This is a genomic window from Ruegeria sp. CJ9 (assembly GCF_056536625.1).
In genome coordinates this window covers 1-56671 of sequence record NZ_JBQFPY010000010.1, presented here as the reverse complement: position 1 = coordinate 56671, position 56671 = coordinate 1, and the positions used below count along the sequence as shown (strand labels likewise).

The 56671-nt window shown below is 57.9% G+C and carries 55 protein-coding genes and 1 pseudogene (1 of these 56 cut by a window edge); 27 read left to right on the top strand and 29 right to left on the bottom strand.

All coding sequences use genetic code 11. From position 1 onward, the window contains the following. Window positions 1-170, top strand: partial view of a DnaJ family domain-containing protein gene (locus ACR0AJ_RS18060; RefSeq protein WP_170351377.1) — the 3' portion only. 163 nt of this gene lie to the left of the window's left edge; 170 of the gene's 333 nt are visible here — the last part of the coding sequence; its start codon lies beyond the left edge, outside the window; its stop codon occupies window positions 168-170. Here the strand turns inward: ACR0AJ_RS18060 and ACR0AJ_RS18055 are convergent, their stop codons facing one another. Beyond that, window positions 171-953 (bottom strand): crotonase/enoyl-CoA hydratase family protein, encoded by a 783-nt coding sequence (locus ACR0AJ_RS18055; protein ID WP_170351378.1) that lies wholly within the window; start codon window positions 951-953, stop codon window positions 171-173. It lies immediately after the preceding gene. Window positions 954-1083: 130 nt separating this feature from the next. On the opposite strand from ACR0AJ_RS18055, the gene ACR0AJ_RS18050 reads away from it, so the two are divergent. Further along, window positions 1084-2190: a pyridoxal phosphate-dependent aminotransferase gene (locus ACR0AJ_RS18050; protein ID WP_170351379.1), complete on the top strand. Its 1107-nt coding sequence runs from the start codon at window positions 1084-1086 to the stop codon at window positions 2188-2190. Here ACR0AJ_RS18050 and ACR0AJ_RS18045 read toward each other — a convergent pair. The 6 genes from ACR0AJ_RS18045 to ACR0AJ_RS18020 form a co-directional block, all read right to left on the bottom strand. Continuing rightward, the gene (locus ACR0AJ_RS18045) at window positions 2123-3397 is read right to left on the bottom strand and encodes a pyridoxal-phosphate-dependent aminotransferase family protein (protein ID WP_480741516.1); all 1275 of its coding nucleotides are present in this window, start codon (window positions 3395-3397) and stop codon (window positions 2123-2125) included. The genes ACR0AJ_RS18050 and ACR0AJ_RS18045 overlap by 68 nt on opposite strands. A gap of 51 nt (window positions 3398-3448) precedes the next feature. After that, window positions 3449-4081, bottom strand: a complete 633-nt coding sequence (locus tag ACR0AJ_RS18040) for a bifunctional 4-hydroxy-2-oxoglutarate aldolase/2-dehydro-3-deoxy-phosphogluconate aldolase (protein ID WP_170351383.1) — start codon at window positions 4079-4081, stop codon at window positions 3449-3451. A gap of 5 nt (window positions 4082-4086) precedes the next feature. Then, entirely contained in the window at window positions 4087-5892 is a 1806-nt protein-coding gene (gene edd, locus ACR0AJ_RS18035) for a phosphogluconate dehydratase (protein ID WP_170351385.1), read from the bottom strand. Between the two features lie 2 nt (window positions 5893-5894). Then, the gene (zwf, locus tag ACR0AJ_RS18030; RefSeq protein ID WP_170362532.1) at window positions 5895-7340 is read right to left on the bottom strand and encodes a glucose-6-phosphate dehydrogenase; all 1446 of its coding nucleotides are present in this window, start codon (window positions 7338-7340) and stop codon (window positions 5895-5897) included. A 138-nt stretch (window positions 7341-7478) separates the two neighbouring features. Further along, entirely contained in the window at window positions 7479-9722 is a 2244-nt protein-coding gene (gene ptsP / locus ACR0AJ_RS18025; RefSeq protein ID WP_480664361.1) for a phosphoenolpyruvate--protein phosphotransferase, read from the bottom strand. Between the two features lie 46 nt (window positions 9723-9768). Beyond that, window positions 9769-11007, bottom strand: a complete 1239-nt coding sequence (locus ACR0AJ_RS18020) for an aspartate kinase (RefSeq protein WP_170351389.1) — start codon at window positions 11005-11007, stop codon at window positions 9769-9771. Between the two features lie 163 nt (window positions 11008-11170). On the opposite strand from ACR0AJ_RS18020, the gene ACR0AJ_RS18015 reads away from it, so the two are divergent. Beyond that, complete coding sequence (locus ACR0AJ_RS18015; protein ID WP_170351390.1) at window positions 11171-11524, top strand: hypothetical protein; 354 nt, start codon at window positions 11171-11173, stop codon at window positions 11522-11524. On the opposite strand, the gene ACR0AJ_RS18010 is transcribed toward ACR0AJ_RS18015, so the two are convergent. The 5 genes from ACR0AJ_RS18010 to ACR0AJ_RS17990 all read right to left on the bottom strand — a co-directional run bounded on the left by ACR0AJ_RS18010 (window position 11518) and on the right by ACR0AJ_RS17990 (window position 14562). Next, entirely contained in the window at window positions 11518-12156 is a 639-nt protein-coding gene (locus tag ACR0AJ_RS18010; protein WP_480649057.1) for an SDR family oxidoreductase, read from the bottom strand. The two genes, ACR0AJ_RS18015 and ACR0AJ_RS18010, sit on opposite strands and share 7 nt — an antisense overlap. Before the next feature lie 3 nt (window positions 12157-12159). Continuing rightward, entirely contained in the window at window positions 12160-12615 is a 456-nt protein-coding gene (locus tag ACR0AJ_RS18005; RefSeq protein ID WP_170507539.1) for a DUF1178 family protein, read from the bottom strand. Between the two features lie 71 nt (window positions 12616-12686). After that, entirely contained in the window at window positions 12687-13151 is a 465-nt protein-coding gene (locus ACR0AJ_RS18000; protein ID WP_170351393.1) for an NUDIX hydrolase, read from the bottom strand. A 119-nt stretch (window positions 13152-13270) separates the two neighbouring features. Then, window positions 13271-14014, bottom strand: coding sequence for an EcsC family protein (locus ACR0AJ_RS17995; RefSeq protein ID WP_170379120.1), 744 nt, complete (start codon window positions 14012-14014; stop codon window positions 13271-13273). Window positions 14015-14067: 53 nt separating this feature from the next. Next, window positions 14068-14562, bottom strand: a complete 495-nt coding sequence (locus tag ACR0AJ_RS17990; protein ID WP_170351397.1) for a GNAT family N-acetyltransferase — start codon at window positions 14560-14562, stop codon at window positions 14068-14070. 72 nt (window positions 14563-14634) lie between these two features. Between ACR0AJ_RS17990 and ACR0AJ_RS17985 the strand changes: the two genes are divergently transcribed. Then, window positions 14635-15240 carry a flavin reductase family protein gene (locus ACR0AJ_RS17985; protein ID WP_170351399.1) on the top strand — a complete coding sequence of 202 codons (606 nt, stop codon included), beginning with the start codon at window positions 14635-14637 and terminating at the stop codon, window positions 15238-15240. A 135-nt stretch (window positions 15241-15375) separates the two neighbouring features. Here ACR0AJ_RS17985 and ACR0AJ_RS17980 read toward each other — a convergent pair whose 3' ends face one another. Next, window positions 15376-17010 carry a SulP family inorganic anion transporter gene (locus tag ACR0AJ_RS17980; RefSeq protein WP_170351401.1) on the bottom strand — a complete coding sequence of 545 codons (1635 nt, stop codon included), beginning with the start codon at window positions 17008-17010 and terminating at the stop codon, window positions 15376-15378. Between the two features lie 207 nt (window positions 17011-17217). On the opposite strand from ACR0AJ_RS17980, the gene ACR0AJ_RS17975 reads away from it, so the two are divergent. Continuing rightward, window positions 17218-18090, top strand: coding sequence for an S-methyl-5'-thioadenosine phosphorylase (locus tag ACR0AJ_RS17975; RefSeq protein ID WP_170351403.1), 873 nt, complete (start codon window positions 17218-17220; stop codon window positions 18088-18090). Between the two features lie 6 nt (window positions 18091-18096). On the opposite strand, the gene ACR0AJ_RS17970 is transcribed toward ACR0AJ_RS17975, so the two are convergent. Further along, on the bottom strand, window positions 18097-18960 hold the full coding sequence (locus ACR0AJ_RS17970; protein WP_368040153.1) for an alpha/beta hydrolase: 864 nt from the start codon (window positions 18958-18960) through the stop codon (window positions 18097-18099). Window positions 18961-19187: 227 nt separating this feature from the next. Here ACR0AJ_RS17970 and ACR0AJ_RS17965 point away from each other — a divergent pair, with 227 nt between their 5' ends. Both ACR0AJ_RS17965 and ACR0AJ_RS17960 read left to right on the top strand, forming a co-directional pair. Next, complete coding sequence (locus ACR0AJ_RS17965; protein ID WP_170351405.1) at window positions 19188-20204, top strand: DUF418 domain-containing protein; 1017 nt, start codon at window positions 19188-19190, stop codon at window positions 20202-20204. A 51-nt stretch (window positions 20205-20255) separates the two neighbouring features. Next, the gene (locus tag ACR0AJ_RS17960) at window positions 20256-20885 is read left to right on the top strand and encodes a LysE family translocator (protein ID WP_170362522.1); all 630 of its coding nucleotides are present in this window, start codon (window positions 20256-20258) and stop codon (window positions 20883-20885) included. Window positions 20886-20889: 4 nt separating this feature from the next. Here the strand turns inward: ACR0AJ_RS17960 and ACR0AJ_RS17955 are convergent, their stop codons facing one another. Beyond that, window positions 20890-21054 carry a hypothetical protein gene (locus ACR0AJ_RS17955; RefSeq protein ID WP_170516929.1) on the bottom strand — a complete coding sequence of 55 codons (165 nt, stop codon included), beginning with the start codon at window positions 21052-21054 and terminating at the stop codon, window positions 20890-20892. Between the two features lie 308 nt (window positions 21055-21362). Here ACR0AJ_RS17955 and ACR0AJ_RS17950 point away from each other — a divergent pair, with 308 nt between their 5' ends. Beyond that, entirely contained in the window at window positions 21363-21902 is a 540-nt protein-coding gene (locus ACR0AJ_RS17950) for an adenine phosphoribosyltransferase (RefSeq protein ID WP_170351410.1), read from the top strand. A 48-nt stretch (window positions 21903-21950) separates the two neighbouring features. Here ACR0AJ_RS17950 and ACR0AJ_RS17945 read toward each other — a convergent pair whose 3' ends face one another. The 11 genes from ACR0AJ_RS17945 to coxB form a co-directional block, all read right to left on the bottom strand. Next, window positions 21951-23369, bottom strand: a complete 1419-nt coding sequence (locus ACR0AJ_RS17945) for an FAD-binding oxidoreductase (RefSeq protein ID WP_480649050.1) — start codon at window positions 23367-23369, stop codon at window positions 21951-21953. Between the two features lie 38 nt (window positions 23370-23407). Next, entirely contained in the window at window positions 23408-24226 is an 819-nt protein-coding gene (locus ACR0AJ_RS17940; protein ID WP_170351414.1) for an MBL fold metallo-hydrolase, read from the bottom strand. Between the two features lie 101 nt (window positions 24227-24327). Then, entirely contained in the window at window positions 24328-24912 is a 585-nt protein-coding gene (locus tag ACR0AJ_RS17935) for a GNAT family N-acetyltransferase (protein WP_170351416.1), read from the bottom strand. Beyond that, window positions 24912-26174, bottom strand: a complete 1263-nt coding sequence (locus ACR0AJ_RS17930) for a M16 family metallopeptidase (protein ID WP_170351418.1) — start codon at window positions 26172-26174, stop codon at window positions 24912-24914. Before ACR0AJ_RS17930 ends, ACR0AJ_RS17935 begins: the two co-directional genes overlap by 1 nt. After that, window positions 26171-27559, bottom strand: a complete 1389-nt coding sequence (gene thrC / locus ACR0AJ_RS17925; RefSeq protein ID WP_170351420.1) for a threonine synthase — start codon at window positions 27557-27559, stop codon at window positions 26171-26173. The genes ACR0AJ_RS17930 and thrC overlap by 4 nt, the downstream gene beginning before the upstream one ends. After that, a complete protein-coding gene (locus ACR0AJ_RS17920; protein ID WP_480741511.1) occupies window positions 27556-28233 on the bottom strand; it encodes an SURF1 family protein in 678 nt (225 codons plus the stop codon). Before ACR0AJ_RS17920 ends, thrC begins: the two co-directional genes overlap by 4 nt. 169 nt (window positions 28234-28402) lie before the next feature. Next, window positions 28403-29218 carry a cytochrome c oxidase subunit 3 gene (locus ACR0AJ_RS17915; RefSeq protein WP_170351424.1) on the bottom strand — a complete coding sequence of 272 codons (816 nt, stop codon included), beginning with the start codon at window positions 29216-29218 and terminating at the stop codon, window positions 28403-28405. A 22-nt stretch (window positions 29219-29240) separates the two neighbouring features. After that, a complete protein-coding gene (locus tag ACR0AJ_RS17910) occupies window positions 29241-29816 on the bottom strand; it encodes a cytochrome c oxidase assembly protein (RefSeq protein WP_170351425.1) in 576 nt (191 codons plus the stop codon). After that, window positions 29816-29977, bottom strand: coding sequence for a hypothetical protein (locus tag ACR0AJ_RS17905; RefSeq protein WP_170351427.1), 162 nt, complete (start codon window positions 29975-29977; stop codon window positions 29816-29818). Before ACR0AJ_RS17905 ends, ACR0AJ_RS17910 begins: the two co-directional genes overlap by 1 nt. Then, the gene (gene cyoE, locus ACR0AJ_RS17900) at window positions 29974-30930 is read right to left on the bottom strand and encodes a heme o synthase (RefSeq protein ID WP_170351429.1); all 957 of its coding nucleotides are present in this window, start codon (window positions 30928-30930) and stop codon (window positions 29974-29976) included. The genes ACR0AJ_RS17905 and cyoE overlap by 4 nt, the downstream gene beginning before the upstream one ends. A gap of 76 nt (window positions 30931-31006) precedes the next feature. Further along, window positions 31007-31918, bottom strand: coding sequence for a cytochrome c oxidase subunit II (gene coxB / locus ACR0AJ_RS17895; protein ID WP_170351431.1), 912 nt, complete (start codon window positions 31916-31918; stop codon window positions 31007-31009). A gap of 176 nt (window positions 31919-32094) precedes the next feature. On the opposite strand from coxB, the gene tldD reads away from it, so the two are divergent. The 5 genes from tldD to ACR0AJ_RS17870 all read left to right on the top strand — a co-directional run bounded on the left by tldD (window position 32095) and on the right by ACR0AJ_RS17870 (window position 39084). Next, entirely contained in the window at window positions 32095-33516 is a 1422-nt protein-coding gene (gene tldD, locus ACR0AJ_RS17890; protein ID WP_480741510.1) for a metalloprotease TldD, read from the top strand. Window positions 33517-33744: 228 nt separating this feature from the next. Beyond that, entirely contained in the window at window positions 33745-34872 is a 1128-nt protein-coding gene (gene dprA / locus ACR0AJ_RS17885; RefSeq protein WP_480664373.1) for a DNA-processing protein DprA, read from the top strand. Between the two features lie 161 nt (window positions 34873-35033). Continuing rightward, window positions 35034-37652 (top strand): type I DNA topoisomerase, encoded by a 2619-nt coding sequence (topA, locus tag ACR0AJ_RS17880; RefSeq protein WP_480664375.1) that lies wholly within the window; start codon window positions 35034-35036, stop codon window positions 37650-37652. A 101-nt stretch (window positions 37653-37753) separates the two neighbouring features. Next, complete coding sequence (locus ACR0AJ_RS17875) at window positions 37754-38458, top strand: CoA transferase subunit A (RefSeq protein ID WP_170362511.1); 705 nt, start codon at window positions 37754-37756, stop codon at window positions 38456-38458. Continuing rightward, window positions 38458-39084, top strand: a complete 627-nt coding sequence (locus ACR0AJ_RS17870; protein ID WP_170351441.1) for a CoA transferase subunit B — start codon at window positions 38458-38460, stop codon at window positions 39082-39084. Before ACR0AJ_RS17875 ends, ACR0AJ_RS17870 begins: the two co-directional genes overlap by 1 nt. A gap of 41 nt (window positions 39085-39125) precedes the next feature. Here the strand turns inward: ACR0AJ_RS17870 and ACR0AJ_RS17865 are convergent, their stop codons facing one another. Continuing rightward, window positions 39126-39992 carry a lytic transglycosylase domain-containing protein gene (locus tag ACR0AJ_RS17865; protein ID WP_170351443.1) on the bottom strand — a complete coding sequence of 289 codons (867 nt, stop codon included), beginning with the start codon at window positions 39990-39992 and terminating at the stop codon, window positions 39126-39128. Window positions 39993-40344: 352 nt separating this feature from the next. Between ACR0AJ_RS17865 and ACR0AJ_RS17860 the strand changes: the two genes are divergently transcribed. From ACR0AJ_RS17860 to pdeM, 14 genes are all read left to right on the top strand, one after another. Further along, window positions 40345-40563, top strand: a complete 219-nt coding sequence (locus ACR0AJ_RS17860; protein WP_170351445.1) for a Flp family type IVb pilin — start codon at window positions 40345-40347, stop codon at window positions 40561-40563. A gap of 455 nt (window positions 40564-41018) precedes the next feature. Next, window positions 41019-41894, top strand: coding sequence for a Flp pilus assembly protein CpaB (gene cpaB, locus ACR0AJ_RS17855; protein ID WP_170362506.1), 876 nt, complete (start codon window positions 41019-41021; stop codon window positions 41892-41894). Window positions 41895-42086: 192 nt separating this feature from the next. Beyond that, entirely contained in the window at window positions 42087-43493 is a 1407-nt protein-coding gene (locus ACR0AJ_RS17850) for a type II and III secretion system protein family protein (protein WP_170351452.1), read from the top strand. 16 nt (window positions 43494-43509) lie between these two features. Next, entirely contained in the window at window positions 43510-44139 is a 630-nt protein-coding gene (locus ACR0AJ_RS17845) for an OmpA family protein (RefSeq protein ID WP_170351453.1), read from the top strand. A gap of 195 nt (window positions 44140-44334) precedes the next feature. Then, complete coding sequence (locus ACR0AJ_RS17840; RefSeq protein ID WP_170351455.1) at window positions 44335-45567, top strand: CpaE/TadZ family protein; 1233 nt, start codon at window positions 44335-44337, stop codon at window positions 45565-45567. A 25-nt stretch (window positions 45568-45592) separates the two neighbouring features. Continuing rightward, entirely contained in the window at window positions 45593-47026 is a 1434-nt protein-coding gene (locus ACR0AJ_RS17835; RefSeq protein WP_170351457.1) for a TadA family conjugal transfer-associated ATPase, read from the top strand. 11 nt (window positions 47027-47037) lie between these two features. Continuing rightward, on the top strand, window positions 47038-48006 hold the full coding sequence (locus ACR0AJ_RS17830) for a type II secretion system F family protein (RefSeq protein WP_170362505.1): 969 nt from the start codon (window positions 47038-47040) through the stop codon (window positions 48004-48006). 10 nt (window positions 48007-48016) lie between these two features. Next, window positions 48017-48997 (top strand): type II secretion system F family protein, encoded by a 981-nt coding sequence (locus tag ACR0AJ_RS17825; RefSeq protein WP_170351461.1) that lies wholly within the window; start codon window positions 48017-48019, stop codon window positions 48995-48997. Window positions 48998-49046: 49 nt separating this feature from the next. Beyond that, complete coding sequence (locus tag ACR0AJ_RS17820) at window positions 49047-49586, top strand: tetratricopeptide repeat protein (protein ID WP_480649039.1); 540 nt, start codon at window positions 49047-49049, stop codon at window positions 49584-49586. Window positions 49587-49615: 29 nt separating this feature from the next. After that, complete coding sequence (locus ACR0AJ_RS17815; RefSeq protein WP_170362504.1) at window positions 49616-50467, top strand: tetratricopeptide repeat protein; 852 nt, start codon at window positions 49616-49618, stop codon at window positions 50465-50467. 3 nt (window positions 50468-50470) lie between these two features. Further along, window positions 50471-51016 (top strand): prepilin peptidase, encoded by a 546-nt coding sequence (locus tag ACR0AJ_RS17810; RefSeq protein ID WP_170414273.1) that lies wholly within the window; start codon window positions 50471-50473, stop codon window positions 51014-51016. Window positions 51017-51133: 117 nt separating this feature from the next. Beyond that, window positions 51134-52441 carry a P-loop NTPase family protein gene (locus tag ACR0AJ_RS17805; RefSeq protein ID WP_170351466.1) on the top strand — a complete coding sequence of 436 codons (1308 nt, stop codon included), beginning with the start codon at window positions 51134-51136 and terminating at the stop codon, window positions 52439-52441. Window positions 52442-52481: 40 nt separating this feature from the next. Beyond that, on the top strand, window positions 52482-54893 hold the full coding sequence (locus ACR0AJ_RS17800) for a ligase-associated DNA damage response DEXH box helicase (protein WP_480741508.1): 2412 nt from the start codon (window positions 52482-52484) through the stop codon (window positions 54891-54893). A gap of 41 nt (window positions 54894-54934) precedes the next feature. Continuing rightward, window positions 54935-55597: a ligase-associated DNA damage response endonuclease PdeM gene (pdeM, locus tag ACR0AJ_RS17795; RefSeq protein WP_170351470.1), complete on the top strand. Its 663-nt coding sequence runs from the start codon at window positions 54935-54937 to the stop codon at window positions 55595-55597. A gap of 6 nt (window positions 55598-55603) precedes the next feature. Here pdeM and ACR0AJ_RS17790 read toward each other — a convergent pair whose 3' ends face one another. Both ACR0AJ_RS17790 and ACR0AJ_RS17785 read right to left on the bottom strand, forming a co-directional pair. Next, window positions 55604-56353 (bottom strand): LytTR family DNA-binding domain-containing protein, encoded by a 750-nt coding sequence (locus ACR0AJ_RS17790; protein ID WP_170351472.1) that lies wholly within the window; start codon window positions 56351-56353, stop codon window positions 55604-55606. A 207-nt stretch (window positions 56354-56560) separates the two neighbouring features. Beyond that, a pseudogene (locus ACR0AJ_RS17785) lies at window positions 56561-56671 on the bottom strand (bifunctional methylenetetrahydrofolate dehydrogenase/methenyltetrahydrofolate cyclohydrolase); the annotation flags it as partial.

The following is a 56671-nucleotide window of genomic DNA, read 5'->3' as shown; positions in this document are numbered from 1 at the left end:
CCGGTGTGCTGCCGGAAGAGTTCGAGATCAGGAAAAAGCTTGATGCCGCCCGAAAGGATTACGCCGAGTTGACCGATGCAGATGCACGTAAAGCCGCCATGGCGCGCATCGCCGATTTGGAGATGCGGTACAACATGGCCCGAGATGCGCGACGGGCCTTTATGCGCTAGCTACTTGAATTCAGGTTTTCGCCCCTGCATCTGCGCCATCACAACCTCCATCTGATCAGGTTTTCCGATCAGTTCGACCTGTTCGGCGGATTCTTCCAACAGAACCTCGGCGCGGGTCTTGGTTTCGGCCACTTCGATCAGGCGCTTGGCGGCGCGAATGGCCGAGGGACTTTTGCCCGCGATGTCTTCGGCCAGCGCCAATGCCTCGGTCAGTGGATCGTCTGACAGTTTCGTCACCAACCCCCAGTCCGCCGCCTGCTGCGCGCCGATGGGACGCGCGGTGTAGGTCAGCAGGCGCAGTACGTCCGAGCGCACCAGATGTGGCAGTAAAACCATCCCACCCATGTCGGGAATAATGCCCCACTTCATCTCCATCACCGCCAGCTTGGCGTCGGGGTGTGCGATGCGAATATCCGCGCCCAGCGCGATTTGCAGCCCGCCACCATAAGCAACGCCCTGAATGGCGCAGATCACCGGAACTGGAACACGCCGCCAGATCAGGGCAAGTTCTTGCATTTCATTCGCATCCCCGTGGCTGCGGGTCATCAGCCACTCAGTCGGGTCCATATGCGCCATCTTGGCAAAGCTGGCCATATCAAGCCCGGCGCAAAAACTCTTGCCCTCGCCCGACAGGACCACGGCGCGTGCGTCCGAGGCTGCGACCTCTTGCCCGGCAGACAGCAACGCCTTGATCATCGCGTCGTCCAGCGCGTTCATCTTGTCGCCGCGCGTCAGCGTGACATGGGCGATGTGGTCTTTGTACTCGACGGATACGCGGGTCATGCGGGCCTCCTGATCTTGTTGACCCAACCATGCCCGGAAGGTCTGCCAAGTTCCACCTCAACGTTGGGGCACTTCTGGCTGCGCGTCGCAGATGGTTGTCTGACGAGTGGGTATGGGGTTATCTCGCACCATGACTGACCCACGCTATACTCCGCTTGCCCTGTCACTGCCTGCAACCGTGCCCTTTGTCGGGCCGGAAACGCAGGAACGTCAGCGCGGCGCGCCCTTTGTCGCCCGGCTGGGGGCGAATGAAAGCATCTTTGGCCCTTCCCCCCGCGCTATCGAGGCGATGGCAGCAACGGACATCTGGAAATATGGTGACCCCGAAAGCCACGACCTGCGACATGCACTGGCCGATCATCACGGTGTAAAGCCGGAAAACATCGTGGTCGGAGAAGGCATTGATGGCCTGCTGGGTTATCTCGTGCGGTTGCTGGTTGGCCCCGGCGATACAGTTGTGACCTCGGACGGGGCGTATCCGACCTTCAACTACCACGTGGCCGGGTTTGGCGGCGCGTTGCACAAGGTGCCCTATCGTGACGATCACGAGGACCCCGCGGCGCTGTTTGCCAAAGCCGTCGAGGTGGACGCAAAACTGGTCTATCTGGCGAACCCCGACAACCCAATGGGCAGTTGGCATCAAGGCGCGGATATCCTGGCCGCGATGGAGGCCCTGCCTGCAGGATGCCTGCTGGTGCTGGACGAAGCCTATGTGGAATGCGCGCCAGAAGGCACCGCAGCCCCGGTTTCAGCCGATGATCCGCGTGTGATCCGGATGCGCACATTTTCCAAGGTGTATGGCATGGCCGGGGCGCGGGTTGGCTATGCGATCGGCGCGCCGGGATTGATCGAAGCTTTCAACAAGGTCCGCAACCATTTCGGAATGAACCGGGCTGCACAAGCGGGGGCCTTGGCGGCCTTGCAGGATGCCAACTGGCTGTCGCAAGTTCAGGCACAGATCGCTAAGGCACGCGACCGGATCGGCCAGATCGCACGGGAAAACGGCTTGGTACCCTTGCCCTCGGCCACCAATTTCGTGGCGATTGATTGCGGTGGCGATGGAGCGTTTGCCAAAGCGGTGCTTGAGGGGTTAGTGGCACAAGGGATATTTGTGCGCATGCCCTTTGCCGCCCCACAGAACCGTTGTATCCGCGTCAGCTGTGGTACGGTTACGGATCTGGATGCCTTTGCTGCAGCTCTGCCAAAGGCGCTGGCCACTGCGAAGGCCACGATTTGACCCGGGCTTTGGAGGGTTCAGCGGCCAACGCGGCAGCTGCGGCCTCAAGCGCACCCGAGCCGCGCGGGATGTTCAGGGCGGCCATGGCGGTTTCCACCCCTCCCAGCATCGCCATGACCATCTGGCCGTTCACGTGGCCCATATGCCCCAGACGGAAACAGCTGTTCTGATCCTCCATGCCCAGCCCAATGCCAAGGGTCAGGCCCAGCTGGCGCTCGGTATACTGGCGCAGTGGTGTTCCCCGCCCATCGGTCAGACGCAAGGCGGTAACCGCGTGGCTGCGATGGCCGGGGTTGGATACGTTTATCTCAAGCGCGCCACCTTCTGCCCAGACCTCGCATGCCGCCCAGATGGCCTTGGCGAGGTGATCATGGCGAGCCCAGACATTCTCGATCCCTTCAGCATGGATCATGTCGAGCGCTGCCCGCAGACCATACAGATGATGCGTCGGCGCGGTGCCGTTGAAGTATTGGTAAAACACCTGCGGGTTCACACGCGGCTGCCAGTCCCAGTATTGCGAGACGCGCGGCATCGTTGCCCGTTTGGCCTGTGCTTTGTCATTGAAGAACACAAATCCCACGCCCGCCGGGGTCATCAACCCCTTTTGGCAGGCCGACACCATGACATCGACGCCCCAGGCATCCATCTCGAATCGATCACAGCCCAGCGAGGCGATACAGTCCGCCATCAACAACGCCGGGTGGTTCAGATCGTCCAGCAACGCCCGCAACGCCGGGATATCGTTGCGGATCGAACTGGACGTGTCCACGTGAACCGCCAGCACGGCCTTGATTTGATGAGCCGTGTCAGCACGCAGGCTATCGGCGATGCGATCCATATCCCAAGGCGAGGATGCACCGAAATCGATCAGCTCGACCTCGGCGCCAACTCCGCGCGCCATCTCGGCCCATCCGTGGGTGAACAGGCCCGAGGCCGGGGCAAGCACCGTTTCCCCCGCTGCAAAAACGTTGGACAGGGCTGCTTCCCAAGTGCCATGGCCGTTGGCAATATAGATGGCGACGTTGTGATCCGTGCCCGCCACGCGTTTCAGATCGCGTGTCAGGGTCGGCACCATCTCGATCAGCTCGCCGTCATAGATGTTGGGTGACGGGCGGTGCATGGCCTGAAGCACAGCGTCAGGCATGACCGAGGGTCCGGGAATCGCCAGATATTCGCGCCCCTGCGCAAGAGAGAGATGGTTTGTCATGGGATCAACCTGTTTGAATTGACGCCCAACCTAGCGCAGCAAAAAGCCGCGTCAATCCATCAGCTTTGAGGCGTCACGCGCAAGGGCTTCGATCCCGGCCCAATCACCGCTCTGCACCATCTGTTTGGGCGCAACCCAGCTGCCGCCAGCGCAGGCGACATTCGTCAACGACAGGTAATCGCTGGCATTGGCTGGCGAAACACCACCCGTCGGACAGAACGTGATCTGCGGCAGCGGCGCGCCGATGGCTTTCAACGCGGGCGCGCCGCCAGAGGCCTCAGCGGGGAAGAACTTCAGCATGTCATAGCCTTTTTCCAGCAGGCGCATCGCCTCGCTGGCCGTGGCCGCGCCGGGCAGCAGAGGCAGGCCTTCGGCCTCACACGCTGCAATCAATACGTCTGTTGCGCCGGGCGAAACACCGAACTGCGCGCCTGCCTCTTTTGCGGCGCGTACGTCTTCGGGGGTGACCAGCGTGCCAGCGCCCACCACCCCACCGGGCACCTGCGCCATAGCCCGGATGGCATCCAGTGCCGCCGGAGTGCGCAAGGTCACCTCCAGGGCGGGTAAGCCACCTGCCACCAACGCTTCGGCCAAAGGCCGGGCTTGCGCGGCATCGTCGACGACCAGAACCGGAACGATAGGTGCCAGCTCGCAGATTTCGCGGGTTCGTTGGGTTTTTGACATGAAGATTACACTCCGAAAATGCTAGCACCCGCGTCGGCAGACCCGACGTTGTTGCGAAATACGGCGAACAGATCCCGTCCGACCCCGTGCTGATTGGCGGACAGATCCGCAGTGACCGGGGTGCGATCCAGCACACCCGGAGTGAGGATTTCCAATTCGCCTTTCACTGCGTCAACGCGCAGCACATCACCATCCTGGAGATAGGCAATTGCACCGCCCTCCAGCGCCTCGGGGCAGACATGGATCGCGGCGGGAACCTTGCCCGAGGCACCTGACATACGGCCATCCGTGACCAACGCCACCTTTTGGCCCCTGCCCTGGAGGATCGCCAGGATTGGCGTCAGTGAATGCAATTCGGGCATGCCATTGGCCTTTGGTCCCTGGAAGCGGACCACAACGATCACGTCCCCGGTGAAGTCGCCCGCCTTGAAGGCCGCCTTGACCTCGGCCTGATCATGGAAAACACGCACGGGCGCTTCGACGATCTGATGTTCGGGCGCGACTGCGGAAACCTTCATAACGGCGGTGCCCAGATTGCCAGTCAGGCGTGACAGTCCACCGGTGGGCTGGAAAGGATCTTTGGCGGGGCGGACAATCTTGTCGTTCAGGCTGTGGCCCGCGCCCTCTTCCCAGACCAGATCGCCGTCTTTCAGCTTGGGTTCCTTGGTGTAATTGTGCAGGCCCTGCCCTGCGACTGTCAGGGTGTCCGGGTGCAAAAGCCCATCGTCGAGCAGCGTGCCGATGCAATACCCCAAACCACCAGCTGCATGGAAATGGTTCACATCCGCCAAACCGTTGGGATAGACCCGCGCGACCAGTGGGACGACGGCGGAAATATCGGAAAAATCCTGCCAATCCAAAACGATACCACCCGCCCGTGCCATTGCGATCAGGTGGATCAGCAAGTTGGTCGAGCCACCGGTAGCCATCAGCCCGACGATGCCATTCACGAAGGCTCGCTCATCCAACACCTGATAAACCGGCGTGTAGTTATTGCCCAACGCGCTGAGTGACAGGGCACGGCGCGCACCCTCTTCGGTCAAGGCATCCCGCAGCGGCGTGTTCGGATTGATGAAGCTAGAGCCCGGCAGGTGCAGCCCCATGAACTCCATCAGCATCTGGTTGGTGTTGGCAGTACCGTAGAAGGTACAGGTGCCAGGGCCGTGATAAGCAGCCATTTCGGCGGCCATAAGCTCATCGCGGCCAATTTCTCCGGCAGCGAATTTCTGGCGCACCTTGGCCTTTTCATCATTGGGCAGGCCGCTGGTCATCGGGCCTGCGGGCAGGAACACGGCGGGCAAATGGCCGAAGGCCTGCGCCCCAATTATCAGACCGGGAACAATCTTGTCGCAAACGCCAAGGAAAACAGCTGCGTCGTAGGTATTGTGGCTCAGCGCGACGCCCGTGGCCAATGCAATCACATCGCGCGAAAACAGCGACAGCTCCATCCCGGCCTCGCCTTGGGTGACGCCGTCGCACATGGCAGGTACACCACCTGCAACTTGCGCAGTGCCACCGGCAGTGCGGATCGCATCGCGGATCAGGCCAGGGTAGCGTTCAAACGGCTGGTGAGCTGAAAGCATGTCGTTATAAGCGGTCACAATACCAAGGTTTCCGGCGGCGCCGGTCGCCATCGCCTGTTGATCTGTCCCCGCCCCAGCATAAGCATGGGCCTGACCGCTGCAGGACAGATGCGCGCGAGCCGGGCCTTTGGATTTGGCCTGTTCCATCCGTTCCAGATGCGGGCCACGCAGGTCGGCGCTGCGGTCGATGATCCGCTGGGTGACGTCAGTGATAACAGAATGAACCATGGTTAACCTCCGATCTGACGCCAGCGACGTCCGTCGCGGTGCATCAGCATCAATGCTTCTTCGGGGCCCGAACTGCCCTGATCATAGCGTGCCGGGCGATCGCCGCGATCTTCCCAGCCTTGAATGATGGGATCGACCCAAGCCCAGGCGGCCTCGGCCTCGTCTCCGCGCATGAACAGGGTCTGGTCGCCACGTATGACGTCCATAATCAGCCGCTCATAGGCATCCGGCGCGCTGGCCTCGACGCCCAAAGCGTCGGCAAAACTCATGTCCAGCGCCACATCAGACAGGCGGAACCCGCCTGGGCCTGGATCTTTGATGGTGGTGCGTAGGGTGATGCCCTCGTCCGGTTGCAGGCGGATCACCAGCACGTTCCCGTGCAGCGGGCCAACATTCGGAAAGATCGTATGCGGCGGGTCACGAAAGAACACGGCAATCTCGGATTCCCGCGCCCGCAGCCGCTTGCCGGTGCGCAGATAGAACGGAACACCCGCCCACCGCCAGTTGCCCAGATGTACCTTCAGCGCGATGAAGCTTTCCGTACGACTGCCGGGGTTGCCAACGTGATCGACATAACCACCCTGCCCGTGTTCGGCGCGGTATTGGCCGCGCGCGATATCTTTCTGCTCAACAGGCTCCAACGCTTCGATCACCTTGACCTTTTCATCGCGCACAGCGTTGGGCGCAAATTTCGACGGCGGTTCCATCGCCGTCAGACACAAAAGCTGTACCAAGTGGTTCTGAATCATGTCCCGCATGGCACCGGACTGGTCATAATAAGCGCCGCGCCCTTCAACGCCCACAGTTTCAGCAACCGTGATCTGTACGTGGTCAATATGGGTCGAGTTCCATAGCGGTTCGAACAGGGAATTGGCAAAACGCAGGGCCATCAGGTTCTGAACCGTCTCTTTGCCCAGATAGTGGTCGATCCGGTAAATCTGGTGTTCTTCGAAGCAGGTACGCAGCCCCTCGTTCAACGCTTTGGCGGACGCCAGATCATGACCAAAGGGTTTTTCCACCACGATGCGGCTGTCCGATGTGGCCAACCCGTGTTGGTTCAGCCGGTGCGCAATGCCCGAAAACAAGCCAGGCCCCACCGACAAATAGAACGCACGCACGACGTCAGGGCGCAATGCTTTGGCCAAATTCGACCAGCCGGCATCGCCTGACGCATCAACAGGGACATACGAAACCCGGCTTAGAAAGCGATCCAGAACGTCCTTTTTGAATTCCGGCGCAAACTCCGCCATCGAGGCGCGTATCTGATCGCGAAACGCATCACTGTCCATGTCCGATCGCGCCGAGCCGATGATGCAGGCGTCCTCGGGCATCTGCCCGACCTCAAAGCGGTGATACAGGCCCGGCAGGATTTTACGTTGCGCCAGATCGCCGGTCGCACCGAACAACACCAGATCGAACGGGTTAACCGGAATTACGCGTGAAACCATCGACGGGCTCCTTCAGTTCTACCTTTGCCAACATAGCACCAGAAAGTCGCAGCACTTGTGGTTTGAGTGATGTTAACGCTAACATTTGCAAATTGCATAGGCAATGCAGATGCAGAAAGCAAGCCCGGATTTGGGATGTCAGCCCTGATTGCGCAGCCACTCCATGACGGCGGGGCGCACCGATTGCTCACCCCGGTGCCGCGCATCCGCGATGATCTTGCGCAAAGATTGCAGATCGGCCCGCAGCAACACGCTTTTGACCGGACCGATCGAGGCCGGACGCATGGACAGTGTCCGAATACCCATCGCGGCCAGGCACAGCGCCTCAACCGGGCGACCGGCATCCTCGCCGCAGAACGAAAGCGGCGTATTGGAGGAGTTGCAGCGCTCAACGATCTGCGCGATGAAACTCAGAAAGCTGACATTCAGCGTGTCATAGCGACGACGTACCAGTTCATTTTCACGGTCAGCAGCAAAGAAGAACTGCTTCAGATCATTGCCTCCGACCGAGACAAAATCGACCTCGTCAAAGAACTTTTGCGGCGCAAAGGCCAGCGATGGGGTTTCCAGCATCGCCCCAACCTCAAGCGTTTCGGGCAGGATATGACCCAGACGCTTTTCACGCTCGATGGTTTTATTGACCTCCCAGCGGGCCTCGTAAAACTCGTCGGCTTGCGCCACGAAGGGGAACATGATCGACAAGGGGCGGCCATTGGCGGCACGCAAGAGGGCCTGCAACTGCATACGCATCACGCCGCGTTTGTCCAGACCGACGCGGATTGCGCGCCAGCCCAGCGCCGGGTTCGGTTCCGCCACGTGCTTCATGTAGGGCAAAACCTTGTCGGACCCGATATCCAACGTGCGAAAGATCACGCGCTTGCCTTCAGCAGCGTCCAGAACCCGTTGATATTGTGTCACCAATTCTGACCGCTTGGGCATCTGGTTGCGGATCAGGAACTGCAGCTCGGTTCGGAATAGGCCCACGCCCTCGGCCCCGGAATTATTCAATGAGGGTAGATCGGCCATCAGCCCTGCATTCATTACCAGATTGATCCGCTCCCCATCCCGCGTCACTGTCGGGGTTTCACGGATTGAGGCATAGCGTTCCTGCGCCTTGGCCTGCATCGCGATTTTATCTCGCACAGCGTTTGCCACGGTGTCTTCGGGACGCAGATGGACAATGCCCTGATCCCCATCTACCAGGATATGGTCGCCGTTCAGCGCCTCGGTCGTGATCCGGCCCACATGTACCACCAACGGAATAGCCAACGCACGTGCCACGATAGTGGCATGACTGCCGACCGAGCCTTCCTCAAGCACGATGCCTTTCAGTGATCGTCCGTATTCCAGCAGGTCTCCGGGACCGATATTGCGGGCGATCAGGATCGGATCAGGTGGCAGGTCAGCGCCATTTGTATTGCCTTGGCCTGTCAGAATGCGCAGCAACCGGTTGGACAGGTCATCCAGATCAGCCAGCCGTTCACGCAAATACGGATCGGTTACCTGCCCCATCCGCGCGCGGGCCTGCGATTGTTCTTTTTCAACCGCTGCCTCGGCGCTTAGGCCCAGGGCGATGTCCTCTTCCATCCGGCGCATCCAGCCTTTGGAATTGGCAAACATGCGATAAGCCTCAAGGACTTGAAGCTGTTCCTTGTCGCCGCCCTGCGAGATTTCAAGCATCTTGTCGACGCCAACGCGCAGCTCTTCGACCGCTTCATTCAAGCGTTCACGTTCGCGATGTGGATCATCGGCAATCGGGTTGGTGACCACGACGCGGGGCTCATGCAGCCAGACATGACCTTCGGCGTATCCTTCCTGTGCGGGACCACCGCTCAGCTGTACTGATTGCTGGTGCAGGGGCGACAGGGCCGCACCCTCGCCGACAAAGGCGCCCAGCTCGGCCATCTCGGCCAGAACCATGGCGACGACCTCCAGCGCATAAACCTCATCCGCCGAAAACTGGCGCGCCTCGCGGGATTGCACCACCAGAACGCCCAGTTTTTCACCCAGCCGTTGAACCGGCACGCCCAGAAAGGACGAAAACCGTTCTTCGCCTGTTTCCGGCATATAGCGGAAGCCTTTGGCCGACGGCGCGTCAGGGGTATTCACGACCTTGCCAGATTGGGCGACGCGGCCAACCAGACCTTCGCCCATACGCATCCGGGTCTTGTGCACCGCTTCGGGTGCCAAGCCTTCGGTGGCGCACAGCTCCAACGTGTCTTCGTCGCGAAACAGATAGACCGAGCAGACCTCGGCCCGGATGCTGTCGGCGATCAGATGCGTAATCCGGTCAAGACGTTCCTGACCGGCGGCTTCGCTCGCCATTTCTTCGCGCAGCCGCCCAAGCAGCTTGCGGGATTCTGTTTCGGTGCCGTCCGCCATGGCCCAACCAAATTATTGTGTCAGGCGAAATCCTTGGCTGAAATGCTCAGGCCGCCTTGTCCAGTTCAAAGGCATCATGCAGTGCCTGAACCGCAAGTTCCATGTATTTCCGATCCACAAGGACGGAAATTTTTATCTCAGAGGTTGTAATGACCTTAATGTTGATCCCCTCATCCGAGAGTATCTTGAACATTTTGGCCGCAACACCCGACTGAGAACGCATTCCGATGCCCACCACCGAGACCTTGCAGACATCTTCGTCCGCAACCAGTTCGGCATAGTTCAGCTCACCCGCGTCCTTGATCGCCAACAACGCTTTCTCGGCACGCGCGACCTGATCGGTCGGGCACGAGAAGGTCATGTCGGTGCGCCCCTCGTCCGAAATATTCTGAACGATCATGTCCACGTTCACGCCCTCATCGCTGAGCGCGGTAAAGATGATCGAGGCGATACCGGGTCGGTCCGCCACCGAAACGACGGTCATCTTAGCCTCGTCACGGGAATAGGCCACACCGGCCACAACATTGGATTCCATGATATCCTCCTCGTCAACGACCAGCGTTCCGGCCTCGTCGGATTGTTCCTCGAAACTTGAGAGAACGCGCAGTTTCACCTTATACCGCATCGCCAGCTCGACCGAGCGGGTTTGCAGCACCTTGGCCCCCAGCGAGGCCAGTTCGAGCATCTCTTCGAACGAAATACGGTCCAGTTTGCGCGCTTTTTCACAGATGCGCGGGTCGGTGGTATAGACGCCGTCCACATCCGTATAAATATCGCAACGCTCGGCGCCGAACGCGGCGGCAAAGGCCACGGCGGTGGTGTCCGAACCGCCCCGGCCCAGCGTGGTGATGCGCCCTTCGGGGCTGATGCCCTGAAAGCCTGCGACAACGGCCACTTTCATGCCTTCGTCGAATTTTTGGGTCAGATTTTCGGTCGGAATTTCTTCGATCCGGGCCTGACTGTGGGCACTGGTGGTCATCAGCGGCACCTGCCAGCCCTGCCAGCTGCGCGCGGGAATATCCATTTCCTGCAACGTCAGCGCCATCAGACCGGCGGTCACGTTCTCGCCCGAGGACACCACGGCGTCATATTCACGCGCATCAAATAGGGGCGAGGTTTCGTTGACCCATCCCACCAACTCATTGGTCTTGCCCGACATTGCCGAGACAATGACGATCACGTCATAGCCCTTGGCCACCTCAACACCGATGCGTTTCGCCGCGCGGCGGATACGGTCAAGGTTGGCAACCGACGTGCCACCGAATTTCATTACGAGTACGGGCATGGGGGTGGTCTCTCCGCGCCTTGGAATTCAGGTTCCGTGCGTCTTATGCGAGGGGGGCCGCAAGGGCAAGGGTTCAAAACCGCCCCGAATGCCGCATGGGGCTGCTTTACATCCGGCAGCGAGGCTGTCAGCCTTAGCCATCGAATTTTCCAAGAGGTTTTCCATGTTCCGCCTTGCCCTCGCAGTTGTCCTGCTGTCTTCCCCTGCCCTTGCACAGGTTTCAACTCTGGCCGCAACTGACGGCAAGAATGCATTGGGCACTGTGCCCTGCGCCTCGGGCGGCGCACCGCTCGACAGCTGCCATGCCGAATTGCGCCACCATGACGACGGCACGACGACGTTGGCTGTGTCATTGGGCGGCGGTGAAGTGCGCAGCATCTATTTCACCGATGGCGTGCCGAATTCCAGCAGTTCACCTGCCAAGATCAGCCATGAAACACGTGGCGACCTGACCGTGATTTTCATCGACCCGGATGAGGTCTACGAAATCCCCACCGCAGCGTTGATACGTCAGTAAGCGTGGGGGCGACCGTCCCAGTTTTCGAAACAACCCGTTGTTTCCAGTGACAACGCATCGAACCTTTCAATCAGGCCCTCTGCGGCCTGATCCAGGGTGATATCGGCTTCGGGCCCGCCCATATCGGTCTGCACCCAGCCCGGGTGATAGATACCTACGGCAATTCCATCATCGCGCAAATCCGTGGCCAGATTGCGTCCCAGACTCAAGGCTGCGGCCTTTGATGCGCGGTAGATATAGCTGCCTCCCGGCGCGCGGGTGTGCGAGGCCATCGTCGATGAAATAATCGCAATCTTTCCCCGCGCGGCCCGCAGGTTCGGCAACAAAGCCTGAACGGTTAGAAACACGCCTGTCACGTTGATGGCAAAGCTTTGCGCCCACATGTCAGCGGGATAACCGTCAATGCTCTGCCCTTTGTCCAGATAGACCCCGGCGTTGCAGATCAGCAAATCGACGGGTTGATCTGCCAGATACGTGGCCACGTCGGAATGTTGCGAAGGGTCGGTAACATCCAGAACCACCTGCGCACTGCCATCCCGCGCGGTGCCGGTCAGCTTGTCCCCGCGGGCCCGGTAATTGTCAGCCAGCGTTCGGCCAATGCCACGATTGACCCCCGTAATAACTACATGCACAGCTTAATTTGTCTTTCTGCTGGGAACAAAAGGCAAAGGTGCCACTGGAACCCCATCGTCGATCAGGGCCTGCGCTTCGTCCGGCTTGGCCTCACCATAGATCGCACGCTCGGGCGCATCACCAAGATGGATTTTGCGCGCTTCGCTGGCAAAATCCTTACCCACATAGTCCGAGTTCTCTTCGACCTTGCGGCGCAGCTCGGCCAGCACCTTTTCAATGTCTGGCGCAGGGGCGGCCACATCTATCGTTTCAGCCTCGGGCATGGGGGCGATGGTCTTTGCCACGGCCTCACGGGCCGGGCGAACACGTGGGGTCATGATAGCCTTTTCAACATCCGCACATCCACACACAGCGCATGTGACCATGCCCGAGGATGCCAGTTTGTCGTAAGCGGCGGCCGATTGGAACCAACTGTCAAATGTATGGCCGTTGCTGCATTTCAATGCGTATTGAATCATGATCCGTCCAAATGTCGGTTGTCGAATTGATAACCACAGACATGGCAATATCAAGCCCTACCAGAGGCATCTTAGCGCATGATTGGCTCAAGTTTTTGAAACATTTGCCCAAGTTCGGGGAAATTGACGTGAACTGCGGCTTTTTTCGGCACAAACCATTGTCTCTGCCGCTGTTTGAATTCGGGAAAACACGCAGCAACCGATGTCACCAATAACGGAAAGACATCCACAACGCACAATACTGCGCCTTTTTTCTGATGACGTTTTCGATAGCAAAACTGCCCCATTGCCTGCGTGTCGCACTCTCCTCGAATGCCGGCCTCTTCCCACGCCTCCTGGCCTGCGGTCTGAGACGCAGTCAGCCCATCAATCAGCCACCCTTTGGGAATGATCCAACGGCGTGATTTGCGCGTTGTAATCAACAGCACTTCGGGTTGCCCTTGCTCAACACGATAGCACAAAGCCGCCGATTGCTGCAGCACCGGCAGGTGCCGGGCAATGTTGGAAACATGAGGCGAAAGCCTTGCGTCAATCACGCCGAGCCGCCTTTCATATGGATATTTGCCTGTTTGCCCGCGTTGTTTTGGTTTATTTAGCGGACGCTCAAATCATCAATACCATATGCGGTGAAATTCTCCAAGCCTTTGAAGAAAAATCACATTCGGGCGGCAAGTTTGCGCACCAGTTCATCGTGGGGAATATCGGCATCGACCGCCAAACGGCGCAGGCCGAAATGCACGCGGGCAATCTGCTGGTAATACCGCGTGTAGACATAGTTGGTGCCGCCTCCGGCAATGGCCCCCAATACCGGCACGGATTGCGCCGCCAATTTCTGCCCCAACACAACTGACAGCCGCGGAGCGACCGCTGCGATCAATTTCTGCATGGCAGGTCCTGTCAAGGTCAACCTGACCGAGAAGAACCCCAGATCGGCACCGTCGTCATTGGACAAAGGCCCGGCGGCGGACAGGACACGCACGCAATCAAATTTCACACCATCTTCCGACGGATCAAACCCTTCGCGCGCAGCCGCCCCTTGTATGGCACGCAACAGCATCGCGGTCGTCGCAGGTAATTCCATCAATGCAGTGGACATTCCGCCCAACCCTCCGGCTGCACCCATGGCCGTGGTTACCGCGGTGTTGACCCAGGGATGCTGGTCCGGCACAGCCCGTCTTGACCCTTCGGCAGCATGCATTGCCAACCACAGGGCCTGTTCCGTCGCACCCGTAAGGCCCTGTCTGATCGGTTCGGGCAATTGCTCCAACAAGGATTCTGCCGAACCTCCGAGGCTATTCAACAGCTTGACGCCCGGCCCTCCGGCCGTTCGGTAGTACCCCGCCAATCGGTCCAGTTCCGCCTCAGCATCCAGCTTTTCAACAAGAACCACGTCCTGCATAGATACCCTCCTGCCCATTAGACATCGGGATTTATGGCCAAGGTTTCAATAGTTCAGCGAGTCCAACGGGTAACAAGCCCGTCCACCCCGTCCCATACACCCGAGAATAATTCCAGCCCCAGAATTCGGTCCGGGTTGGTCGGAGGGGGCATTTCAACCCCATTCAGACGGGAAAACCCGAACCGGGCATAATAAGGTGCATCACCAACCAACATGACCCGATCCCAGCCCATCGCCCGGCCAGCTTCGATACCTTCGTGGATCAGAAAGCCCCCAAGGCCCTCGCCTTGATGGGTCGGGTGTACGGCTACCGGCCCCAGCAGCAAGGCATCGTGATCACCCACATGCACCGGCCAGAACCGAATAGCCCCAGCCAGAATGCCCTGCCCGTCACGCGCAACCAAAGACAAGCCTGAAACCGGCGGCACATCATCGCGCAGACGATACGAAGACAGCGCCTCGCGCCCGGGCGCAAAGCACAGGTCATAGAGGGCTTCGACCTCCCACCAATCATCCGGCTCTTCCGGCCTGATCCCGAACTGCTGCACCTCAGCCCTCTTTTCCTTGCTGGCATTCGCCCTAGCACTTCGCTACGCCTTGGGCAAACGCTTGGAGTAGAGATGTTCTATCGACCCGAAGACGGCCATGGTCTGCCGCACAATCCATTCAACGCTGTTATTACCCCCCGCCCGATCGGTTGGATCTCCACCCGCAGCCCCGATGGGATCAACAATCTAGCACCTTATTCCTTCTTCAACGGGGTCGCCTACACGCCCCCACAGGTGATGTTCGCTTCAACGGGCACCAAACACGATCAGGACGGCGGTAAGGACAGTGTTTCGAACATCGAAGCAACCGGTGTGTTCTGCGTGAACGTGGTGGCACACGCACACCGCGATGCGATGAACGCCAGTTCCGCAGGCCTGCCCAAACATCACGATGAATTCGAACATGCTGGCCTGACACCGGTTGGATGCGAAACCATCCCCTGCGCTCGAGTCGAGGGCGTCCCGGCTGCTCTGGAATGCAAATTGACCAAGATTGTCGATCTGCCGGGCGAGGCAAATCGGGTTGTTTTCGGAGAAGTAACCGGTGTCCACCTGCGAGACGATTGTTTGAGGGATGGAATATTCGACGTGACGACCTTCAACCCGCTCGCCCGGCTTGGATATCGGGACTATTCAGTCGTAACCGAGTTGTTCTCGCTTAGTCGCCCAGACGATTAGGAATTACAGGGGGGCGCTGCCCCCGCCGCCCTTTGGGCGCCTCCCCCGAGGTATTTTCAGCCAGATGAAGCAGGGGATCCTGTATTCATCTGGTCGCAAATACCTCGGAGCGCGAGGCAGAGCCTCGCAAAATACTCAGTGGCCGCCCAGAATGCCGGTGCGAACAGAATAATCCACCGCCAGTTGGTAATCGGGGTCATCATCGCTGTCGACCATCAGATGCCCTGCTTTGTTCAGCAGCTTGTGGCAATCGCGGCTGAGGTGGCGCAGCATGACGCGTTTGCCTGCGGCCTCGTACTTCGACGCGACGTTTTCGATGGCCTGCAGCGCGGACTGGTCCACAACCCGGCTTTCTGCAAAATCCACGATCACCGTGTCAGGATCACTTGGCACATCGAACAACTCGACAAAACCCTCGGAGGAACCAAAGAACAGAGGCCCTTGGATTTCGTAGACTTTTGCGCCTTTTTCGGTTTCCGATTCACGCGTGATGGCATGGATACGCTTGGCGTTGTTCCACGCATAGGCCAGCGCGGAGACGATGACACCAACCACAACCGCGACCGCAAGGTCTTCCATCACCGTCACCACAGTCACCAGAACGATCACGAACGCGTCCGTCAACGGCACCTTGCGCATGATCTTGAACGAGTTCCAGGCGAATGTACCGATCACCACCATAAACATCACCCCGACCAGTGCGGCCAGCGGGATTTGCTCGATCAGCGGTGAGGCAAACAAGATGAACACCAGCAGGAATAGCGCCGCCGCGATACCGGCGATACGGGTCCGGCCACCGGACTTCACGTTGATCATCGACTGACCAATCATTGCGCAGCCGCCCATGCCACCGAAGAAACCGGTGGCGACGTTGGCAACGCCTTGCGCGATACATTCCTGCGAAGCCCCGCCGCGCTTACCGGTGATCTCTCCAACAAGGTTCAACGTCAGCAGGGATTCGATCAGGCCGATTGCTGCCAGAATGACGGCATAGGGCAGGATAATTTCAAAAGTTTCCCAGGTCAGCGGCACCATCGGGATGTGGAACGGCGGCAAGCCTCCCTCGATAGACGCCAGGTCACCGACGCGAGGCACATCCAAACCAAAGCCAATCACCAGCGCGGCAACGACAAAAATACCGGCTAGCGGCGCAGGAATGATGCGCGTGATACGCGGCATGACCCAGATCACCGCCATGGTCAGTGCGACCAGGCCCAGCATCGTGTAAAGCTGCAGACCCGAAAGCCATTCGCCGCCACCTACGCCATGGCCGGTGTTTTCCATGGTGCCAGGCACTTTGAACTGACCCAACTGCGCCAGAAAAATCACGATAGCCAGACCATTCACAAAGCCCAGCATCACCGGATGCGGCACCAGCCGGATGAACCGGCCCCAATGCATGGCCCCAGCGATCACTTGCAGGATACCCATCAACACCACGGTCGCGAACAAGTATTCAACCCCGTGTTGGGCTACCAGCGCCACCATTACAACGGCCAGCGCCCCGGTCGCGCCCGAAATCATGCCCGGACGGCCACCAATCAACGCCGTAATAAGACCAACCATAAAGGCCGCGTACAAACCAACCAGCGGATGCACACCGGCCACAAAGGCAAAGGCCACCGCTTCGGGCACCAACGCCAGCGCCACAGTCAGACCCGACAGCAGTTCGATCCGCAGGCGCGAGGCGGTCAGCCCTTCGTCCGGCACCCAACGAAGATCGGGTTTGGCGATACGATTGGCAAAGCTTGCCAGCATGGCTCGGGGCATGGGACGGTCCTGTTGGGTTTTTTGAGTTTCGCGCGAAAGGGGTCTTTTAGCGGCCAAGCCCCACTTGAGATACCGCGTCAGGTGGGACCCAGATATGCACCACGCGCATACCGGACCATCAGCCAACACAAACCGTTGAACCCACTTGCCAAATCCTCTGCCGCCCCTCAGACAGTTTGCAACGTATTTTTCAAGTGGAGCACAACCATGACCCAGACGAAAATCGCCATCATCGGTGGATCAGGTATCTACGATATCGACGGGCTGGAAAATGCAGAATGGGTTACGGTTGAAACGCCTTGGGGTGCGCCCTCGGACCAGATCCTGACCGGATCTCTGAATGGCGTCGGCATGGCCTTCTTACCACGCCATGGGCGCGGCCACATACATTCACCGACCGAAGTGCCTTATCGCGCCAATATCGACGCGCTGAAGCGATTGGGTGTGACGGATGTGATTTCGGTTTCCGCCTGCGGATCTTTCCGCGAGCATATGGCGCCGGGGGATTTCGTAATCGTCGACCAGTTCATTGACCGGACCTTTGCGCGCGAAAAAAGCTTTTTCGGCACGGGCTGCGTTGCCCATGTCAGCGTGGCGCATCCGACCTGCCCACGCTTGTCGGACGCTTGTGAAACCGCAGGCAAAGCTGCTGGCATCACCATTCATCGCGGCGGTACTTACCTGGCGATGGAGGGGCCACAATTCTCGTCCCTGGCGGAATCCAAGATGTATCGCGAACATTGGGGCTGCGACGTGATCGGCATGACCAATATGCCCGAGGCGAAACTCGCCCGCGAGGCCGAGCTCTGCTATGCCTCAGTCGCCATGGTTACAGATTATGACAGCTGGCACCCGGATCACGGCGAAGTCGACGTAACCGCCATTATCGCCACCCTTACCGGGAATGCGGAAAAAGGCCGGGCAATGGTAAAAGGCCTGCCTGACCTGCTGGGGGCCGAGCGCGCGCCCTGCCCCCATGGCTGTGACCGGGCACTGGAATTCGCAATCCTAACCGCACCCGAGAAACGCGATCCAGCACTGCTGGCCAAGCTGGATGCAGTCGCTGGGCGAATTCTTTAACCTACGCTATTGCGCAAGGGTCTGCTGCACCTCATCCCACAACCCATGCGACCAGAGGTCGTTATGGGTGCCGTCTGGGATGACATGCAGCTCGGCGGTGTCGCCCGACATCGCCGCCAGCGCCTGGCCATGATGCAGCGGGACGGTTTCATCCTGGGTACCGTGGAAGATCAGTATGGGCACCGTAACGTCGCCGATAAAGTCGCGGGTTGCGAACTGATCCTTCATCAAGGCTGAGACCGGCAAGAACGGATACCGCTCGGCCGCCACATCCACGGTTGCAGTGAAAGGTGCCTCAAGCACCAAAAGCTGCGCATTTGGGCGCTCGGCGGCGACGGCAGCCGCGACGCCGGTTCCAAGGCTTTGACCGTGCAGGACGACAGCTTCGCCTTCGGTATCCAACCGGTCGAACATCTGTATCCCATCCGTGATTAGCGCCAGTTCCGAGGGCTCACCTCCGCTGCCCGGAAAACCGCGATAGCTGGGGGCGAACAGACCAAAGCCGCTGTTGAGGATTTCCCGCAGCCGGTCTGCCCGGTCACCCAGATTGCCGCTTTGACCGTGAAAGAACAAAACCGTCGGCGCACCATCGGTGGCCGGCGGCGCCGACCACGCTGTCAGAACAACCCCGTCAGACATGGGCAGAGAGATCAAGTCAACATCCGCCAGCCCAACCTCATTGGGGGCGGGCAATTCTCCGGACGGTTTGTATAGCAGCTCATCCTGATTAGCGTACATGTACCCCACGATCCCGGCGTAAATCACGACGCTGATCAGGATCAGAAGGATCAGCACACGTTTCAACCGCCCGTCGTTTGAGCGGGACATGTCCTTGAACGCTTTTGTATAGTCGGGATGTGTCTGCGTCACCTTCGCCTCCGATCCTTTGATATGCCCTAGGTTGTAGGGCCAGACCGGCGTTTCAAGGACGGTACGCACGCTTTAACACAATCTTTAACTTACTCAACTCGGGCACATTGTGACCGATGAAGGTGGCAAGGTCGCCCTGATCCTCGCAATTTGTTTATCTTAAACACGCCACAGAACCGCATTTGTGCCACAAAATCATTTCAGTACACCCCAAACAGAGGAGCACCATGAAACGACTCGAAGCCCTGGACGCCGCCCGCTTTTTTGCTTTCTGCGGCATGGTGCTGGTGAACTTCCGCATCGCGGCGCAAGTTGCGCCGGGCCAAGACTGGGCGTCGGGTTTTGTCGACGCATTGGAGGGGAGGGCCGCCGCACTGTTCGTCATTCTGGCCGGTGTAGGATTGGGTCTGTCGAGCATCCCCGCTGGTGTGCTGCTACGGCGCGCGGCCTTTCTGTTCGTTCTCGGCCTGATCAACATGACCGTGTTCGACGCCGACATTCTGCATTTCTATGCATTGTATTTTGTGGTGGGGGCTGTGTTTCTTTCGGCCTCGGGACGTTTGTTGTGGCTGGGGGCGTTGGGGATTGTTGCGCTGGCCGTTTTGGCCAACCTTATCTTTGACTATGAGCGGGGCTGGGATTGGTCCACGCTCAGCTATACCGACCTCTGGACCCTGCCCGGCTTTTTACGAAATGCAATTTTCAACGGTTGGCACCCGGTTTTACCTTGGGCTGCTTTCCTGCTGATCGGCATGGCCATCGGGCGATCACAGCTTCGAACGATCTGCATTCAACACCGCCTGATCATGTGGGGATTTGGCGCTGCCGTGTTGGCCCTTATTCCACAAAGGTTGATGTCCGAACCGGAATTGGTTGCCTATCTAGGCACTGCGTCGATTCCGCCAGGGCCGTTCTATATCCTGGCCAGCACCGGATCGGCGTGCGTGGTGATCGGACTGTTGCTGAAGCTATGGCCGAAGATCGAAAAACTGCGCTTTGGCTCTGCCCTGACCGCTCCGGGACGGCAGAGCCTGACCCTATATGTGGCGCATATCCTGATCGGGATGGGATTGCTGGAGGAGCTTGGTTTGCTAAATGGCACACTCAAACCAACACAGATCGTGGTTTACGCGCTCGGGTTCTGCGCTTTGTCCTCGGGTTTTGCCCTATTGTGGTTCCGCCGGTTCAAGCGCGGCCCACTTGAGGCATTGATGCGTCGCGTCACCGAGCCACGAAAGGCTTGACCTCACCGTCGCGGCGGGGCTTGGTGAGGGCGAAACCAAACGGGTAACCCCATGTCTTTTGAACTTTGGCTGGCTTTCGTGGCCGCATCGACCGCCTTGCTGCTTATCCCCGGCCCGACTGTGTTGCTGGTGCTTAGCTATGCCTTATCAAAAGGGCGCAGCGTCGCCGTGGCCTCGGCCACAGGGGTGGCGGTAGGGGATCTGGTTGCAATGACCGCTTCGCTACTGGGGCTGGGGGCGCTGGTGCTGGCCTCGGCTACTTTGTTTTCTGTGCTGAAATGGGTGGGTGCGGCCTATCTTGTGTGGCTGGGCATCAAGCTGCTGCGTAGCGCGCCCTCGGGCGGGTTAGAGGCGCCAGCGACCGGGCGAAATGTCACCGCACAAAGTGTCTTTGGCCATGCCGCCGCCGTTACGGCGCTGAACCCGAAATCCATTGCCTTTTTCATCGCCTTCGTACCGCAATTCCTGCGTCCGGCGGACCCATTGGGCCCGCAATTCGCTATCCTGATCGCGACTTTCGTGGGTCTGGCCTGGCTGAACGCGCTGGCCTATGCGCTGCTGGCTGACCGGCTGCGCCGGATGATCGGACGCACCGGGGTAATCACTGCGATGACCCGGTTCGGAGGGCTGACTTTGATTGGAATGGGGGTTGCAACCGCCGTGCTGCGCCGCCCGGCCTGAGGGTTCAGCTCACTTCGTGTTCTTTCATGAACCCACGGATAAAACGTCGTATTTCGCGAGCGGCTGATGTATCCAGTTCCCTGCACAATTCAACAAATGCGTCCCGCTCATCCTTGTCCAGGCGCAGGACCAACTGGCTGTTTTTCTTGGCAGATACCTTGCTGTCCATCTTTCCCGCACACCCTGTTCAATGCCTAAATCCACAAGCGATACACCGCATATACAATGCATAGCAAATTCAGGTACCGGCGACCTACCAACAAAACAGAGTTTTGGCAATCAACCTTCCCGCGACTCAGGCATTCCATTTACCAGTCCGGCGCGTCCATCGTGGTCACCCACCGCACAGCATCTCTATTTCGTATTATCAAAGCTCAATTCCGCTCCCTGTCGGGAAGTCAGCGATAATCTTTCCTTGCAAGGCTGTCCTCAATGGGCCAAATACGCCCGCGTGTTTTGACGTCAGAGGGATTGGCAATGTCCAGAAACAAGTCGGTCAAGGATTACATCCGAACCATCGTCGATTTCCCGCATGAGGGGATCATGTTTCGCGACGTCACCACACTGTTCGCTGATCCGCGCGGTTTTCGTATGGCAATCGACCAGATGTTGCACCCCTACGCGGGTGAGCAGATCGACAAAGTCGTGGGCCTCGAGGCGCGCGGCTTCATACTGGGCGGTGCCATTGCCCATCAGCTGAGTGTTGGCTTCGTGCCGATCCGCAAAAAGGGCAAACTGCCCGGCACAACCATCAGCCAGGATTACAAACTGGAATATGGTGAGGCCATCGTCGAGATTCACGATGACGCCATTCAACCGGGCGAGAAAATCCTTGTCGTCGACGATCTGCTGGCAACGGGCGGCACCGCCGCTGCCGGGATCAAGCTGATTGAACGGCTGGGGGGTGAGATCGTATCATGCTCGTTCATTGTCGACCTGCCGGAACTGGGCGGCCGCAAGGCGTTGGAAGACATGGGTATGGATGTGCACGTTCTGTGCGAATTCGAAGGGCTGTAAACGCCCGTCATTCAATTTCCCAAAGGCAAGGCGCGGGAAGCGGCACGATCAATCCGCCCTCAAAACCGCACCCGGATTCATGATCCCCTGCGGGTCCAGCGCAGCTTTGATGGCACGCATTGCAGACAGCTTTGTCGCGCCGCCATAGCGCTCAAGATCATCGACTTTCAGACGCCCTACCCCATGCTCGGCACTGACCGAGCCACCAAAGGCCTCCACCAGATCATGCACAGCGTGTTTGACGGCCTGTCTCTCGCCATCAAACTCCGAACGGCTGTGGCCCAAGGGCGGGAACACGTTGTAGTGCAGATTGCCATCACCAACGTGACCAAAACAGTTGATGCGGAACAACCCAAGCGCGGCCACGACCTCGGCCCCGCGTTGAATGAATTCGGGAAATCGGGAAATCGGGACCGAGATATCGTGACTGGACACCGACCCGATCAGCCGGTTGGCCTCGGGGATACGCTCGCGCACGGCCCATAGGTCCATACGCTGCGCCTCGCTTTGTGCAATAACCGCCTCCCCGACGAGGCCAGCTTTGTCCGCTTCGATATACAGCGTTTCCAGCGCGTCGGCGGGCGAGTGCCCCGCAAACAATCCAAGCTCGATCAGAACGCACCATTCAGGCTGGGTCTCAAATGGCTGGCGCACATCTGGCAAAACCTCGGTCAGGAATTGCAGCCCCTGCTTGTGGATCAGCTCAAAGGTGCTGACCGCTTCACCCAGTTGGTCGTGGGCCAATGATAGTAAATCGATCGCCGCTTGGGGCGAAGCGACCTGAACCATCGCGGTTCCGACCGCCTCGGGCCGCGGAGAAAGTTTCAACGAGGCGGCGGTGATGATCCCCAATGTACCCTCCGCACCTATCAGCAGGTTACGAAGATCATAGCCGGTGTTGTCCTTGCGCAACCGGCTGAGCCCGTTCCAGATTTCACCGCTGGGCAGAACCGCCTCAAGCCCCAAACAAAGGTCGCGCGCATTGCCATAGCGCAACACGTTGACCCCACCCGCATTGGTAGCAAGGTTGCCCCCGATCCGGCACGATCCCTGCGCTGCAAGAGCCAGAGGGAATAACCGGTTCGCCTCTTCCGCGGCGGTTTGTACATCAGCCAGAATGGCACCTGCCTCGGCAATCAGAATGTTTTCGGTCGGGTAAACCGCCCGGATCGCGGTCATCCTCTCTAACGAGATCAAGAGGGGCGCTGGCCCGTCCGGCATTACCTGTCCGCCTACCAGCCCTGTGCCACCACCGTAAGGCACTACCGGTACCCGCTTATCCAAGGCCAATCGAACCAGCGCTGCTACTTCATCAACCGTTCGCGGTAAGGCCAACAAACCGGCATGTCCGGTAAAACGCCCCCGTGGCTCTTCCAGATAGCGTTCCGTGACCGGGCGCATAATATCTTCACCCAGATCAGCCCGGATCAGACGGGCCAGTTTCTCATCGGCAGGATTCAGTGTCATGCCACCTCATTGCCCAAGCGAACGCGCCCGGACAAGCCCTATTCCAGTTCGATCAGATACTGCGGCTCCAGCACGACCACTGTTGGCTGACTTGGCAGAGTACGCAGCGACACGGTGATTTCGGTCGCTCCCTTGCGTTCAACCGGAAAATCATTGCGGATATCGACCAAAAACCGGTCCAGCGAAAAGCCGGAAAACCAGTGCATCGGGATGATAACGGAACTTTTCAGCCGCTTGAGGACCGAGATCATCTCGGGCAGAGGCATCGTCGTTCCCCCATCCACCGCCGCCATGACAACATCCAGCCGCCCCAACGCCGCAAATTGTTCATCGGATGGTATATGGTGCAAATGGCCCAGATGGCCGATGCACAGCCCTTCCACCTCGAACACAAAGATCGAATTGCCGCGCTCTTCAACGCCGCCATACGCAGATCGGATATCGGTCGAGACATTGCGCACCAGCATCTCGCCCAGATCAAGGTAATGATCGATCCCCAGCCCAAACTCGCCCCACCCCGGCAACACATGCGGGATTGCAGGATCGGGATGAGCGGTCCAATGAGTACTGTGCGCATGGTTCATGGTGACCACATCCGGGATCAAATCGGCACTACCGATAAAGCCGGTGAAATCCGTCACTGCGTTCAACCCGCCCTGCGTCTGGATTAGGAAAGAGGCATGGGCGATATAGCTGATCCGCACGGAAAATTCCGGGATCGGGTCCTGCCACGCCGCCTTGTGAATATACTCGATCCCCGGCGCGGCATCCGCGATGGCGATACAATGGCTCGGCCGCCGCTCCTGCGCCACAGCCCCGCCCGAGATCACCATCAATACCGCAACAATCCAGCGCATGGGGCAAGTGTAGCGCAGAACGCCAACAAGTCATGCCCCTTGTTCATCTGGCCAAAAATATCTCGGGGGAGGCGCGGCTGGCCGCGCCGGGGGCAGAGCCCCTAGCCCGCGTCCGTCTTGCCGCGCCGATCCGACCGCAGGCTGGCATACAGGACATGCGTCCGCCACCGCCCGTTGATCTGCAGATAAGACTGCGCCACGCCTTCATATTTAAAGCCCGAGCTTTCCAGCAACCCGCGCGAGGGCTTGTTTTCGGGCAGGCAGGCGGCCTCGATCCGGCTCAGATCCAAGCGGGTGAAGGCATAGTGGACAATCGCGCCAATCGCCTCGCGCATATACCCGTTGCGGGCAAAGGTTTGACCGGTCCAATATCCCAGCGTCCCGGCCTGCGCCGGGCCGCGTCGCACGTTGTCCAGCGTGATCGCCCCCAGAAGCACATCATCGGATCGACGGAATAGGAACAAAGGAATCGCTGTGCCACTGGCCACTGAACGCTGCGCCCAGTAGACGCGATTGGTGAAAGATTTGCGCGTCAGATGATCCTTAGCCCAGATCGGCTCCCACGGGGTAAGGAATTCTTGGGACGCTCGCCGCAGCGCCGCCCAATCGTTGAAATCAGAGTGAACGGGCGGGCGCAGGCTTAGGCGCTCGGTCTCGAGTTTCAGCTTGCGTCTGCCCAACAGCATCACGCCGCACGCCTCTCCTGCAATTCTGACAGCGTGGGCGCGGCGGAAACTGGACCGTAGAGCGCCAAGGCCGCCGGCGCCTGAAGCGCCATCTTTTCCGCAAACGCACGAACATCCCCCGTGCTGACTGCATCGATCTTGGCGACCGTATCCTCAAGCGACGGCACCCGGTCCCAAATCTGAACCAGACGCGCCAGACGTTCCGCCCGGTTTGATGGGCTTTCCAGCCCCATCAGCATCCCGGCTTTCATCTGCGCGCGGGCGCGGGCAACCTCTTCGGCGCTCATGTCTTCGGCGGCACGCTTCATCTCATCGATGGTAATCGTGGCCAGCTCTGCGACCTGATCCGCCGAGGTGCCTGCGTAGATCGTTGTTGTTCCGGTATCAGCATAGGCCCCGGTCTGCGCAAAGATCGTGTAGCATAGGCCACGCATCTCGCGCACCTCCTGAAACAGGCGCGAGGACATGCCGCCACCCAAAGCGGTGGAGTAAATCTGTGCCGTATAGATCTCATCGTCGCGGTAGCCGGGGCTTTCCAGCGCGAGTGCGAAATGGGCTTGTTCCAGCTCTTTCTCTTGTCGCGCTTCGCCACCGGTGAAGCGGGCCGTTTCAGGAACCAGCCCTTTGCGCGGTTGCAGATGGCCAAACATCTCTTCGGCCATTTTCATCAGCGCGTCGTGATCCACCGCGCCCGCGGCAGACAAGATCATCTGTTCCGGCCCGTAGTGCTCAGCGACAAAACCCGACAAGTCCTCGCGCGAGAAGGCGCTGACCCGCTCAGTCGGGCCCAGAATGGTGCGGCCCAGCGGTTGATCGTGATAGCTCTGCTCTTGCAACCAGTCAAAAATCACGTCGTCCGGCGTGTCATAAGCCTGGCCGATCTCTTGCAGGATCACGCCGCGCTCGACCTCGATCTCGCGCGGGTCAAAGATAGGGTTCAGAACGATGTCACCAATCACGTCCATCGCCAGCGCCACATCGTCTTTCAGAACGCGTGCGTAATAGGCCGTCACCTCGCGCGAGGTATAGGCGTTGATATACCCGCCCACATCCTCGATCGCTTCGGCGATCTGCAGCGCAGACCTGCGCTCAGTTCCCTTGAACGCCATATGTTCAAGGAAATGGGCAATACCGTTCTGCTCGATCCGTTCATGCCGCCCACCGGCGGTTACCCAAATGCCGATGGCCGCCGATTGCAGCCCCGGCATATGTTCACTGACGATACGAAAGCCGTTCTTCAATTGGTCTTGTCTGACAGTCACTCAGCAATATGCCTTTTGATATGATCCTCAATGGCACCCAGATCATTGGCGATGCGGGTCACCCGTTCCGGACGTTCATATAGATCAGACATGCGAGAGGGAAGAGGCGGATGTACGTCACTCGCCTTCTCAACCGCCGCCGGGAATTTCGCCGGATGAGCGGTGGCCAAAGTGATCATCGGAACGTCAGCCGCACGGTGATCTTCGGCGACCTTGATACCGACCGCGGTGTGCGGGCAAACCAGCTCGGCGCTGTGGGCCAATGCGGATTTGATGGTGGCCAGTGTTTCATCCTCGGACACGCGGCCCGAGTCGAAATTCTCGCGCAGTGCTTCCATCGCGCCCTGACTGACGTTGAAGCCGCCATTCTTCAGCTCATCCATCAACTGCGATACAGCGCTGCCATCCTCGCCATAGGCATAGTACAGCGCACGTTCAAAGTTCGAGCTGACCTGAATATCCATCGACGGGCTGATCGAAGGAATGGTGTCGCCCTTGAAGTACCCCTGCCCCGAAAGGCAGCGATGCAGAATGTCGTTCTGATTTGTGGCCACAACCAACCGATCAATGGGCAGCCCCATGCACTTGGCGATATAACCGGCAAAGATGTCACCAAAATTGCCGGTAGGCACGGTGAAGCTGACCTTGCGATGCGGTGCCCCCAGGCTGGCCGCAGCCGAGAAATAGTAGACCACCTGCGCCAACACGCGGGCAAAGTTGATCGAGTTCACACCCGCCAGTTTCACCCCATCGCGAAATTCGAAATCGTTGAACATGTCCTTTACGGCAGCCTGACAATCGTCAAAGTCGCCATCAACGGCCAATGCATGCACATTGCTGTCTGCCGGCGTGGTCATCTGGCGGCGTTGCACCTCGGACACACGACCATGGGGGAACAGAATGAACACGTCCACGGCATCCAGCCCCCGGAACGCCTCAATCGCGGCCGAGCCCGTATCGCCGCTGGTTGCGCCCACGATGGTCACACGTTCACCGCGCCGCTTCAGGGCCACCTGGAACAGTTGCCCGATCAGTTGCATGGCAAAGTCTTTGAACGCCAGTGTCGGACCGTGGAACAACTCCAGTAGGAAGTGGTTTTCGTTCAGCTGCTTCAGTGGCGCACGGGCATCATGACCAAAGCCTTCATAGGCGCGGGCGATGATCGCCTTGAACTCATCCTCGGCAAAGGACCCGCTGACATAGGGCCACATCACGCTGAACGCGATTTCCTCATAGGGCAACCCTGCCAATGCTGCGATCTCTTCCTGGCTCATCACCGGAATTTCGGCAGGCAGGTACAGGCCACCATCGCGGGCCAGCCCGGTCAGCATCGCCTCTTCAAAGGTCAGTTCAGGCGCTTGGCCACGGGTCGAGATGTATTTCATTGCTCTTCACTTTCAGAAGGGGCGCGATTGCGCCACAGGAAATAACCGGTCATCGCGGCCCAGACCAGAGCCAGACCAAACCATGTGATTGCATATTGCAGGTGGTCATTGGGAATACCCGCAGTGTCGACAGGCAGGGGCGTCACGCCCGGGTCAGTTTGTGAACGGGCGATAAGAAGCACCGGTTCAGCCCCCAAAGCAGCGGCCAGATTGGGCACGTCGCGGGCAAACCAGATATTGCTTTCCATGTCCGGTTCGGGTGTGTACCCGTCGACCTCATCGGGCCAATGCAGATTACCCGTTACCTCCATCTGACCCACCTGCCGTTCAGCCTGCTTGGCAGTGGTCGGAACAAACCCCCGGTCTACAAGAATTGTTCGGTCTTCAGTGCTGAAACGCTGAATAATGCGGTAACCTGCGCCAACAAGTTTGACCGAAACCAGAACATGGATTTCCCCGGGCTCCATCTCACCAGAAATCGTTACCGGCAAGTACTTGTCATCCTCAGGAGAAACGCTGTCGGGTAAGGCAACCGGTGCTGCCGTGATGCGAGTATCAATCTCGGACAGAACACCCTGTTTCCATGTCAGTCGCTGCATCTGCCAGAAGCCCAGAGACAACAGGATCGCCACACCGGCAATACCAAATATCAGCAGGAACAGGACGCGGCGCATATCGGGACCAGATTTCGTTACCTAAAGGCTCGGGTTGAACCGGCGCCTTGTTAAGGGTGCCACGTGCAAGATTGCAACCACGCAATTGTATCGGGCGCAATCTTGCGCCCTGGATAGAGAAAAAGCCGCCCCTTGGGGCGGCTTTTGCAATTGGATCGCCTGACCGGCGTTAAATCAGCGGGGCCTGACCCCAGATGTAGACGGCGAAGAACAGGAACAGCCAGACGACATCCACAAAGTGCCAGTACCAGGCTGCCGCTTCAAACCCGACGTGTTTTTCAGGGGTAAAGTCACCGCGTAGCGCCCGGATCAGGCAGACCGAAAGGAAGATGGTACCGATGATCACGTGGAAACCGTGGAACCCGGTGGCCATGAAGAAGTTAGAATAGAACTGATCGTCGCCGAATTTCCAGCCTTCGTGCGCCAGCAATTCATAATATTCAAAGCCCTGCAGGGCAGTAAATGCGATACCCAGTACGATACCGATAGCCAGACCGTTGATCAGCGCCTTGCGGTCATTGTCATGCACCAGCGCGTGGTGCGCCCAGGTGATCGCACAGCCCGACAACAGCAGAACCAGCGTGTTGATCAGCGGCAGGTGGAAGGGGTCAACCGCGTGAATATCCGGCTGGATGTACTCGGTGCCAGCATAGTCGTACATCGGATACATGCGGTGTTTGAAGAACGACCAGAACCAGGCGAAGAAGAACATCACCTCGGACATCACGAACAGGATGAAACCATAACGCAGACCGATGCGTACCACCGGTGTGTGATCACCGGCGCGGCTTTCGGCCACAACCTCGGACCACCAGGCGAACATGGTGTAAAGAACGGCCACCAGACCGGCCCAGAACACAAACGGTGTAACACCGTGCATCCAAAGGACGGCCCCGAACAGCATCACAAAGCCACCGATCGCGCCGATCAGCGGCCAGATCGACGGGGCCAGAATGTGATAATCATGGTTTTTTGCGTGTGCCATCAGCGTCCCTCACCTACAGGCGTTAGTTCGTATTTGTATCTGCCTGCTCATCCAGGGCTGCGTAGCCCTCGGGCAGGTCTATTTCGTAGAATGTATACGACAGAGTAATCGTATGCACATACTTGGCTTCCAGATCCTCGACGATTTCCGGGTCGACGAAGAAGGTTACCGGCATCTGCACCCGCTCACCGGGTTGCAGCACCTGCTCTTCAAAACAGAAACAGGCGATTTTCTGAAAATACCCACCGGCCGAATACGGCGCGACGTTGTAAGACGCCTGCCCGGCAATCGGACGGTCGGTCGGGTTGTGGGCTTCGTAAAAGGCCAATCCGGTCTCACCGATGCGCACTTCCATCTCACGCTCGACCGGTTTGAACTCCCACGCCATGCCTTTGGCTTTCGAGGCGTCAAAGCGGACAGTGACCTTGCGGTCCAGAATATCCTCGGGCGCGGTTTCGGCCACACCAACCGTACCGCCAAAACCAGTGACCCGGCAGAACCAGTCGTAAAACGGCACCGCCGCCCAGGCCAAACCGCCCATCAGCACGACCACACTGACCGTCTGCATCACTGTTTTTTGCGGACCGGACAAGGCCATCAGTTCTGAACCTCTTGTGTCGGCTGACCCAGGCCAGTGCCCGAGACTTTTACGATCGTTAGCCCAAAGATGATCACAATGAAGGCAGCCAGCGTCAGACCCACCCCCAGATTGCGGTTGAACCGGCGCTGGTGCAGTTCATGGCTTTTGCGCAGACTCATGACCAACCTCCCAATCCATAGGGTTTCAACAACGCCTCAGCCAGAATCGCGCCGAAGTGCAGGAACAGGTAGAGCAGCGACAGCTTAAAGAATGAGCGCTCGACCTTGAAGTTATCTGCCTCTGAGTCATCCTCGGTGCGACGCGAGATCTGCCACGCTCCGCGCAGGAACAGGGCGTTCATCACAACAGCAACGGTCAGATAGATCGGGCCACCGATGCCCGAGAAGGACGTGCCAACCGCCAGCAGCGCCAGCAGTACGGTGTAAACAAGAATGTGCCAGCGCGTCGCGCGGCGGCCGTGTGTCACGGTCAGCATCGGCACACCCGCATCGTCGTAATCCGAGCGCATGAACAGCGCCAGAGCCCAGAAATGCGGTGGAGTCCACATGAAGGTCAAGGCAAACATCAACCACGGCTCAAGCGTCATCGACCCCGTGGCCGCGACCCAACCGATTACCGGAGGGAAAGCCCCTGCCGCACCACCGATCACGATGTTCTGCGGCGTCGAACGCTTTAGCCACATCGTGTAGACCACGACATAGAAAAAGATGGTGAAACCCAGGAAGGCTCCGGCAAACCAGTTCGTTGCCAGACCCAGCATGATCACCGACAGGCCAGACAGCGCCAGCCCAATGGCCATGGCCTCGCCAGCATCAACCTTGCCGGACGGAATCGGACGGCCTTTGGTGCGCTTCATCACCTTGTCAATGTCAGCGTCCCACCACATGTTCAGCGCACCCGAGGCACCACCACCGATGGCAATGAACAAGATGGCGCAGAAGCCGACAAAGGGATGGACCGGCACAGGTGCCGCCAGCAGACCGACAAGCGCCGTGAACACCACCAACGACATGACCCGCGGCTTCAGCAGGGCGAAATAGTCGCCAAAGCTGGCCTCGTCCGCGCGGGTCTGCGCGGTCACGGTGCTGGCATTGAAGCTTGCGTCGCTCATGTCGGGTCCTTTTGGGGCGAAAGCTGCGCGATCACCGCGCAGCCTGCATCATGTATTCATCCGGCCAATGCCCGAATCAGTTCGAAGCAACCTGATAGGCCGCAGGCTGACCTGCGTACTCTTCCAGAGCGCCTTGCAGCCATTGCTCATAGGCTTCTTCGCTGACAACCTTGACGGTGATCGGCATGTAAGCGTGGTCCTTTCCGCACAGTTCAGAACACTGACCGAAATAGATGCCTTCCTTGTCAGCCTGGAACCACAGCTCGGCCAGACGACCCGGTACGCCGTCCTGCTTCACGCCAAAGGACGGGATGGTCCAAGAGTGGATCACGTCCGACGCAGTCACCTGCATAACGATGATCTTACCGACCGGCACAACAACGGCCGTATCGGTGGCCAGCAGCCACTCATCATCGCTGTAACCGGAATCGGCCAGCTTAGCGCGCATCGCATCATCCAGAACGAACGGCGTTACGTCGGCATCCGCCGGGCGGGCACCTTCGTCCAGAGTTGCGGGGTGACCCAGCAGATAGCTGTCGAACGCAAAATCGTGATCAACATATTCGTAGGTCCAGTACCACTGGTTGCCCACCACTTTGATTACCACGTCACCTTCGGGAATTTCCTGCTGTTTGAACAGAACCGGAAGTGAGAACGCACCGATAAAGACCAGAACCAGGATCGGCCCCAGGGTCCAAGCAATTTCAACCGGGGTATAGTGCGAGAATCGCGCCGGTGTCGGGTTTGCGCGCTGATTGTAACGCATGATGCAGTAGACCAGTAGACCCGCGACCAGCAGACAGATGACGGTGATGATCACCAGAATCATCGCGTCCAGTCTGTGAATCCCCACGGCAAGGTCTGTAGCTGCAGGCTGGAAATTTACACCGCCGGCAACCGGCTTGCCAATAATCTCAAGCTCCTGAGCCATGGCGGGAAGGCTGGAGAGGGCTGTTGCAAGCCCGGAAAGCATCAAAGCGTTCTTCATTTTCTGTCCTGATCGTCTGATCTTAGCTTCTCTGGCGAAAAGGTGTGAATCAGTCGCACCTCTCCCGTTGTCTTTGGCCGCGTTAAAAACCATATTCCGGCGGGTAGATAAAGCAAAATGCTTGCGTCAAACAGACGCTATTTTTGATCTGGATCAAACCGGAAAGGTCCCAACCGATGCCCAACGACCCGTTTCGCCCGTTTGAAAGCGTTCTTCCGCAGGACGAAGCGCTTGCAGTTTTGCAGTCGGCCACCGCCGGGGCCGTGGATGGTGAGCTGTTTGTCGAGCGGCGAAAATCCGAGTCTCTGGTCTTTGACGACGGGCGTTTGAAGACGGCGTCCTATGATGCTTCCGAAGGATTCGGCCTGCGTGCTGTGCAAGGTGAGGTGGCGGGCTATGCACATTCCACCGATGTTTCGATCCCGGCGCTGAAACGGGCCGCCGAAACCGCGCGTCTGGCGGTAGGCGACGGCGGCGGCACCTTGGCCGAGGCGCCCCGCGCCACCAACACGCGACTTTATACTGACGAAGATCCGATCGAATCCGCTAGCTTTCCGGTGAAAATCGAGACCATGCGCGAGATCGACGCCTTTTCCCGCGACTTGGATCCGCGCGTCGTACAGGTCAGCGCAACCATCGCCGCCGCTGTGCAAGAGGTCGAGATTCTGCGCCCCGACGGCGTTCTGGTGCGCGATGTGCGCCCGATGACCCGCCTGAACATCTCGGTCATCGTCGAACAAAATGGTCGCCGCGAAAGCGGCTCGGCCGGGGGGGGCGGACGCGTTGGTCTGGATGGCCTTATCGACCCGACAGACTGGCAGGACAAAGCACGCGAGGCGCTGCGGATCGCCTTGGTCAATCTGGACGCCATCCCTGCCCCGGCGGGCGTGATGGAGGTGGCCCTGGGCCCCGGCTGGCCCGGTATCTTGCTGCACGAGGCCATCGGACACGGGCTGGAAGGCGACTTTAACCGCAAGGGCAGCTCGGCCTTCGCGGGCCTGATGGGACAGCAGATCGCGTCAAAAGGCGTCACCGTCGTGGATGACGGCACGATTGCCGACCGACGCGGATCGATCACTGTAGATGACGAAGGCACGCCCAGTTCGCGGACAGTGCTGATCGAGGATGGCGTTCTGACTGGTTATATGCAGGACCGTCAGAATGCGCGTTTGATGAATGTTGCGCCCACCGGAAACGGGCGGCGGCAAAGCTATGCGCACAAGCCCATGCCACGAATGACCAATACGGTGATGTTGGGCGGCAACGCCGATCCTGCTTCGCTTGTGGCCGATATCAAAGACGGTATCTGGGCCGTGGGCTTTGGTGGTGGGCAGGTGGATATCACCAACGGCAAGTTCGTGTTTTCCTGCACCGAGGCGTACCGCGTTGAAAACGGCAAGATTGGCGCCCCGGTCAAGGGTGCAACCCTGATCGGCGACGGACCCTCCGCCCTGAACCGCATCCGGGGATTGGGCAATGATATGGCGCTTGATCCGGGTATGGGCACCTGTGGGAAAGACGGCCAATGGGTGCCGGTAGGTGTCGGCCAGCCAACCGTTCTGATGGACGGCCTGACCGTCGGCGGATCTGCTGCCTGACACAGAATCGGTCACCGGCAAGGTTAACGCCACGTGTGGACAATCAATCGATATTGATGCCTGTCTGAGAATTTCCATCGGGCAGGCAGTTTATTTTCCTGTTTGTTATCTGACGGTTACACCAAACACGCTATCAATTCTGGGAAATTTTCTGAATAATTTGACAAGATTTACAAGCTGTTAACCCCCTCAGTCGTAAACCAGTTCTGCAATCAGGCGGAGCAACGGATGACCGAAGAGCAGCTTTCTTCCTATCACCCCACACTCCCACCCACCACGGAAGAGGACCGGTTCTCCTGGCTTCGTCTGTTGCGCTCGCGCAAGGTCGGCCCGGCGACGTTTCGTCGGCTGCTGCGCGAACATGGCTCAGCGCAGAACGCGCTGGCCGCGCTGCCTGAAATGGCACGTGCCGCCGGAATTAAAGGGTATGAAATTTGCCCGCCTGGCGTGATTGAGGCGGAGCTCAAGGCCGCAAAAGCCGCAAACGCGCGGCTATTGTGCCTTGGGTCCGCTGATTTCCCCACTGCCCTGAACGATTTGTCCGATGCCCCACCGATGCTTTGGGCCATTGGCGACGTATCCGTGTTGCGCAAGCCCTCAATTGCGATGGTCGGTGCGCGCAATTGCTCGTCTTTAGGGGCGCGGATGGCGCGTGGCCTGGCAACCGACCTCGGAAAACAGGGATATGTCGTGGTCTCGGGCCTGGCCCGCGGGATTGACACCTCGGCGCATTTGGCGGCGCTGAATACTGGCACGGTGGCGGTCATGGCCGGCGGCGTAGATGTGATTTATCCTGCGGAAAACACCGATCTGGCAAGGGACATCGCCCAATCTGGCCTGCGCCTGTCGGAACAGCCCATGGGCGTGACACCGCAAGCACGGCACTTTCCCCGTCGTAACCGCATTATCTCGGGCCTGGCACAGGCTGTTGTGGTGGTTGAAGCGGCAGCAAAATCCGGCAGCCTGATCACCGCACGCGACGCGCTGGATCAAGGGCGCGAGGTTCTGGCAGTACCCGGCCATCCTTTCGATGCCCGCGCCGCCGGTTGCAATCTGCTGATCCGCGACGGGGCCACTCTGGTGCGGTCCGCCGAAGACGTTATCGAAGCGTTGCCAGAACAACAGTCCGAATTATTCGAGACCACAGTTCCCGAAATGACACCCGAACCCGTCGCCTCGGGTGCCGCCCTTCATCGCGAAATTCTGGCTCGGCTTGGTCCTTCGCCCATCGCCGAGGACCAGTTGATCCGCGACATCGCAGCCACGGCAGGCGAGATTGGTCCGGCGCTGGTTGATCTGGAATTGGACGGGCGCATCCAACGTCAGCCCGGTGGGTTGCTGTCACTAACGGCCTGAGCAAGCGTCTCACGCCCCGCGCTGATTTTTTGAAAGCTATCGCGCTGAAATCGCCGTAAAATTCACGTATTTAAAGGAACGCATTGACAATTCGCTCTTGCCCTACACATCTTGCACGATCATAGAAGGCGCCCAATCCGTCGAGCGAGGTTTCCCCTTAAATGCCTGTTGTTGTTGTAGAATCCCCGGCCAAAGCCAAAACAATCAACAAATACCTTGGCCCTGATTACACTGTCCTGGCATCTTATGGTCATGTTCGCGACCTGCCCCCCAAGGACGGTTCCGTCGACCCCGAGCATGAATTTGAGATGAAATGGGAGGTCGGCAACGACAGCCGTAAACATGTCAAAGCCATCGCCGACGCGCTGAAGGAAGACAATGCCCTGATCCTTGCCACTGACCCCGATCGTGAGGGTGAGGCGATCAGCTGGCACTTGCAAGAGGCGCTGACCAAACGCCGTTCGATCAAAAAGGATACGCCCGTCAGCCGCGTGACCTTCAACGCCATCACCAAAGACGCGGTGACCGAGGCGATGCAGAACCCGCGTGAGGTCGATATGCCGTTGGTCGAGGCGTATCTGGCCCGCCGCGCGCTGGACTATCTGGTCGGGTTCAACCTGTCTCCGGTTTTGTGGCGTAAACTGCCCGGCGCGAAATCGGCAGGACGTGTGCAATCGGTCTGTCTGCGCCTGATCGTCGAGCGCGAGATGGAGATCGAAGCGTTCAAACCTGTCGAATACTGGTCGGTACGTGCCCTGTTTGAAACGCCACGCGGTCAGACCTATGAGGCACGCTTGGTCACTCTGGCGGGCAAAAAGCTGGACAAGCACGACTTGGCCAATGCCACTCAGGCGGAACTGGCGGTTCAGGCGATCACCAGCCGCGCGCTCAGCGTTACTTCGGTCGAAGCCAAGCCCGCCGCGCGCAACCCCAGCGCACCGTTCATGACCTCGACCCTGCAACAAGAGGCCAGCCGCAAGTTTGGCATGGGTGCCCGCCATGCCATGCAGGTGGCGCAGCGGCTGTATGAGGCGGGTTACATCACTTATATGCGGACCGATGGTATCGATATGGCGCCCGAAGCCGTGGCCGCCACCCGCGATACAATTGCCGACCGGTATGGCGCGGAATATGTGCCGGACAGCCCACGCATGTATAAGAACAAGGCCAAGAACGCACAGGAAGCGCACGAGTGTATCCGCCCAACGGACATGGCGCGGGATGCCAAGGCACTGAAGGTGACGGATGAGGATCAGCGCAAGCTGTATGACTTGATCTGGAAGCGCACCATCGCCTGTCAAATGGCCGCCGCGCGTCTGGAAAGAACAACGGTTGAGGTTGGCAGCGCCGACGGCCAGGTTGGCCTGCGTGCCACCGGTCAGGTGGTGCTGTTTGACGGCTTCATGCGCGTGTATGAAGAGGGTCGCGATGATGTGGCCGATGACGACGAAAAGCGCCTGCCGCAGATCATGCAGGGTGATCCAGCACCGTTTGCCAAGACATCGCTGAAGGATCAGTTCACCAAGGCTGAGGACAAGGCCGCCATCCTGTCCGACAACGAATCCGTTCTGGCCCTGCAACACCACACCCAGCCGCCGCCGCGCTATACCGAGGCCACCTTGGTCAAGCGGATGGAAGAGCTGGGGATCGGGCGCCCCTCGACCTATGCCTCGATCGTGACCACGATTCAGGACAGGGAATATGTACGCAAGGACAAGAACCGTCTGATCCCCGAAGAAAAAGGCCGGATCGTAACGATCTTTCTGCTGAATTTCTTCCGACAATATGTTGGCTATGAGTTCACCGCCAATCTGGAGGAACAGCTGGATGATGTCAGTGCTGGGGACCGCGACTATAAGGACTTGTTGGGCAAGTTCTGGCGCGATTTCTCGGCCGCCATTGGCGAGACATCGGAATTGCGTATTTCCGAGGTGTTGGACAAGTTGGACGAGGCACTGGCGCCGCAATTGTACCCCTCGCGCGAGGATGGTTCTGATCCGCGCGTCTGCCCGAAATGCGGCGTGGGCCAGTTGCACCTGAAAACCTCGCGCACCGGCGGGTTTGTGGGCTGCGGCAACTACCCCGAATGCACCTATACCCGCCCCATCGCGGGCGAAGGGGCCGAAGGCGACGAGCGTCTGCTGGGTGAGGATGCAGGTGATGAGATCTGGCTGAAATCCGGCCGGTTCGGTCCTTACGTTCAGCGCGGCGAACCCACGCCCGAGAACAAGAAGCCGCCGCGCGCGTCCCTGCCCCGCGGGTGGAGCAAGGATGACATGGATCTGGACAAGGCGCTGACGTTGCTGTCCCTGCCCCGCCAGATCGGCGAACACCCCGAGGGCGGTATGATCAGCTCGAATTTTGGGCGGTTTGGACCGTATCTGATGCACCAATTGCCCGAGGAAGCAAAACCGGTCTATGCCAACCTCAAAGACCCCAACGATGTGTTCGAGATCGGTATGAACCGCGCAGTTGAAATGCTGGCCGAGAAGCGCGCCAATCCGGGGCGCGGGCGCAGGGCCGCTGCCAAACCGCTCAAAGAGCTGGGCGAGCACCCCGATGGCGGCGCAATGCAGGTTCTTGATGGGCGGTATGGGCCATACGTGAAGTGGGAAAAGGTCAATGCCACCATTCCCAAGGATATCAAGCCCGAAGACGTGACGCAGGAAATGGCCATTGAGCTGGTCAATGAGCGGGCTGCCAAGAAGGGCACCAAGAAAAAGGCCGCACCCAAGAAAAAAGCGGCAGCCAAGAAAACAACCAAGAAGGCGGCCACCTAAGGGTGGCTAGGTAGAAATACCACCACCCCCTTGGATTCGTTGACTTCCCCGTGACGTGGCGGCACAACCTGCCCATCACCAAGTCATTGGGGGAGTTTTCCATGAAGAAAGTCTATGCCAATGCCACCGAAGCGCTTGATGGGGTGTTGTCGGATGGCATGATGATCGCAGCAGGCGGGTTCGGCCTGTGCGGTATTCCTGAATTGCTGTTGGAGGCGATCAAGGAGTCGGGCGCTCAGGACCTGACCTTTGCCTCGAACAATGCGGGCGTCGATGATTTCGGCATCGGCATCTTGCTGCAAACCAAGCAGGTCAAAAAGATGATCAGCTCATATGTTGGCGAGAACGCGGAATTCATGCGTCAGTACCTGGCGGGTGAGTTGGAATTGGAATTCAACCCGCAAGGCACTCTGGCTGAGCGTATGCGTGCCGGTGGTGCAGGAATCCCCGGCTTCTATACCAAGACAGGTGTGGGCACCGTGATCGCTGAGGGTAAGGAGCATAAGGACTTCAACGGCGAAACCTATATCATGGAAGAAGGCATCTTTGCCGATCTGGCCATCGTCAAGGCATGGAAGGCCGACGACACCGGCAACCTGATCTTTCGCAAGACCGCCCGCAACTTTAACGTGCCCGCAGCGACCTGCGGCAAGGTCTGCATCGCCGAAGTCGAAGAGATCGTGCCACGCGGTTCGCTGGATCCCGACCAGATCCACTTGCCCGGCATCTACGTGAACCGGATCATTCAGGGCGATCACGAAAAACGCATCGAACAGCGCACCACCCGCAAGAAGGAGGAAGCATAATGCCCTGGGACCGCAATCAAATGGCCGCCCGCGCGGCGCAGGAGCTGGAAGACGGCATGTATGTGAACCTCGGCATCGGGATTCCGACGCTGGTGGCGAACTATGTGGGTGATAAGGACATCACTCTACAATCCGAGAACGGCATGCTGGGCATGGGCCCCTTCCCGTTCGAAGGTGAAGAAGACCCCGACCTGATCAACGCAGGAAAACAGACGATCACTGAATTGTCGCGCACGTCCTATTTCGACAGCGCCACATCCTTTGCCATGATCCGGGGCGGCAAGATTGCTGCAGCGGTTCTGGGCGCTATGGAGGTTGATGAGGAAGGTGATCTGGCCAACTGGATGATTCCAGGCGTTCTGGTCAAAGGCATGGGCGGCGCGATGGATCTTGTCGCCGGTGTTGGCCGCGTGATCGTTGTGATGGATCACACTAACAAGCACGGCAAGTCCAAGCTACTGAAGAAATGCACCCTGCCCCTGACCGGAAAACAGGTAGTGGATCGCATCATTACCAATCTGGGTGTTCTGGACGTGGTTGAAGGCGGCCTGAAGATCGTCGAAATTGCCGAAGGTGTAACCGAAGACGAGATTCGCGCCGCCACCGAGGCCAAGATCGTCAACTAATCCACTAGATTGAAAAGGCCCGCCAGTTCTGGCGGGCCTTTTCAATTCAATGTCTGGAACACACAGCCATCCGAAATCAGCTCGGGCGGGGTTGAACAAAGGGCCTTGGCGATCTGAAAAGCCGCAAGGACTTTGGGCACGTAATCCCGCGTCTCGGCATAAGGGGGAACTCCACTGTGCTTGCGCACAGCACCTTCACCCGCATTATATCCGGCCAGCACTAGGATCGGATCATTTCCAAATTCTTCCATCAACCAGTTCAGGTATTTGACACCGCCCGAGATATTCTGAGACGGCTGCAAGCTGTCCTTAACACCAAATCGTTTGGCGGTGGCTGGCATCAACTGCATCAACCCCTGCGCCCCGGCTGAGCTGACCGCATTCTCACGACCTGCAGATTCAACCGAAATCACGGCCAGCACCAAAGCCGGCGATACATTTGTTCCTACGGTTGAGCGCAGAATCTCGATCCCTTGTTGTTGCGCAATGTTCTGGAGCGTCTGCAAACGCGGTGAGGCCACATTGGTCGCGGCCAGCGCGTTTATGGCTGCATCCAACCGCCAAGCTCCTGCTTCGGCCAAAGCAGGTGAGATTTTATCCCAGAAAGCCTTGTAAGACCCGACCGGTTTGTTTTGCGATCCAGTCCCTGGAACACTTGGGGGTACAACCTTGGCGCGTTTGACGATCTCAGGAATAACGAGCTCGGCCCCGGTGCTGGGCGCGAAGGGCGCCGATGCATGTTCTTCGGGCGAAATCTGAACAGTTATCTTGGGTCGCGTCCCCGGTTTGGGGGGCTTTACTCTTTTATATACGCCCCTGGGCTCAACTTCATTCGCGATAGCGGGCAAGGGCCCTGACATCATCAAAGCCAACGTGCCGGCGCAGATCATTGCGTCCCGGAGTTTCATTTTGCCTGCCTCATGTTTTTTCTTTTACGGGATTTGAACCGCGAATCCCGTTGTAAAGCCAGAGAAACACGTCGAAATGGGGCAATTTCGCCTCATTTGGCGCAATTTTGCATCGGCAACACAGAACACCCCAATCGGTAACGAACTTTTATTTGTTTATTTTCAATAGCTTGAATAAAAAACTACCAAAAAGTTAAGCGGAAAAGAAAAAAAATGGTGTTTAGCCCAATTCCTGCCACGCCTGACAGGCAATCATAGTGCCATACCGAGACGGTCGGGAGCGGACTGAGAGAGAAAGCTCTGATAGACCCCGAGGTTTATTTGACTTTTGATCCTTTAGGAGGGACGTAACATGATCAAGTTCATCAAGAACTTCCGCAAAGACGAAGACGGCGCCGTAACAGTTGACTGGGTCGTTCTGACTGCAGCTATCGTTGGCCTGGCCGCAGTTGCTTACAGCGCGATCGGTGATGGCACCGCAGCTCTGTCGGGCAAAATCGGTACCGAAATCAACGGCACCACGGTTGAAGACATCAAAACCAAGTTCGGCACGACGACCTCCGGCGGCTAATAGAAACGCCGGTAGAGATTTATATGGTGGGGCCATGCTTGCTTAGGCTTGGCCCCTCTTTTTATGCAATATCCCTAAAGTGGTACTCCTATGCTGAAGAGACTTGCAAAATTTTCTCACCAAGAGGATGGGGCCGTAACGGTTGATTGGGTCGTGCTGACAGCCATGCTGGTTGGCTTTGGCTCTTTCATCGGTCTTTACATCGCAGATCCTGTGCAAAACCTGGACGCAAAAAATGGTGCCGCAGTCTCTGCGGTTGAGGTTCAAGACATACGCACAAAATTTTCCGCCACCAGCCCCTGATGCGGAAACGCCTCAGAATGAGTGCGGAATTACAATCACGAAATTAATCGAGATTGTCCCCCTTTTCGACACAATTTAACATTACGAAGAAATGGACTTCGTCGTAATGTCGCGGCGAACAAACCGATATAGAACAATACGAGGGGACGTGAATGCGTGCAGTATTTGGACTTGTCCTGATTGTCGGGGTGGCTTTGGCCGGAGGCGCCGTCTATTTGGCGCGCGACTACATCGCACAGCATCAGGACCAACTCGCCCGAGAACGCCTGGCCGCGCAACAAGCGTTGGAAAATGCCGCCCTAGAAGGGACCACTGGCGTTCTTGTATCCAACCGAGCCATGAAATACGGAGAGCGCCTGACCAAGGAAGACGTTCGTGTCGTCAACTGGCCTGACGAAGCAATCCCGGAAGGCAGCTTCGTGGACATGGCCGTTTTGTTTCCTGAAGACGCTAAGGGAGACCGATTCGTCCTGAGAGCGATGGAAAAAGACGAGGCCCTCATGGAGGTCAAAGTTACCAATCCTGGGGAGGCCGCAGGTCTGACCTCACGGATAGAAAAAGGTAAACGCGCTTTTGCGATCAGCGTTGATGTTGCGTCTGGTGTTTCTGGCTTTTTGCGCCCTGGTGATAGTGTAGATGTGTATTGGACCGGAACCGTTAACAGCAACCTTCAGGCTGGAGTCGGCGAAATCACCCGCCTGATTCAGACCAACATCGAATTGGTCGCGATTGACCAGTCAGCGGGATCAGATCTGACGGGCACAACAATTGCGCGTACTGTGACAGTAGCCGCCACCCCAGAAGAAATCGCGGCTTTGGCCCAAGCACAGAACACAGGTCGCTTGTCATTGGCCTTAGTTGGGGTGCAGGACGACACAATCGCAAGTGCGGTTGAAGTGGACCAGCGAAAACTGTTGGGAATCAAAGAAGCAGCCCCCGCCCCGGTTCAGGCTGAAGAACGGAAATGCTACACGAGAGTTCGACGTAGCGGAGAAATTGTGCAAACCGAAATTCCTTGCACAAACTGACGTTAAATCAGAGATTTACCAATACAAGCCGCGCCAACTGCGCGGCTTGTTTCGTTATGCATGTTGCGCATTGTCCACATAAGGAAAATTCCAGAAACCCTTGATTATTGCAATAAATTCGTAATTCGCGCAGTGTTACCTGACATAGGGCATAGACCCAAAAAACGAGGCGTGATCGGAGAGGCAGGTCACATGACAATACGTACTTGGATCAGCGCAACCCTTATGGGGTTGGCGCTTATAGTTGGTCCGGTCGGCCATACGGCCTGGGCTGAAACTTTGCGCGTGGTAAAGAATGGTTCAGCGGAAACGCTGGACGTTCCGATGAACCGCGCAATTGTGGTGGAAAGCGAAGAACCTTTCGCCGAACTTAGCATTGCTAATGCCGGCATCGCCGATATCTCGTCGCTTTCGGATCGCACTATTTATGTGCTGGGTAAGGCACCGGGTCTGACTACGCTGACCCTGTTTGACGGCGCGGGTAACCTGCTGGCAAATGTTCGGGTTCGCGTATCGCCGGATGTATCTGAATTCAAAGAGCGTTTGGTTCAGATTTTGCCAGGTGAACAGATCGAAGTGCGCACAGCCAATGATGGCATCGTCCTTTCGGGAACGGTTTCCAGCGGCGCAAAACTGGCGCGGGCACTGGAACTGGCCGAGCGTTACGCGCCCGAGCGTGTCTCGAACCTGATGTCAGTTGGGGGCGTACAGCAAGTCATGCTGAAAGTACGCTTTGCCGAGATGAACCGCTCGGTGGCCAAAAGCCTGACCGCTTCGCTGGGCTTCGGCGGCGGTGACGTGACAGGTGGTTTCAACACCCTCAACAATGCGGGTGCTCTGGCCAACGCACTGAACGACAACATCCCCATACTTCAAACAAATACAGGCGCCATCCTGTTCGGCTTTGGGGCCGGATCGACGCAGGTGCGTTTGCTGCTTGAAGCATTGGAGGCCAAAGGTCTTGCCCGCAGTCTGGCAGAGCCAAACCTGTCTGCCCTGTCGGGTCAGGAAGCAACCTTCCTTGCCGGCGGTGAAGTTCCCATTCCGGTGCCGCAAGAAGATGGTGTTATTGCCATTGAGTACAAGACGTTCGGCGTTGAAATCGACTTTATTCCACGCGTTGTGGATGGCGATCTGATCAATCTTGAGCTTGCCGCCGCCGTGTCCAGCATTGACACCAGTTCAGACTTTACTATCCAAGGCGATACAGTTCCTAGCTTTGTCACTCGTCAGACCAGCACGACGGTTGAATTGCGAGATGGTGAGAGCTTCGCAATCGCGGGGTTGATTCAAGATGACTTTGCAGACCTGAACAGCCAAGTTCCCTGGGTCGGTGATATTCCGGTGCTGGGAGCGTTGTTCCGCTCTGCGGAATACCAGCGCCAACAAAGCGAACTGGTTATCATAATCACTGCGCATCTGGTTTCGCCGACACGTGGTGAAGCGCTGGCATTGCCAACAGATCGGGTCAAGCCGCCCAGCGAATTTGATCTGTTCGTGAACGGCAAAGTCGGTCGTACAACGCGCCCGGGTGCCGGCGCAGCCTCGGAAGTGGCCAAGCAGGACTTTGGCAGCTCCTACGGCTACGTTCTGGATTGATAGGAGGATAGGACCAATGCAGAAGTGGATAATCACACTGGGTCTTTCGGTTGCTGTCGCCGCTTGCACGCGTGAAGCCGGGTATGAAGTTGATCAAGGTGCTTTCGGGAATGCGACCCTGAACAACACCCAGGTCATGAACGGCGAACTGACCTATGCCCAAATCCTGGGTCAGCGGTTCGCGGCCGAGGTTCCGACGCAGATCAACTTTGCCTTTGACAGCGCAAAGCTGGACGAAACGGCTCAGCGGGTTCTGTTGCGGCAGGCTGCTTGGATCAAACAGTTCCCCGAAGCGCGGTTCCGGGTCTATGGCCATACCGACGCCGTCGGTTCGACTGGTTACAACAAGGCACTGGGCCAGCGACGCGCCAATGCGGCGGTTGCCTTCCTGACACAGCAGGGCATCTCGCGCTCACGTCTTGAGGCTGTCGTTTCCTTCGGCAAGTCACGCCCGTTGATCGATACCCCGAATCGCGATCGGCGCAACCGCCGCACCGTGACCGAGGTTTCGGGCTTTGTGGATCGCAACCCGCTGGTTCTGGACGGCAAGTATGCCGCCATCGTCTATCGCGAATATGTACAAAGCGCGACGTACGAGGCGCAACTGCGTAGCCAGACACGAGTTGGCGATACAACCGAACAATAAGTCGGATTTGGGCGACATCGTCGCCCATTTCCCTACAATTGGTTCTTTTGCGCCTAAATCTTGCCTAAGTTCCAAGCCAAATTTTCAACAATTAGGTGACCTGCGGCCAAATCTGGCCGCGACGGGGCAAGAGCGAACCAGACAGAATCCTCGGGTTCTCTGGGTTGGTCGGCTCTCGCGACAAGGATTGTGTTAATGACGAGCGCATCGCCACAAGATGATAAAAACGCCATTCTGGCCTGCACCATCAGCCGTGACGTCCAGAATTTCGACCTTCTGATCGAAGATATGGAGGTTGCACTGGGAGAACGATGGGGTGATCTCGGTTTTGCCGAAGCTCTGGCATTCTTCAGCCAACCTGATGCCGATTCTTTGGAGTTTGTCGCCTTGGCGATTGACGGCGAAGATGAGGACAACTTGTCCTTGATGGGTGAGATCATCACGCGAGCCAAAGAAAAGAAGATAAAAATCGTCCTAATCGCCGAAGACGTCACTCCGGCGTCTCTGCACCAACTGTTGCGCAAAGGCGCGGACGAGTTCGTCCCCTACCCTCTGCCCGAAGGCGAATTGCAGGAAGCTATCGCCCGGATGAACCAGCCCGATCCAGTTGCAGTACAGCAGGCCGCTGCACCTTTGGCGCAAGGTGAATCGAAAGAAGGGGCCCTCTTTGTGGTCCACGGACTTGCCGGAGGCGTCGGTTCCACCACTATGGCAGTCAATCTGGCCTGGGAATTGGCCACCGTATCGGACAAAGACGCGCCATCAGTCTGTCTGTTGGATCTGGATCTGCAATTCGGCACAGTTTCGACCTATCTGGATTTACCACGGCGCGAAACTGTCTTTGAAATGCTTTCGGACACATCGCTGATGGATGACGACGTATTTTCTCAAGCGTTGCAAACCTATGAAGAGAAACTGCAGGTTCTGACAGCGCCATCGGACATGGTGCCGCTGGATCTGATCACACCCGAAGATATTCAGCGCGTGATCGAAACGGCTCGTCGGAACTTTGATTATGTGATCGTGGACATGCCCTCGACGCTGGTTCACTGGTCTGAAACCGTTCTTCAGGCCGCACATGTGTATTTCGCCATGATTGAACTGGACATGCGCTCGGCTCAGAACGCGCTGCGCCTGAAACGTGCGCTGCAGGCCGAGGAACTGCCTTTCAACAAATTGCGCTTTGCTCTGAATCGGGCGCCGAAATTTACCGATCTGAACGGCAAAAGCCGGGTCAAACGGATGGGTGAAAGCCTGGGTATCTCCATTGACCTGCAATTGCCGGATGGCGGCAAGCCGGTCATGCAGAGTGGCGACCACGGACAACCGCTGGCCAATGCAGCCGCCAAGAATCCGCTGCGTCGCGAAATCGCGAAGCTTGCGAAATCGCTTCATAGTTTGGGCAGCAGCGACGCTGAGGCCGCGTAACCAGTACTAAAGGGAGAGAGCCGCCGTGTTTTCACGTTACAAGAAACAGCCCGAAGCGCAGCCGGTTCAAACTCCGGCCGCGACACCTGAACCTGTTGCGGAAAAAAAGCCCACAGCTAATGCCGTCGCTCGACGGCCCGTGCAGAAAAAGGCGGCCGAACCGGTGGCCGGAGATCGCGATCGCAAGCGCAAGGAACGCCTTGGCGAGATCAAGATCGAACTGCATCGCGAACTGTTGGAAAACCTGAACCTAGCGGCGCTCGAAAATGCAGGCGAATCCGAATTGCGCGCGGAAATCAGCTCGATTGTCAGCGAAATTTTGGAAACCCGGAACATTGTTCTGAACCGCGAGGACCGCTCGCAGTTGAACAAGGAACTGTATGACGAAGTGACGGGTCTTGGCCCGCTTGAGACCTTGCTGCAGGACGATACCGTCAACGATATTCTGGTCAACGGTCCGCAACAGATCTTTGTGGAACGCGACGGTAGGCTGGAAATCAGCGACATCACCTTTAAAGACGAAAAGCACCTGATGCGGATCATCGACAAGATCGTGTCCGCTGTGGGACGTCGTGTCGATGAATCCAACCCTTACGTTGACGCTCGCTTGGCTGATGGTTCGCGTTTTAATGCGATGGTGCCGCCGATTGCGGTGGATGGATCGCTGGTCTCAATTCGTAAGTTCAAAAAAGACAAGCTGGGCATCGATGACCTGGTGAATTTCGGTGCCTTTACCGAAGAAATGGCCGCTTATCTTCAGGCCGCCGTGTCAACCCGTCTGAACATCATCGTTTCAGGTGGTACGGGTTCGGGTAAAACCACCACGCTGAACGCCTTGTCCAGTTTCATCGATGACGCAGAACGCATCCTGACAATCGAGGATACGGCGGAACTTCAGCTACAACAGACCCATGTGGGTCGGATGGAAAGCCGTCCGCCAAACGTCGAAGGCAAAGGTGAGGTCAGCCCGCGCGACTGTTTGAAAAACGCCCTGCGTATGCGTCCTGACCGCATCATCGTGGGTGAGACGCGTGGCGCCGAGGTGATCGACATGTTGCAGGCCATGAACACCGGCCACGACGGTTCGATGACCACGATCCACGCCAACTCGGCGCGCGACGGGATTTCGCGCCTGGAAAACATGATCGCGATGGCCGGTATCGAAATGCCAATCAAAGCGGTAAGAAGCCAGATTTCGTCAGCTGTGAACCTGATCGTGCAGGCCAGCCGTTTGCAGGATGGTTCGCGTCGGATGACCTCAATCACCGAGATTACAGGCATGGAAGGCGATGTGATCTCGATGCAGGAAATCTTTAAATTTCAACGTGTTGGACTAACACCGGACAACAAAATCATCGGTCACTTCACAGCGACCGGCGTGCGCAGTCACTATTCTGAGCGCTTCCGCCTGTGGGGCTTTGACCTGCCCGCTTCGGTCTATGAACCAACGAATATGTAGGAGATCTGGCAATGCAACTGCCTGTTGAGGCGCTCATCTATGTCGTGATCTTCGTCGCGGTGTTCGCCCTAGTCGAAGGCATCTATCTGGTGGCTTTCGGCAAATCCATCAGCCTGAACAGCCGTGTAAACCGGCGTCTGGATATGCTCGACAAAGGTGTCGGGCGGGAACAAGTGCTGGAACAGCTGCGCAAGGAAATGCAGCAGCATATGAAAACGCAGAGCATCCCGCTCTATTCGCTGTTGGCTGACAAAGCGCAGAAGGCAGCTATTGCCTTCACCCCGAAACAACTGATCATGGTCATGATCCTTTTGTCAGGCTTTGCTTTCGTCGGCCTGAGCGTCGGCACCGCAACGGAAATGGTTCTGCGGGTGGCATTGTCGGTCTTTATCGGTGTTGGCGGTGTCTACACCTGGGTGAGCCGGAAGGCCGGTAAACGCATGGGCATGATGGAAGAGCAACTGCCTGACGCGGTTGAATTGATGGTCCGATCCCTGCGCGTGGGCAACCCATTTGTGTCGTCTATTCAGATTGTCGCAAACGAAGTACAGGACCCACTGGGAACCGAGTTCGGTGTCATTGCCGACGAATGCGCATATGGCCGGGACGTGGGTGAGGCGCTGAGTGATCTGGCTGAACGTCTGGACATGCAGGACCTTCGCTTTCTGGCGGTGGCCGTGGGTATCCAACAACAGTCAGGCGGTAACCTTGCTGAAATTCTGGCTGGTCTGGCCAAGGTGATCCGCGCCCGTTTCCGCCTGTTCCGGCGTGTAAAGGCGATCACCGCCGAGGCAAAATGGTCCGGCAAGTTTCTGTCAGGGTTTCCCCTTTTCTGCCTGCTGTTCATCATGGTGACAGATCCCAATTACTATGACGACGTGGTTGATCATCCCCTGTTCATCCCGGCCTGTTTCTTCGTGGGCATCATGCTGACGGTGAACCTGATCGTGATGCGCGTTCTTACCAACATCAAGGTCTGAGGGAATCGCAATGGAAGTTCTGGCCCCAATCAACGACCTGATCAAACAGTACCTTGGCGAATTCGGTCCACTTATCGTGATCGGCGTTTTGGGTCTGGCGATGATCTTAATCGCTGTCACTCTGATGCTGAACCAACCAGAGGACCCTCTGAAAAAGCTGCAAAAATCCACTGCCGCACCAAAACACGATAAGAAATCCAAAAAGGACAAGCTTCGCAACACCAGCCGCAACGAGCAGCTTGAAAAGTTCGCGACATTCCTTGAGCCGCAAAACGAAGCCGAACTGTCGGCAATGCAGCTAAAGCTGCGGCAAGCCGGATATCATTCAAAGGATGCTGTGCGGTTCTTCCACTTTGCACAATTTGCGCTGGGTATTATCGGCATTCTGGTCGGCGTCATGTTGGTTACCGTACTGTCGGGTGGCCAGGAATTCACCGGTCAACAGATGGCTCTTAGGGTTCTGATTCCGGCAGGTGCAGGATATTTTCTGCCGCGCTACTGGATCACCCGGCGTGTTGCCGAACGTAATGAAGCAATTGTCGCCGGTTTTCCCGATACGCTGGACCTTATGCTGGTCTGCGTCGAGGCCGGACAATCTCTGGATCAAGCCATTGTACGGGTTGCGCGTGAGATGAAGGCCTCCTACCCCGATATCGCGCAAGAGTTCGAAATTGTCGCTTATGAATTGAAGGCTGGTAAGGACAAGGACACGGTTTTGCGTGACTTCGGAACCCGCTGCGGCGTGCAAGATGTCAGCTCATTCGTGACCGTCATGATCCAGTCCGCGACGTTCGGCACCTCGATCGCCGAAGCGCTTCGGGTCTACGCTGGCGAAATGCGCGACAAACGGGTCATGCGCGCCGAAGAAGCCGCGAACAAGTTGCCAACCAAGATGACTCTTGCCACAATGATCCTGACGGTGCCGCCTTTGCTGGTTATTCTGGTCGGACCTTCGGCAAAAGGAATCGCTGATTTTGCGGCGGGTAATTAATAACCCAAATTTAGTAGGCTTCAGGCGCATCCACGTCGGTATACGCCACATGCTAAAGGCCGCCATGGTGATCGCCATGGTGGCCTCTTGCACTGAGACAGGGTCGTCAGATGATCTGGACGTCCCCGGAATTGACCCTAAAGGTCAAAGGGTGGACGAAATTACGGTGGGAAACCGGTTGATGGCCGCCGGGGAATACGAGCTGGCGCTGGATTCTTTTGCCCGCGCCGCATTGGATCAGGGGATGACAACACAAATCCTGACGGCGATGGGCACGGCCAATCTGGGACTCAGGCGTCTAGGACAGGCCGAAACCCTACTGCGACGGGCCGTCAAGGACAATCCTGACTGGCCAGTTGCTTGGAACAATCTAGGCGTGGTGCTGGTCGAAAAGGGCGAATATCCCGAGGCCGCGCAGGTTTTCAAGCGGGCCTTTGCGCTGGACAATGGCGAAAGTGACGCAATCCGGGACAATCTGCGCTTAGCGCTCGCAAAAATGGAAAATCCTGTTAATACTACGGCAGAAGAACAAGAATATACGTTGGAGCAGCAAGGCGACGGGCAATTCAAGCTGCGCAAGCTCCCGTAAAACAGGCAAGAGCAGTAAGGGACGCAAAAATGCGCCAACAATTCTTGATTGCGCCAATCGTGATGTGCGGGCTGATCCTTTCTGCCTGCGAAAAAGAAACCGAGGAAGAAAAGGTCGAGCGTACCTATCAGGAGGTCAACGTCATTGACGAGACCAACCTGAACGAGGTCTTGCTGACCGCCGCCGATCCAAATGAGGCGGTCACCTACTTTCAAGGCGCCGCCGCCAAAAATCCGGGTCGGATCGACCTGCAGCGGGGACTGGCGATTTCCTTGTCTCGTGCGAAACGGTCGACCGAAGCCGTCGCCGCCTGGAAAAAGGTGACGACGATGAAAGGTGCCGGAAACGTCGACAAGCTCGAATATGCTGACGCGCTTGTCCGCGCCGGCAATTGGGGGCAGGCCAGATCGGTTCTGGATACCATTCCACCCACTTATGAAACCTTCAAACGGTATCGGCTTGAAGCGGTGGTCGCAGACTCCAAACAGGATTGGAAACGCGCAGACCACTTTTATGAAACCGCGGTCGGCCTGACCACGCGCCCCGGTGGTGTCATGAACAATTGGGGTTATTCCAAGCTGACACGCGGCCAGTTTGCCGAAGCCGAACGCCTGTTTACGGAGGCGATCCGTCAGGACAAATCCCTGTTCACCGCCAAGAACAATCTGGTTCTGGCCCGAGCTGCGCAAGGAAATTACAGCCTGCCGGTTGTCCCCATGACACAGGTGGAACGCGCCAGGCTGCTGAACACGATGGGTATCTCTGCTGTCAAGCAAGGGGATGTGGCGACAGCCAAAAACCTGTTCCGCGAAGCCATCGCCACCCATCCACAGCATTTTGACGAGGCTGTCCGCTCGCTGCGCGCGCTTGAGGATGCCTGATTGATGAGTATTCCCGCGTTTGCTGCGCTGTGGTTTCTTCCGTTTGTTCTGCCGATCTGCTTTTACGTGGCGTTCACAGACTTGCGGGACATGCTGATCAAGAACCACGCCGTTGTTGCGCTGGCCGTCATTTTCGCCATTGTCGGGTTGTTTGTGCTGCCCCCGTGGTCCACCCAGTGGACCTCACTAACGATCTGGTCGTTCTCGGTGACACTTCCCCCTTACGTCTGGCACTTGCTGCATATTGTGACCGTGCTGATTTTGGGCATTCTGTTTAATGCCGCTGGCGTTTTGGGTGCCGGGGATGCCAAGTTCATGGCCGCCGCCTCACCTTTTGTCTGGTCTGGGGATTGGGTTCTGGTGATGTTTATTCTGGCAGCCACCACGCTTGCTGCCTTTGTCACACATCGATTGGCCATGTATACAGCGTTGCGCAACGTTGCGCCAAATTGGGAAAGCTGGAACAGGAAGAAGCACTTTCCAATGGGCCTGCCTCTTGGTGGCAGCCTGGCTATTTACCTGATCTTAGGCACTGTTTACGGCTCGTAAACTATCATTAACGCGCCTTGTCGCCGCCTTGGTACTGCCACAAAGCCGGGCCAGATTTCCCCTAAGCGGCCCTTTTTGGGGCCATTGGCGTGAATACTGGATAGACGGGCGACGCTCATGAATATGCAGACAACTTCGGTAATGGCCCCCCCTGCCCCAAAGGGTTTGGGCGAAATGAGACTGCCCATCGTCATGATGCGCGACATCATGTTGAAAACGATCTTTCGCAAGAATGTAGACACCGTATCCGAGATCGCCGTGGCGATTTGTCTGCCGGGCTCCGTCACGCAGGAACTGATCGACATGGCCCGCGAGCAAAAGCTGATCGAGGCCACCGGCACCCTGAATGCCAACAGCGGCAATGAGATGGGTTATCAGCTGACTGATGCCGGCAAGGCCCGCGCACTGGACGCGTTGAGTCAGTCAGAATATTTTGGCGCCATGCCCGTACCGCTGGACGTCTACCGCGAACAGGTGAAACGCCAGTCGATCCGCAACATTCAGGTGACCCGCGACCAGCTGATTGGCGCAATGGGCCACTTGGTTCTGCCCGACAGCCTGCTGGATCAATTGGGCCCGGCGGTCAGCGCCGGTCGCTCGGTCCTGATGTATGGCCCTCCGGGCAACGGTAAATCCTCGATTTCAAACGGGATTCGCGATGCACTGGGCGATAATGTCTATGTGCCTTTCGCCATCGAATATGCCGGTCAGGTGATTACGGTTTATGACCCGATCGTTCATACTGCGATTGAACAGGAGCCAGACGATCCCAACAGCCTGCGCCGCCGCAAACGGTTCGACACACGCTATGTTCAGTGCGAACGTCCAACCGTGGTTACAGGTGGTGAATTGACGCTGGGTATGCTGGATCTGGTTTATAACCCCACAGCGCGAACCTATCAGGCCCCTTTGCAGTTGAAATCGACCGGCGGTATCTTCATCGTGGACGACCTTGGCCGTCAGCAGGAACCACCGCAGGCCCTGATTAACCGTTGGATTGTTCCGCTGGAAGAGAACAAGGATATCCTTGGCCTGCAGTCGGGTGAAAAGTTCGAAGTTCCCTTCGACACGCTGGTCATCTTCTCGACCAACTTCCACCCGAATGAAATCTTCGACCAAGCGGCCCTGCGCCGGATCTTCTTCAAGATCAAGATCGACGGCCCGAACCAGGAGAACTTCCTGAAAATCTTTGCCATGGTGGCGCGCAAACGCGGCATGCCGCTTGACGAGGCTGCTTTGGTCCATCTGTTGAAGGTTAAATACCCGACCATCAACAATATCTATGCGAATTATCAGCCGATCTTCCTGATCGACCAGATGATCTCGATCTGCGAGTTTGAGGGCATCCCTTATCAGATGAGCCCTGACCTGATCGACCGCGCATGGTCCAACATGTTCGTCAAGGACGAGACTATCGTCAAATAACGCCGTGCCATTTCGGTAAAGGGCCGGGTAATCTGCGCGTATGACGCAGATTCCCGACCGGATCGCATCTTGGTTTGCCGCCAAGGGCTGGTCCATTCACCCCCATCAATACGATATGTTCAACCGGGCCTTGGACCCGGCCACGTTGTTGATCGCGCCGACCGGGGGCGGTAAGACAATGGCCGGGTTTTTGCCGACATTGGCGGAACTTGCAGATGGCACGCATGAGGGGTTGCACACGATTTATGTGTCTCCGCTCAAGGCACTGGCCGCTGATATCCGCCGCAACCTGCGCGGCCCTGCGGATGAGATCGGCCTACCCATTCGGATCGAAGACCGCACCGGCGACACCTCGGCCACGCAGAAAAAGCGGCAGCGTGTAGACCCACCCCATATTTTGCTGACCACCCCTGAAAGCTTGGCCCTGCTGACCTCATACGAGGACGCGCCTCGGATGTTTGCGGGGGTGCAACGAGTGATTGTCGACGAAATCCACGCATTGGCCGAAAGCAAGCGAGGAGATCAGCTGATGCTGGCCTTGGCGCGGCTGCAAACCCTGTGCCCTGACCTGCGCCGGGTCGGTCTTTCAGCTACGGTCGAGGACCCGCAGGCCATCGCGCGCTTTCTGGCCCGGCACCCGGACCCTTGTCAGATTGTGCAGGCCGACCCCGGACCTGATCCGGATATCCGCATGCTGGAAACGCAGGAAATGCCCCCCTGGTCCGGTGGTGGCGCTGCTTATTCGATCCCGGCGGTGCTCGAGCAGATCAAGCAACACAAGACGACGCTGATTTTCCACAACACCCGCGCGCAGGCCGAAATTTTCTTTCACAATCTGTGGCTTGCCAACGATGACGGCCTGCCCATCGGCATTCACCACGGCAGTCTGGACCGGCAGCAACGCGAGCGGGTCGAGGCCGCCATGGTGCGGGGCGACCTGCGCGCCATAGTATGTACCGGCAGCCTGGACCTTGGCATCGATTGGGGTGACGTGGACCTTGTGATCCAAATTGGTGCGCCTAAAAATGTCAAACGATTGGTGCAACGGATCGGGCGGGCAAACCACCGCTACAACGCGCCCTCCAAGGCCCTGCTGGTACCTGCCAACCGCTTTGAGGTGGTGGAATGCGTCGCGGCACTTGAGGCCGCCAGAGCGCATGATCTGGACGGTGAACCGCGCGGCTCTGGCCCCCGCGATGTGCTATGCCAGCATATCTTGATAGCGGCTTCGGCAGGCCCGTTCGACGCCAGCGCGCTTTTTACGGAAATGACCACAGCGGGGCCATACGCGCGTCTGTCACGCGATGAATTCGACGCCTGTCTGGAATTCTGCGCGACCGGAGGTTACGCCCTACGCGCCTATGATCGCTGGCAGCGCTTGCAACAGCGCGCAGACAGACAAATGCAGCTGCGCGACCCGCGCGCAGCGCAGCGTATCCGCATGAACTTGGGCACCATTCAGGACACCGACACGCTGAAGGTACGTTTGAAACGCAACCGCGGAGGCAAACCGCTGGGTGAAGTGGAAGAGGCCTTTGCCGCCTCGCTAACGCCCGGAGATACCTTTCTGATCGGGGGGCAGATTGTCCGCTATGAGGGCCTGCGCGAGATGGTGGTTGAGGTCAGCCGCCGTGCGGACAGAAAACCAAAAGTTGCTGTTTTTGCGGGCACGAAATTCGCCACCTCGACGCAGTTAAGCGACCGGATTCTGCGGATGTTTGCCCAGCCGGATTGGCCGCAACTGCCTAAACACACTGCCGACTGGCTGTCTCTGCAGCGCGACATGTCTCGCCTGCCTCAACGCGACCGGCTGCTGATCGAAAGCTTTCCGAATGACGGGCGCGAGAATCTGTGCGTCTACGGTTTCGCTGGCCGCAACGCACAGCAGACGCTGGGCCTATTGCTGACCAAACGTATGGAGGAAACCGGACTCGCCCCGCTGGGTTTTGTCGCAACCGATTATGCCACACTAATCTGGGGGCTGGATGCAGTGACCGACCCGCGGCCCCTGTTTCAACTGGATGCCCTGCGTGACGGGCTTGAGACTTGGTTGGCCGGAAATGCCGTGATGAAACGGACCTTTCGCGCCTCGGCCACGATTGCTGGGCTGATCGAACGGAACATGGGCGGTCAGCGCAAAAGCGGTCGTCAGGCGACGTTCTCGTCGGATATCCTTTATGACACCTTGTTGAAATACGACCCGGATCATTTGTTGATGCAGATCACCCGCGAAGAGGCCATGCGCGGGCTGGTGGATTTCGGGCGGATCGAAGCGATGATCGCCCGGATCGGAGACCGTATTGATCTGCTGCGGCTGGATCGCGTATCGCCTCTTGCCGCCCCTTTGTTTCTTGAGGTCGGCAAGGTTCCGGTCAAGGGCGCGGCCGAAGAACGGCTATTGGCAGAAGAAAGCGCACGTCTGTTGAAGGCGGCGGGGTTAACACCTGATTGATACGGCTTGCGTCCGGAGGTGAAACACGCAAAGAACGCATCATGAACGAAGTGGCGTTTTCATTTGCGGGGCAGACTCTGAAGGCATTAGGATCAGGGGCCCTGTGGTGGCCGGATCAGCAATTGCTGTGCGTATCCGACCTGCATCTGGGCAAGTCTGAGCGCATCGCTCGGCGGGGCGGCCCGAGTCTGCCGCCTTATGACAGTCAAGAAACCCTGACCCGGCTTGCTGTGGATATTGCCAGAACCAATCCTGCCACCGTGATCTGCCTGGGCGACAGCTTCGACGATCTGGAAGCTTCGGTTGCAATGCAAGCGGCTGAACAGCGTGATATCACGGCCCTGCAGGCTGGTCGGCGCTGGATCTGGATCGAGGGTAATCACGACCCTGGCCCGATTGATCTGGGCGGTACGCATCTGTCCGAGTGTAAGATTGCCCCGCTGACTTTCCGCCATATCGCGCAGGCACCAGCGCAAGCCGAGGTGTCAGGCCACTACCACCCCAAAGCACGTCTGAACGCGCGGGGTCGAACCATCACCCGGCCCGCCTTTTTGGTGGACAAGACGCGGCTGATCCTACCGGCCTACGGCACATATACTGGCGGGTTACACAGTACGGATCATACACTGGACGCTTTGATGGATGATCAGGCCATAGCCATACTCACCGGATCGCATCCTCGGGTCATTCCAATGCCCAGATAGAGTGGCTTAGATAAGGCCGTCTAGCTCTAACCCCGGTTTGTATTTTCGGCTAATCGGAACCAGATCGGTGTTCTTCAGACGCAAGAAGGTTTTTCCGTCTAGCTTTTCAACCCCGACAATGGCATCGTCTGCCACCCAATGGGAACGATGCGTACAGTGGCCGGGTACCGGTTCCATCTCGGCGATCGCATCAGTCAGGCGGGATCGGATGGTGAATGTCCCCGCTGAAGTCACAACATCAACCGCATGGTCGCGGACTGTCAGTCGATAGATCTGACCGGAAAACGACTCTGGCAAACGCTTGGTCAGACGTGGCGAGGGTGGCGCGATCTGATCCTGCACCGGCTCATCAACGTGACTATACCCGCGCACCAGGACCAGCCCGGTTGCAAACAGGGCACCATAAGGGGCCACCGCCAGAACATCCGGCGCCTGTAGCCCCCCGGCAGAGAACAGCAAATATGACATAAGCCACATAGATGGCACGAACAAAACCAGAATGAAGAAAACCAGCGCAATGTCACGCCAGCTGAATTGGGCTTCTGCGAAAAATTTCCGGCTCACGCGTGTGACAATCCAGGTCACGCACAGGGCCAATCCCAGTACACCGATCCAGAAAACAAGCCGCTGGGGATAGGTCAGGTAGATGGCCGGAAAAGGCTGGAACGCACTGGCCAACAAAGGCGGGAAACCAACGCCTGCAATCACTCGGCGTAACGTGAATTCGGCCAGAATTGGTCTGGGCACTTCGGTCATACATACTCAACAAACAAGACTACAGGTTCCAGCCCAACACCACACGGCTTTCACCAATCTCTCGTAACCGGCTGGAATAGCTTACTTATCACCAATTTACCGGACATTCAAACCCGGCCCTTGAAACTTAATTCAATCTTCAGAAAGCAAATGGACCAAAAAGCGTTTGCTCTTCGGTCCATTTGTTCAAATTTATTTTCCCTGAGATCAAGCTGTCAGGCCTTCGGGCTCTGGCAAGGCATTGGCGCGGCAACAGGCGGTCAGTGTGTTGGCCAGCAGGCAGGCAATGGTCATCGGTCCGACGCCACCGGGCACGGG

Excerpts from the sequence above, each read along its gene's own strand:
- ACR0AJ_RS18055 (WP_170351378.1), bottom strand. The coding sequence starts at position 953 with ATGACCCGCGTATCCGTCGAGTACAAAGACCACATCGCCCATGTCACG.
- ACR0AJ_RS18050 (WP_170351379.1), top strand. The coding sequence starts at position 1,084 with ATGACTGACCCACGCTATACTCCGCTTGCCCTGTCACTGCCTGCAACC.
- ACR0AJ_RS18045 (WP_480741516.1), bottom strand. The coding sequence starts at position 3,397 with ATGACAAACCATCTCTCTCTTGCGCAGGGGCGCGAATATCTGGCGATT.
- ACR0AJ_RS18040 (WP_170351383.1), bottom strand. The coding sequence starts at position 4,081 with ATGTCAAAAACCCAACGAACCCGCGAAATCTGCGAGCTGGCACCTATC.
- edd (WP_170351385.1), bottom strand. The coding sequence starts at position 5,892 with ATGGTTCATTCTGTTATCACTGACGTCACCCAGCGGATCATCGACCGC.
- zwf (WP_170362532.1), bottom strand. The coding sequence starts at position 7,340 with ATGGTTTCACGCGTAATTCCGGTTAACCCGTTCGATCTGGTGTTGTTC.
- ptsP (WP_480664361.1), bottom strand. The coding sequence starts at position 9,722 with ATGGCGGACGGCACCGAAACAGAATCCCGCAAGCTGCTTGGGCGGCTG.
- ACR0AJ_RS18020 (WP_170351389.1), bottom strand. The coding sequence starts at position 11,007 with ATGCCCGTACTCGTAATGAAATTCGGTGGCACGTCGGTTGCCAACCTT.
- ACR0AJ_RS18015 (WP_170351390.1), top strand. The coding sequence starts at position 11,171 with ATGTTCCGCCTTGCCCTCGCAGTTGTCCTGCTGTCTTCCCCTGCCCTT.
- ACR0AJ_RS18005 (WP_170507539.1), bottom strand. The coding sequence starts at position 12,615 with ATGATTCAATACGCATTGAAATGCAGCAACGGCCATACATTTGACAGT.
- ACR0AJ_RS17995 (WP_170379120.1), bottom strand. The coding sequence starts at position 14,014 with ATGCAGGACGTGGTTCTTGTTGAAAAGCTGGATGCTGAGGCGGAACTG.
- ACR0AJ_RS17985 (WP_170351399.1), top strand. The coding sequence starts at position 14,635 with ATGTTCTATCGACCCGAAGACGGCCATGGTCTGCCGCACAATCCATTC.
- ACR0AJ_RS17980 (WP_170351401.1), bottom strand. The coding sequence starts at position 17,010 with ATGCCCCGAGCCATGCTGGCAAGCTTTGCCAATCGTATCGCCAAACCC.
- ACR0AJ_RS17975 (WP_170351403.1), top strand. The coding sequence starts at position 17,218 with ATGACCCAGACGAAAATCGCCATCATCGGTGGATCAGGTATCTACGAT.
- ACR0AJ_RS17965 (WP_170351405.1), top strand. The coding sequence starts at position 19,188 with ATGAAACGACTCGAAGCCCTGGACGCCGCCCGCTTTTTTGCTTTCTGC.
- ACR0AJ_RS17960 (WP_170362522.1), top strand. The coding sequence starts at position 20,256 with ATGTCTTTTGAACTTTGGCTGGCTTTCGTGGCCGCATCGACCGCCTTG.
- ACR0AJ_RS17955 (WP_170516929.1), bottom strand. The coding sequence starts at position 21,054 with ATGGACAGCAAGGTATCTGCCAAGAAAAACAGCCAGTTGGTCCTGCGC.
- ACR0AJ_RS17950 (WP_170351410.1), top strand. The coding sequence starts at position 21,363 with ATGTCCAGAAACAAGTCGGTCAAGGATTACATCCGAACCATCGTCGAT.
- ACR0AJ_RS17945 (WP_480649050.1), bottom strand. The coding sequence starts at position 23,369 with ATGACACTGAATCCTGCCGATGAGAAACTGGCCCGTCTGATCCGGGCT.
- ACR0AJ_RS17940 (WP_170351414.1), bottom strand. The coding sequence starts at position 24,226 with ATGCGCTGGATTGTTGCGGTATTGATGGTGATCTCGGGCGGGGCTGTG.
- ACR0AJ_RS17935 (WP_170351416.1), bottom strand. The coding sequence starts at position 24,912 with ATGCTGTTGGGCAGACGCAAGCTGAAACTCGAGACCGAGCGCCTAAGC.
- thrC (WP_170351420.1), bottom strand. The coding sequence starts at position 27,559 with ATGAAATACATCTCGACCCGTGGCCAAGCGCCTGAACTGACCTTTGAA.
- ACR0AJ_RS17920 (WP_480741511.1), bottom strand. The coding sequence starts at position 28,233 with ATGCGCCGCGTCCTGTTCCTGCTGATATTTGGTATTGCCGGTGTGGCG.
- ACR0AJ_RS17915 (WP_170351424.1), bottom strand. The coding sequence starts at position 29,218 with ATGGCACACGCAAAAAACCATGATTATCACATTCTGGCCCCGTCGATC.
- ACR0AJ_RS17910 (WP_170351425.1), bottom strand. The coding sequence starts at position 29,816 with ATGGCCTTGTCCGGTCCGCAAAAAACAGTGATGCAGACGGTCAGTGTG.
- ACR0AJ_RS17905 (WP_170351427.1), bottom strand. The coding sequence starts at position 29,977 with ATGAGTCTGCGCAAAAGCCATGAACTGCACCAGCGCCGGTTCAACCGC.
- cyoE (WP_170351429.1), bottom strand. The coding sequence starts at position 30,930 with ATGAGCGACGCAAGCTTCAATGCCAGCACCGTGACCGCGCAGACCCGC.
- coxB (WP_170351431.1), bottom strand. The coding sequence starts at position 31,918 with ATGAAGAACGCTTTGATGCTTTCCGGGCTTGCAACAGCCCTCTCCAGC.
- tldD (WP_480741510.1), top strand. The coding sequence starts at position 32,095 with ATGCCCAACGACCCGTTTCGCCCGTTTGAAAGCGTTCTTCCGCAGGAC.
- dprA (WP_480664373.1), top strand. The coding sequence starts at position 33,745 with ATGACCGAAGAGCAGCTTTCTTCCTATCACCCCACACTCCCACCCACC.
- topA (WP_480664375.1), top strand. The coding sequence starts at position 35,034 with ATGCCTGTTGTTGTTGTAGAATCCCCGGCCAAAGCCAAAACAATCAAC.
- ACR0AJ_RS17875 (WP_170362511.1), top strand. The coding sequence starts at position 37,754 with ATGAAGAAAGTCTATGCCAATGCCACCGAAGCGCTTGATGGGGTGTTG.
- ACR0AJ_RS17870 (WP_170351441.1), top strand. The coding sequence starts at position 38,458 with ATGCCCTGGGACCGCAATCAAATGGCCGCCCGCGCGGCGCAGGAGCTG.
- ACR0AJ_RS17865 (WP_170351443.1), bottom strand. The coding sequence starts at position 39,992 with ATGAAACTCCGGGACGCAATGATCTGCGCCGGCACGTTGGCTTTGATG.
- ACR0AJ_RS17860 (WP_170351445.1), top strand. The coding sequence starts at position 40,345 with ATGATCAAGTTCATCAAGAACTTCCGCAAAGACGAAGACGGCGCCGTA.
- cpaB (WP_170362506.1), top strand. The coding sequence starts at position 41,019 with ATGCGTGCAGTATTTGGACTTGTCCTGATTGTCGGGGTGGCTTTGGCC.
- ACR0AJ_RS17850 (WP_170351452.1), top strand. The coding sequence starts at position 42,087 with ATGACAATACGTACTTGGATCAGCGCAACCCTTATGGGGTTGGCGCTT.
- ACR0AJ_RS17845 (WP_170351453.1), top strand. The coding sequence starts at position 43,510 with ATGCAGAAGTGGATAATCACACTGGGTCTTTCGGTTGCTGTCGCCGCT.
- ACR0AJ_RS17840 (WP_170351455.1), top strand. The coding sequence starts at position 44,335 with ATGACGAGCGCATCGCCACAAGATGATAAAAACGCCATTCTGGCCTGC.
- ACR0AJ_RS17830 (WP_170362505.1), top strand. The coding sequence starts at position 47,038 with ATGCAACTGCCTGTTGAGGCGCTCATCTATGTCGTGATCTTCGTCGCG.
- ACR0AJ_RS17825 (WP_170351461.1), top strand. The coding sequence starts at position 48,017 with ATGGAAGTTCTGGCCCCAATCAACGACCTGATCAAACAGTACCTTGGC.
- ACR0AJ_RS17820 (WP_480649039.1), top strand. The coding sequence starts at position 49,047 with ATGCTAAAGGCCGCCATGGTGATCGCCATGGTGGCCTCTTGCACTGAG.
- ACR0AJ_RS17815 (WP_170362504.1), top strand. The coding sequence starts at position 49,616 with ATGCGCCAACAATTCTTGATTGCGCCAATCGTGATGTGCGGGCTGATC.
- ACR0AJ_RS17810 (WP_170414273.1), top strand. The coding sequence starts at position 50,471 with ATGAGTATTCCCGCGTTTGCTGCGCTGTGGTTTCTTCCGTTTGTTCTG.
- ACR0AJ_RS17805 (WP_170351466.1), top strand. The coding sequence starts at position 51,134 with ATGAATATGCAGACAACTTCGGTAATGGCCCCCCCTGCCCCAAAGGGT.
- ACR0AJ_RS17800 (WP_480741508.1), top strand. The coding sequence starts at position 52,482 with ATGACGCAGATTCCCGACCGGATCGCATCTTGGTTTGCCGCCAAGGGC.
- pdeM (WP_170351470.1), top strand. The coding sequence starts at position 54,935 with ATGAACGAAGTGGCGTTTTCATTTGCGGGGCAGACTCTGAAGGCATTA.
- ACR0AJ_RS17790 (WP_170351472.1), bottom strand. The coding sequence starts at position 56,353 with ATGACCGAAGTGCCCAGACCAATTCTGGCCGAATTCACGTTACGCCGA.